Origin of the sequence: Rhodovulum kholense (genome assembly GCF_003053725.1) — a bacterium.
Taxonomy (GTDB): Bacteria; Pseudomonadota; Alphaproteobacteria; order Rhodobacterales; family Rhodobacteraceae; genus Rhodovulum; species Rhodovulum kholense.
In genome coordinates this window covers 1-57,671 of sequence record NZ_QAYC01000013.1, presented here as the reverse complement: position 1 = coordinate 57,671, position 57,671 = coordinate 1, and the positions used below count along the sequence as shown (strand labels likewise).

Genomic DNA, 57,671 nt, shown 5'->3' with positions numbered 1-57,671 from the left:
GGCGGCGGCTGCCGCTGTACGACCATCCCTTCTCGATTGCCTCGGCGCCGGGCACGCCGGGCCTGCGCTTTCTCATTCAGGAAGCGGGCGATTTTACCCGGCGGCTGGGCCGGCTTGCGTCCGGCACGCCGGTCGGGCTCGATGCGCCGCATGGCAGTTTCGGGCTGGCGGAGGGAGCCGGGCCGGTGCTGCTGATCGCGGGCGGGGTCGGGATCGCGCCGATCCTGTCGGTGCTGGACGATCTGGCGGCGCGCGGCGACGGGCGGCCGGTACGGCTGGTCTATGCCTGCCGCAGCCCCGAGGCGATGGTTCCCGACGATCTGCTGCGCCCGGCCTGCGACCAGCTGGGGGTGGTGCCGCTGAAGCTCGTCGATCGCGGGGCGGGGCCGGGGCTTGCACCCGGCCCGCTGACCGAGGCGCATCTGCGGGCGCTGCTGAACGGGCTCGATCCGGGGGCGACCCAGGCGCTGATCTGCGGTCCGGGACCGATGATGACCATGGCGGCCGATGCGCTTGCCCGGCTGGGACTGCGCCCCGAGATGATCGGCTATGAGCGGTTCAGCTATGCCGTTGCCGAAAGCTCGGCCCGCGACCGGCGAATGCTGTCGGGGTTTGCCGCGCTCTTCGCGGCCATCGGTGTGGCGGTTCTGGCCTTCGCGCTGGTCTGACCGGGGCGAAGGCCGAGTCTCGGCGCGCGCCATGCTTGGGGCGGCGTCCTTTTCGCCCCGGCGCCCGGATTGTGACCCTATTTTGGGCAATGTGTGCCGGGTGGCCGGATTAGGTCCCGCATCGGGCGTTCTGGAACTGGAGCAGATTGACGCAGGGCGGTCCGGCCTTCAGGTTGATCGCGTGGCGGGGCAATCGCGTTTCGTCACACGAGTTTCACCCAAGGCGTTGTGGACACCTTCCAAAAGCCGTCCGGCCTCTCGCTTCTGCGAGACATACGGGCGGCTTTCTTCTTGTGACGGGCTTCCTGTGACGGGGCTGTTGCGAGGGCCGCGCGGTGCGTGGTCCGAGGCCCCGAAGGGCGTGCTTCGAAAGCCTTGTCGGCCGACCCGACACCCGGTTATCCCGACTTGCTTGCCGACCGAGAACGCCGAATAAACGGCAGGTAAAACAGACGTCAAAGAAAAGGCGAAAATTCTCTTTATTGCCACCATCGTGGGGGCGTAGAGCTCGGTGGTAACGAGAGTGTCTCCGGTTTGAGTGGAGCGTGGTCATGAGTGGCAAGACGGTTCTGGTGACCGGAGGCGCAGGGTTCCTTGGCTCGCATCTCTGCGACAGGCTGGTCGAGGGCGAGGCGCAGGTGATCTGCGTGGACAACCTTCAGACCGGCCGGCTCGACAACATCTCGCATCTGATGCAGCGGCGCGGTTTCCGGTTCATCCGGCATGACGTGACCGACCGGCTCGGTATCGACGGCCCGATCGACGAAATCTACAACCTCGCCTGTCCGGCCTCGCCGCCGCAATACGAACGCGATCCGATCCATACCTTCCGCACCAGCGTGCTGGGCGCGATGAACCTGCTGGATCTGGCCGAGGCCAAAGGCGCGCGCATCCTGCAGGCCTCGACCTCCGAGGTCTATGGCGATCCGGCGCTCAGCCCGCAGTCGGAAACCTATTGGGGCAATGTCAACATGATCGGCCCGCGCGCCTGCTATGACGAGGGCAAGCGCGGCGCCGAGACGCTGTTTCATCTCTATCGCGAGGATCGCGGCGTCGATATCCGGGTGGCGCGGATTTTCAACACCTATGGGCCGCGGATGCGCCCCGATGACGGGCGGGTGGTGTCGAACTTCATCGTCCAGGCGCTGGCCGGAACGCCGCTGACCGTCTTTGGCTCGGGCCGTCAGACCCGGTCGTTTTGCTATGTGGACGATCTGGTCGACGGGCTGGTCCGGCTGATGGCCTCGCCCGCGACGGTGAAGGGGCCGGTCAATCTGGGCAATCCCGGCGAGTTCACGGTACTGGCGCTGGCCGAGCTGGTGCTGGCCAAGACCGGCTCGCGGTCGAAGGTCGCGTTCCGGACGCTGCCGGGCGACGATCCGCGCCGCAGGCGGCCCGATATCGCGCTGGCCGAGCGGGTGCTGGGCTGGGGGCCGACGGTTCCGCTTGAGGAAGGGCTTGACCGGACCATCCCCTATTTTGCAGAGGTGATGCATCAAAACGTGGCCGGAGTCTGACGCAGAGTGTCAACGCCAGGTCCCGTTCTCGTCACCGGCGGGGCGGGTTATATCGGAAGCCATACCTGCCGGCGCCTGTCCGACGCCGGATACCTTCCCATAGCCTTCGACAATCTCAGCACCGGTCATGCCGACGCGGTGCGTTGGGGACCGCTGGTCGAGGGCGATGCCCGCGACCGCGCCGCGCTGATCCGGGCGATCCGCGCCCATGCGCCGGTCGCGGTCATCCATTTCGCCGCCGCCGCCTATGTCGGCGAGTCGATGCGCGATCCGGGCTTTTATTACGACAACAATGTCGGCGGCATGATCGGGCTGCTTTCTGCCTGTCGCGAAACCGGGCTCGACCGCGTGATCTTCAGTTCAAGCTGCGCGAGCTACGGTCTGCCCGAGGCGTTGCCGATCACCGAGGCGACGCCGCAAGTCCCGATCAACCCCTATGGCCGGACCAAGCTGATCGGCGAGCAGATGCTGGCCGATTTCGGCCGTGCCCACGGGCTGCGCCATGTCGCGCTGCGCTATTTCAACGCCTGCGGCGCCGACCCGTCGGCCGGGCTGTCAGAGTGTCACGACCCCGAAACCCATCTGCTGCCGCTGGCCTTGTTCGCGGCGGCCGGACGCGGTCCCGCGCTCGAGCTTTACGGCACCGATTATCCGACGCCCGACGGCACCTGCATCCGCGACTATGTCCATGTCAGCGATCTGGCCGAGGGACACCTGCTGGCGTTGCGCCATCTGCAAGGCGGCGGCGCCGATCTGCAGGTCAATCTGGGCACCGGGCGCGGGCACTCGATCCGCGAGGTTCTGGCGGCGGTCGAGCGGGTCATCGGCCGCCCGGTGCCGGTCGTGGAACGGCCGCGGCGGCCGGGCGACCCGCCCGCGCTGGTGGCCGATCCGTCCCGGGCACGCGAGGCGCTGGGCTTCGAGGCCCGGCATCGCGATCTCGACGGCATCCTGCGCGATGCGGCGCTGGCCCTGGGACTGGACGTGACCGATGCCGGGATGGCCTGACGCGGGACTGGCGGGGCTGCCGCCCGGGGCCGATCCGGGCGGGCCGTTTCTGGTGTCGCTCTTCACCCGCGGCCAGCGCTGGCGCTATGGGCTGGCGGCGCTGGCCTGGCTGGGCGCCGCCGTCTTCTTCTGGTCCTGGTGGCTGCAGCCCGCGCATAATATCGGCGGCCTCCGCTTTGCGATCTGCTCGGGGCTTCTGGGCTGGCTGACCTTCCTGCAGGCCTATTTCCTGGCCTTCCTGCTGCAGGCCCGGCGGCCCGTGGGCGATCTGGCCGGGCTAGCGGGCGCCCGCGTCGCCATGGTGGTGACGAAAAGCCCCTCGGAACCCTTCGAGATCCTGCGCGAGACGCTGAGCGCGATGCTGGCCCAGGACTGGCCGCACGACACCTGGCTGGCCGACGAGGACCCCGCGCCCGAGACGCTGGCCTGGTGCGCGGCGCATGGCGTGCAGGTCTCGACCCGAAAGGGCCGGGCCGACTATCACCGCCCCGACTGGCCGCGCCGCACCCGCTGCAAGGAGGGCAACCTTGCCTTCTTCTACGACAGCCACGGCTATGACCGCTACGATATCGTGGCCCAGCTCGATGCCGATCACGTGCCGCAGCCGGGCTATCTGCGCGAAATGCTGCGCCCCTTCCTCGACCCGCGCGTGGGCTATGTCAGCGCGCCCTCGATCTGTTCCTCGAATGCCGCCGACAGCTGGTCGGCGCGGGCCCGGCTATACGCCGAGGCGGCGTTTCACGGGGTCTTGCAGGCGGGCTATTCCAACGGCTGGGCGCCGCTGTGCATCGGCTCGCACTATGCGGTCCGGACCCGGGCGCTGAGACAGATCGGCGGGCTCGGGCCGGAACTGGCCGAGGACCATTCCACCTCGATGCTGATGAATGCCGGGGGCTGGCGCGGGGTCCATGCCATCGACGCCATCGCCATCGGCGCGGGGCCGGCCAATTTCGCCGACATGCTGACCCAGGAATTCCAGTGGTCGCGCAGCCTCGTGACGATCCTGCTGCGCTATACGCCGCGCTATCTGAAGGACCTGCCGCCCCGGCTGAGGCTGCTGTTTCTCTTCACCCAAAGCATCTATCCCGCGCAGGTGGCCTTCATGGCGACCGGGACGCTGATCCTGGCGACGGCGCTGATCTTTGACATGCGGTTCGCCGGAGTGACCTATCCGGCCTTCCTGGGCCATGCGCTGCCGACGCTGGCGGTGTTTCTCGCCATCGGGGCGATGCTGCGCCGCGACGGGCTGTACCGCCCCGCCGGGACGCCGGTGCTCAGCTGGGAACGCATGCTCTTTCCCTGCGTGCAATGGCCCTGGGCCGCCTGGGGTATCCTGATGGCGCTGCGCGACCGGATCTTCGGCGGCTTCGTCGATTTCCGGATCACGCCGAAGGGGGCCGCGGCCGAAGCGCGGCTGCCGGTCCGGCTGCTGGCGCCCTATCTTTGCATCGCCGGGCTGGGGCTGGGGCCGGTTCTGCTGCTGCCCCAGGTCGAGGAGGCTGCGGGCTTTTACCTCCTGTCGCTTTTCAACGGGGCGATCTATACCGGGCTCGTTGCGGCCGTCCTGGTCCATCATCTGACCGAGAACGGGCTTCGGCTGAGGACGCGGTGGCGGGACTTCGGGCCCCATGTCGCGATGCTGGCGCTTCTGGTCGGGCTGAGCGCCGGGTCGGTCTGGGTCCGGGGGGTGCAGAGTCTGCATTTCCTGACTGTCGGTCTTGGCCCGTTTCATGTCACCTCGGCACAGTATGTCGTGTCCGGGGCGGGGCAGGGGGGGCGCAAGAAGCTGCACTATGTGCTGGATTTCGGGCGCGACCCGGATCTCCGGCGCCCATGAGGACCTTCGCAGATGAGACGTGACTCCCTATTCGCCCTCGGTCTGGTCGCCGCGCTCGGGCTGGCGGCTGCCGCACCGGCCGAACCGATCGAGGCCCCCCCGGGCGAGATGCCCTTCGGCGTCTACGACCCGGACGGCGCCTTCGCTGACGATCCCGAAGTGTCGATCGAGCATCTATTCCTGCCCTGGGAAGACGTGTTCCTGCCCAGCCTGATCGAGGCCGACGCCTATGCCCGGGCGCGGAACCGGTCGGTCCTGGCCACGATCGAGCCCTGGACCTGGAACCGGTCGGAACGCAACACTCCCGAGACCCTGCAGGAAGGCATCGCCTCGGGCGATTACGACCGCTACATGGCCTCGATCTGCGCGGTGCTGAACCTCTTCGAAAGCCCGGTCACCGTGCGCTGGGCGCAGGAGATGGAAGACGACAGCGGCCAGTTCATCTGGTCGAACTGGGACCCCGAGACCTACAAGGCCGCCTATCGCCGGATGGTCGATGTCTGCCGCAAGAACGCGCCGAAAGTGGCCTATATGTGGTCGCCGCTGGGCTATGAGGCGCTCGACGCCTATTACCCGGGCGACGACTATGTCGACATCGTCGGCCTGTCGGTCTTCGGGCTGCAGCCCTGGGAAACCGCCATTCTCGGTGAGGAAGAGTCCTTCCAGTCGATCCTGGCGCCGCGCTATGCCCGGGTCGAGCGGTTCAACAAGCCGGTGGTCGTGGCCGAACTCGGCTATTCGGGCCGCGAGGACTATGTCGCCAAATGGACCTCGGAGGTCCGCCAGATCTATCCCGAATTCCCCAATCTGGTGGCCGTGGTCTATTTCAACCAGGTCGAGGTCTATCCCTGGCCCGACGATTTCGGTCTGCCCGACTGGAAGGTCGGCGAACGCATCCTCGCCCCCTGAGGCCGACCTCCAACTGCCTGTTCCGGCATCGTTTTCGGCGGATTCCGGCGCATCCGGCCCGGCCCCGGCGCGCCGCCCGCGCCCCGGGGCGGCGGGGGCGCCGTTTGGGTCTCCCCTTTGCCTCCCGATGGCCACAGAAAGGAACCGTTTACCGGATAGCCTCGTTGGCATCCGTGGGACCGTCATTGCCATGGGGCCGTCCGTCCGGAGCGCGCACGCGTCTCTGTCCGGGACGGTTATCCCGGCAAGGGACGTGTGGGTGCAAGACGGCGAGGGGAATGTGTCATGCCGGATCGCAAGAAAGCAGTGTGCCTGCCCTTGTGTGGCCGCAGGTCGGCCGGGCCGATTGTCGCGCTCGGGGTCGCACTCGCGGCCCTGTCCGGGCCTGCCGCGGCCGAGGGCTTCGCGCCGAACAAGGCCGTCGTCGGCGCCTCGGTCATGCGCTGGCTCGACCCGGCGCCAAAGCCGCCGCAGGCCAGCAAATCCGAACGCAAGGCCGCCGCGCAGGCGCTGGACCGGCGCCACGGTCAGGGCTCGCATATCTGCTCGGCCTCGGGCTTCGGCCAGCGCCCCCGCTGCTTCGCACGCTGACCCGCGCCGGGGCCAGGCGCGTCCCGCAGCCCCTTTGCGGCCGCGCCAGAGCTGGGCTATGCCCGGGGGCGAGAACCGCAAAGGGGGCATCCGATGACAGCCGACAGATGCGCTGGGCCGGGACGCGGCCGATGATCGCCTATCTGGCCGGCTGGACCCGCCGCAAGGACGCGATCTTTCGTGCCATCGCCGCCGCGGCCGGGGGCGGCCACCGGCTGCCGCTGATCGGGCTATCGTTTCGGGGCTTCCCCGAAACCCGCGCCCGCACCGCCGAGGCGCTGGCCGTGGCCAAGCGCCAGCCGAAGGGCCGCCTTGGCCGGGGGCTGAAACGGGCGCTGATCGCCGCGCAATACAACTGGTCGCGGCGCTATTTCGCCCGCCATCCCGACCGGATCGCGGTCTGCTGGAACGGGCTGACCGGGTCGCGCCGCGCCTTCATGGAGGGCGCCCGCGACGCGGGGGCGGGTCGGATCTTTGCCGAACTGGCGCCGTTTCCCGGCCGGGTGACGCTTGACCCCGTGGGTGTGAACGCCCAGAACGGGCTGCCACGCGACGCCCGCTTTTATCTCGACTGGGCGGCGGAAGACCCGTCGCGGCAGGGCGAGGACTGGCGCGCGCTGGGGCAGGGGCTGGTCGCGCGCGCCTCGCGCCGGGCCGATGTCGGGCAGGGCGGGGCCGGGGCGTTGGACGGCGCGGGGCCGTTCCTGTTCTGCCCCCTGCAGGTGCCCAATGACAGCCAGATCACGCTGTTCGCGGGCTGGGTGCGGTCGGTCGAGGGCATGATCGCGGCGCTGGCACGCACCGTGCAAGCACTGCCCGAGGGCTGGCATATCCGGTTGAAAGAGCACCCTTCCGCCAAGACATCGCTGGCCGGAGCTCTGGCCGAGGCGACGGCCCGGGCGGACGGGCGGCTGGTGATCGACAACGCGACCGACAGCTTTGCCCAGCTTGCGGCCTCAGGAGGGGTCATCACCATCAACTCGTCGATGGGGCTGCAGGCCTTCTTTCACGACAAGCCGGTGATTGTCCTGGGCGAGGCCTTCTTCGCCATCCCCGGGCTGACCACCCCCGCCGGCGACGAGGCCGCGCTGGCCGCAGCGCTGCGCGCGCCCGCGGATCTGGGCTTCGACCTGGCGCTGCGGGCCGCGTTCATGACCTATCTCGACCGGGTCTATTATCCGAAGATCGAAGAGGGCCCCGACGGCGTCCGGATCGACCCTGGGGCGCTGGCGCGGGTGCTGGCGGCGGCGCGTCCCTGAACGGGCCTTTCACCCGCGCGGGCTTTCCTGTATGGCTCCCCGGACTGAAATCCGACTTGCCTTAAGGGAGCCAGATATGGGCTACAAGGTCGCCGTCGTTGGCGCCACGGGGAACGTGGGCCGCGAAATGCTGAACATCCTCGCCGAACGCGAGTTTCCGGTGGACGAGATCGCCGCACTTGCGTCGCGCCGCTCGCTCGGCACCGAATGCAGCTTTGGCGACAAGACCGTCAAGACCCAGGATCTGGAACATTTCGATTTCACCGGCTGGGACATGGCGCTGTTCGCCATCGGCTCGGATGCGACCAAGGAATATGCCCCCAAGGCTGCCAAGGCCGGCTGTGTGGTGATCGACAACAGCTCGCTTTACCGCTACGACCCGGACATCCCGCTGATCGTGCCCGAGGTGAATGCCGATGCGATCATGGGCTATGCCAAGCGGAACATCATCGCCAACCCCAACTGCTCGACCGCGCAGATGGTGGTGGCGCTGAAGCCCCTGCACGACCGCGCGAAGATCAAGCGCGTTGTCGTCTCGACCTACCAGTCGGTGTCGGGCTCGGGCAAGGAGGCGATGGACGAGCTTTGGGACCAGACCAAGGGCATGTATGTGCCGGGTCAGGAAGTGGCGCCGTCGGTCTACCCCAAGCAGATCGCCTTCAACGTGATCCCGCATATCGACGTCTTCCTCGATGACGGGTCCACCAAAGAAGAATGGAAGATGGTCGCCGAGACCAAGAAGATCGTCGACCCGTCGATCAAGGTCACCGCGACCTGCGTGCGGGTGCCGGTCTTCGTCGGCCATTCCGAGGCGATCAACATCGAATTCGAGGAGTTTCTCGACGAGGACGAGGCGCGCGACATCCTGCGCGAGGCGCCGGGGATCATGGTCGTCGACAAGCGCGAGGCCGGCGGCTACGTGACCCCGGTTGAATGCGTGGGCGAATTCGCGACCTATATCAGCCGGATCCGGCAGGACTCGACCATCGAGAACGGGCTGAACATCTGGTGCGTCTCGGACAACCTGCGCAAGGGCGCCGCGCTGAACGCGGTGCAGATCGCCGAACTGCTCGGCCAGCGCGTGCTGAAGAAGGGGTGAGCGGCGCTCCGGGGCGCCAGCCCCGGCAAACGCTCCAGTGGAGCGTTTGAGCCGCGAACGGGCGGAGCCCCGGCAAGGCAGCGGCCCGGGGCGCCAGCCCCGGCAAGGTGGCGGCCCGGGGCACCAGCCCCGGCAAGGTGGCGCTCCGGGGGGCCAGGTAATGGTCCGGCGCGTCAGTCGCGCCCCTTTCCGACACCCCCCATCCCGAACCATCCTGCGCCCCCGGCGATGCGCCGCCAGGGGACGCAGGCCCCGCCCAATCCCCCCGCCTCGCTCTCGCCGCGCGCGACGCCTTGCCGGTCTTCGCGTACCGCTTGCAGCCCGCCGACCCTTGCCGCAGTCTTGCGCCAGACCCGCCGTCTTCGGAGCGATACGATGCGAGCCTTTGCCCTTTGCCTGATCCTGACCCCCCTACCGGTCTGGGCCGACGACCTGCTGATCCCCAGCCGGGTCAGCGCGGTGACACTGTTTCCCGATGGCGCGGCGGTGACGCGGAGCGCGGCCTTCGATCTTCCGGCCGGAACCCACCGTCTGATTCTGGCCGACCTGCCCGCGACCACGCCGCTGGGCTCGGTCCGGGTCGCGGTCGAGGGCGCGAGCCTTGGCAGCGTTTCGGCGCGGCGCGATTTCGTCCTGCCGCGCGGCACGGGCAAGTCGCCCCAGATCGAGGCCGCCGAGGCCGAGGTCGAACGCCGCCGCCAGGCGCTTGAGGCGGCCGAGGCCGAGATCGCCCGGACCCGGGCCGAGGCGCAGGGGGCCGAGGCGCGCGCGGCCTTCCTCGGGCGGCTCGGTCAGGGCGAGGCGGCGATGACCGTCGAGGATCTGCGCGTGCTCGCCCGGATGATCGGGACAGAGACCGAAGGGGCTTTGGCCGACGCCATCGCCGCCCGGGGCCGTGCAGACGCCGCCGAACGCGGGCTGACGCCGCTGCGCGAGGCGCTGGCCGAGGCCGAGCAGGCGCTGGCGGCGCTGGTGCCCGAGGATGCCGCGCGCGCGATGCTGGCGATCACCGTGACCGGCCCCGAGGGCGCACCGGCCGAAGGCGAGGTGACGGTCAGCTATACGGTCGAGGCTGCCCGCTGGCGGCCGGTCTACGATCTTCGGCTGGACCGCGCGGCCCGCAGGCTGACCGTCGAGCGCGGCGCGCTGGTGGCGCAGGAGACCGGCGAGACCTGGTCTCAGGTCGCGCTGAGCCTGTCGACCGCGCGGCCCGGCGGCCAGACGGCCCCGAGCGATCTCTGGCCGCTTTTGCGCCGGATCTCGGACCCGGTGGCGGCCTTCGAGGCCTCGGATCTGGCGGTCCGGTCGCGCGCGGTCCTCGCCGCGCCCCAGATGGCCGAAATGGACGCAGCCCCCGCCGGGGCCGCGCCGGTGATCGCGGTCGCGGAGTTCGACGGGCTTGCGGTCAGCTATGACTATCCCGCCGCCGTCGACATCGCGACCGGGGCCGACAACCTGCGCCTGTCGTTGGGCGATCTCGGGATGCCGGTCGAGCTTGCGGCCGAGGCGGTGCCCGAATTCGACGACAGTGCCTATCTGGTGGCCTCGTTCGTCAACGAGACGGGCGAGATCCTGCTGCCGAGTTCGGAGGCGATGGCCTATCTCGACGGCCGCTTCGTCGGCCAGCAGGCGATCGGGCTGATCCCGGCGGGGGGCAAGGCCGACCTGCCTTTCGGCCCCATCGACGGGCTGCGGCTGACCCGCACCGTGCTGGATCGCAACGAGGGCGACCGGGGGGTCCTGAAGCGGAGCAACGAACAGTCCGAGGCGGTCAGGATCGAGGTCGAGAACCTGACGGCCGAAAGCTGGCCGGTGCGGCTGCTGGACCGGGTGCCCTATTCGGAACAGGAGGATCTGAAGATCGTCTGGCAGGCCGATCCGTCGCCGAGCGGGACCGATGTCGAGGGCCGGCGCGGGCTGCTGGAATGGCGCTTCGATCTTGCGCCGGGCGCCACGCGCGAGGTGGCGCTGAGCCATCGCCTGACCTGGCCCGAGGGCAAGGTTCTGGACTAGCTGGCCCCACGCCCCGCCAGGGCGACCGCTGGCGGGGCGCGGCGGGATCAGCCCGCCCGGGCGCGGATGCCCTCGCCCGAGGCGGCAGTCGGAACCAGCGCGCGCACCAGATCCTTGACCGACAGAAGCCCGACCTGACGGCCGTCCCGCACCACGCGATAGCGGAGCGACGTGTCGCCGCCCGAGAGCGCGATGACGGATTCCAGATTGGCATCGGCCTCGACATCGCCCGCGATACCCTCGGGCGCCGCCTCGGTCCGGGTCATCACCGACCGAACCCGCAGCACCCGGGCGCGGTTGATGTCCGAGATGAAGTCGACGATGTAAGGGTCGTTCGGCTGCATCAGGATGTGCTGCGGCTCGCCCTGCTGCACGATCTCGCCGTCCTTCAGGATCACCAGATGATCGGCAAGCTTCAGCGCCTCGTCCAGATCGTGGGTGATGAAGACCACGGTCTTGTGCAGTTCGGCCTGCAGTTCCAGCAGCAGATCCTGCATGTCGGTGCGGATCAGCGGGTCGAGCGCCGAAAACGCCTCGTCCATCAGCATGATATCGGCGTTCGAGGTCAGGGCGCGCGCGATGCCCACCCGCTGCTGCATGCCGCCCGACAGCTGATGCGGGAACTGGTTGCCCTGACCTTCCAGCCCCACGCGGTCGAGCCACTTGCGTGCCTCGTCCTCCCATTGCTCGCGCGGCACGCCCCGGACCTCGAGCGGCGTGCCCGCGTTCTCCAGCACGGTGCGGTGCGGCAGCAGGGCGAATTTCTGGAACACCATCGACATGTTCACCCGGCGCAGCTCGCGCAGCTGGGCGTCGTTATAGGCCAGCACGTCCTCGCCATTGACGACGACCTCGCCCGAGGTGGGGTCGATCAGCCGGTTGATATGCCGGATCAGGGTCGATTTGCCCGATCCCGACAGACCCATGATGACCGTCATCTGCCCGGCCTTCATGTCGACATTGATGTCGCGCAGGCCCAGCACATGGCGGTGGGTTTCCAGCAGCTCGGCCTTGTCCATCCCCGACCGTGCCAGCGGCAGGACCGATTGCGGGTCGGCGCCGAAGATCTTGTAGAGGTTCCGGATCGAGATTTTCACATCGTCGCTCATCTGGGGCCCCTCACTGTCTTTGTGCCGCGTTCACGCGGGCCAGTGCCGCCTTGGTGACCCGGTCGAGGATCACCGCCAGAAGCACGATCCCCAGCCCCGAGACGAGGCCGACGCCCAGTTCGAGATTGCGGATGCCGCGCAGAACCAGAACGCCCAGACCCGGCGCCGAGACCATCGAGGCGATCACGACCATCGCGAGGCTCATCATGATGGTCTGGTTGACGCCCGCCATGATGTTGGGCAGCGCCAGCGGGATCTGCACCCCCCAAAGCTTCTGGCGGCGGGTCATGCCGAAGGCGTCGGCGGCCTCGATCACCTCCTTGTCGACCAGCCGGATGCCCAGATTGGTCAGCCGGACCACCGGCACGATGGCGTAGACGATCACCGCGATGCCATAGAGCTTGGGCTCGGTCACCGAGAACAGGAAGATCAGCGGGATCAGGTAGACGAAGGGTGGCAGCGTCTGCAGCATGTCGAGGATCGGAATGGCGATCCGCTGGAACGTGTCGCTTCGCGACATGGCGATGCCGATGGGCACCCCCAGAAGCACGCAGATGAAGGCGCAGACGAAGATGATCGCCAGCGTCTGCATCGCGTAGTCGTAATGGTTGATGAAGGCCAGAAAGCCGATACAGGCGGCGACGAAGGCCACCAGCCCCCAGGACCGCGTGACCAGGCGCACGACCAAGAGGATCAGCGGGATCATGATCCACCAGGGCGAGGTCTGGAACAGCCACAGCGCGCCTTCCAGCGCCCAGCTCAGTGGCTGGGTCAGCGGGTCGAGCACGATGCTGAGCCCGTCCTTGATCGACAGGAAGCCGTCTTCCAGCCCCTTGGTCAGCTCGCGCGCCTGCGGAAAGGCCGGGCAGGCGCGGTTGAGCGCATTCATCGAGGGAAAGGGAAAGTCCCAGAGCGAGGGGGCTGGCGCCGCCGCCCCGCGGGCCTGGCCCAGGAGGTCGGCCATCGACATCGGGGCCGCCGAGGCGCCGCCGTCGCACCAGGCGCGCAGGCCCAGCCCGTCGAAGAGAAAATCGTAGCTTGCCATCTGTTCGGGTCTCCTTGAGAGGGGGCGGTCCGGCCCCTCGGGAACGGAAAGGACGGGCCTGCCGGGGACAGGCCCGTCCGAAATCCGCGTGTCGCGTTTACTGGTTCAGCAGAGCCGCCAGCTTTTCGCGTGCCGCGTCGTCGAGCCAGGCCGACCAGACATCCTTGTGCTCGGTCAGATAATGGACCGCGCCTTCCTCGGGCGAGGCGTTGTTCTCGTCCATCCAGGCGATGACCGCGCTCATGTCGTCGACGTCGAAGCTGACCTTCCGCAGCATCTCGGCGACCTCGGGTTCGCGGTCGGCGAAATCGGTAGTGACGACGGTCAGAACCGGTGCGGCCGGGAAGGCCGAGGGTTTCGGGTCGGGATTGTCGGGGGTCTGGTTGGCCTCGTGGGCGGCCTCGTCATAGGGGCCGAGATCGACCGACACCATGTTGTACTTGCCCAGCACCGCGGTCGGCGCCCAGTAATAGCCGAACCAGGGCTCCTTCTTCTCGTAGGCCGACGCCATCGAGGTGGCCAGCGTCTCGCCCGAGCCGTGGTTGAAGACCTCGATGCCATGGCCTTCAAGGTCGAAGGCCGGGATCAGGTTGTCGTTCACGACCCGGCAGCCCCAGCCGTCGGGGCAGTTGTTGAAGGTACCGCCGACCCAGTCGGGATGGGCCAGGACGCCCTCGATGGTGGTCAGTTCGGGATGCTCCTCGGCCAGATAGTCGGGGATCCACCAGCCCTCGACCCCACCGGGATCAAGCACCTTGCCCAGTTCCTCGATCTTGCCCTGGTCCTTGAGCTTGGAATAGACCTCGCCGGTCGAGTTGACCCACATTTCCGACACGGTGTCGGGCTCGCCGTTCTCGGCGATCGAGGTCACCGCAGGCACGGTGTCCGAGGGCACGACCTTGACCGTGCAGCCATAGCCCTGCTCCATCAGGAATTTCTCGACATTGGTCACGACCGAGGCCGAAGCCCAGTTCATCTCGGCGATCGACACCTCGCCGCACTCGGCCTGCGCCACTGCGGGCAGGGTCAGTCCGGCCAGAAGGGCGCCAAGGGCTGTTGCTCGTTTCATCGGATGCTCCGTCTTGAAAGGTGAAAAGACAATTTCCGCCGCCCGGCAGGACGGGTCGGAGGCCGGGGCGGCAGGGTCGCGATGAGCAGCGGGCAGGCCGCAAACGGCCTTGCGCGGCGTCGGGCCGCGGCCGAAAGGCGGGGGGAAACGCCCCGCAATTCGGCATGTATCTGAAAACCAAGCATCGCAACCGGGGCCGGGTTTAGGTGAAAACACCGTGCCTGCCAACCGGGGAATGCCATTTTACGACATGGATGGTCGTTTTCAGGCTTGTCGATGTTCGGCTTGGGGAGGGCCTATGCCGCTGATATTGATGCCGTTTCGGCTGTTTTCCGGGGCCGGTGCGCGGCAAGGCCGCTTCGGCCCGAGGATGCCTTGCGCCGCGGCGCGCGTCGGTTTGCCGCGGATTCGCCCGGCTTGGGCCAGAGATTTCTTACCGGCTCCTTATTTCGCCCCCTTTTCCTTTGCATGCCGCAACGGCAAGCGCGCGCCGCCGGGTCCGTGCTGAAAGAAACCTCGGATCGGCGCCGCCTGACCGGCCGCGTCCCCGACCGGAACGAGGGACTTGTCCATGGCGCGCCCGATCTATTCGACCCAGCAGATCGCCAACCAGCTTCTGACCGGCTACTGGTCCGCGACCGGCCAGCCCGCGCGGTCCTGGCAGTTCTCGGGGTCCGATCACACCGTCACCTATTCCTTCGGGTCGAGCCTGAACGCGTCCGAGCGGGCGCTGGCCCGCACCGCGCTGGACGCCTGGAGCGAGGCCGCGAATATCGGCTTCACCGAGGTTTCCTCGGGCGCGCAGATGTCCTTCGTCAACAACAGCTCGGGCGCCTATGCCCAGGCCTATGTCTCGGGCAACGCGATCAGCAGCGTCACCGTGAACATCGCCCGAAGCTGGGTCACCACCTACGGGACCGGGATCGACAGCTACAGCTATCAGACCTATCTGCACGAGATCGGGCACGCGCTGGGGCTGGGCCATACCGGCAATTTCAACGGCTCGGCCAGCTATTCGCGCGATGCGCTTTATGCCAATGACAGCTGGCAGACCAGCGTCATGTCCTATTTCTCGCAGGGCGAAAACACTTCGGTCGCTGCCACCACCGCCTTCACCCTGACCCCGATGATCGCCGATGCCCTCGCGGTTCAGACGCTGTACGGCGCCCCGGCCGCGGTCCATGCGGGCGATACCGTCTACGGCCGCAACTCGACCGCGGGCGGCGCGCTTGACACGCTCGGCCGGACCGGGATCCAGCCGGTGACCTTCGTGCTGTCCGACAGCGGCGGCACCGATCTGGTCGATTTCTCGCATTGGGCGGCGGGCAACCGGATCGACCTGACCGCCGGCAGCGTCTCGGACGCTCTGGGCTGGACCGGCAACATGATGATCGCCGCGGGCACGGTGATCGAGAATGTCACGACCGGCGCCGGGGCCGACCGGGTGACCGGAAACGGCGCGGCCAACACGATTTCCGCCGGGGCGGGCAACGACACGCTCGATGGGGGGGCGGGCGACGACGTGCTGACCGGCGGCGCCGGAAACGACATCATGACCGGCGGGGCCGGGGCGGATCTGTTCCGCTTCTTCGCCGGGTTCGGAGATGACCGGATCACCGATTTCGCGTCGGTCGACCGGATCGACTTTACCACCATCCCGGGCGCGGCCAGCTGGGCGGATCTGGTGGCGCTGATGGCGCAGTCGGCCTCGGGCGTCACCATCGCCACGACCGAAGGCAGCGTACTGTTGCAGGGGATCACGCTCGGCGCGCTGAGCGTCGCCAACTTCCTGCTGTCGGACGGATCGGGCGGTGGATCGGGCAGCGGGTCGGGCGGAAGCGGGTCGGGCAGCGGTGGCTCGGGCGTCAGTTCGGCAACCCAGATCTCGGGCACCGAGGCGAGGGACGCGATCCAGGGCACGACCGGCGACGATCTGATCGACGGGCTTGCCGGGGCGGACACCATCCGGGCGAATTCGGGCAATGACACGGTGACCGGCGGGCTCGGCAACGACATCGTCTATCTCGAGGCTGGCGACGACGTCTTCGTCGACGGCACAGATATCGGTGTCGACCGGGTCTATGGCGGGGCGGGCAACGACCGGCTGGTGTCGCAGGGCGGGCGCGACCTGTTCTATGGCGAGGCCGGCGACGACGTGCTGACCGCCAGCAATGCGGGCAGCGTGCTGTCGGGTGGAACCGGCAACGACACCATCACCGGCGGCGCCGGGATGGACAATGTGACCGACGATGGCGGCGCCGATCTGGTCGATCTGGGGGCGGGGAATGACCGCTATCTGGGCCGCGGCGACAGCCCAGGCATGGCCGACACCGTCAGCGGCGGCGACGGCAACGACACCATCACCACCAGCAATGGCAACGACCTGATCGACGGCGGCGCCGGGAACGACCGGGTGAGCGCGGGCGCCGGCAACGACACCGTCACCGGCGGCGCTGGCAACGATGCGCTGCAGGGCGGCAAGGGCGATGACAGCCTGTCGGGCGGCGCGGGCGATGACAGCATCTCCGATACCGGCGGCAAGGACAACGTCGATCTGGGCGTGGGCAACGACCGCTATTCGGCCACCGGCGACACCGCGGCGATGGGCGACACGGTCAGCGGCGGAGACGGAAACGACCGGATCATCGGCAGCAACGGCAATGACAGCCTGTCGGGCGATGCGGGCAATGACCTGCTGTCGGGCGGTGGCGGCGCCGATACGCTGGCAGGCGGTGCGGGCAACGACACGATGACCGGTGGCGGCGGCAACGACGTCTTCGTGCTGGGCGCGGGCTTCGGCACCGACACGATCGTGGACCTTCGCGCGGGCGATGTGATCGACCTCAGTGCGGTTGGCGCGATCGCGGACTGGAGCACCCTGATGAGCGGCGCCACGCAATTGCGAACGGGCACGCTGCTGACAACCTCGGAAGGGACGCTCCTGCTGCGCGGGACCGCTCTGGCGACGCTCGGGGCGTCGTCCTTCCGCTTTGCGGGCTCGGACAATGACGGCTTTGCCACGTCGGGCACGATCACGGGCACCGCTGGCGCGGATGTGCTGAACGGCAGCGCCATGGCCGATGACATCGCGGCGGGCGCGGGCAACGACCGGGTCGATGCCGGGGCCGGGCGCGACACCGTCGATCTGGGCGAGGGCGCCGATATTTTCGTCGACACCGCCGAGACAGGTGCCGCGGGCGGCGACACGGTGCGCGGTGGCACCGGCGACGACCGGATCTTCGGCACGGCCGGGTCGAACAGCTTTTACGGCGAGGCCGGGCGCGATGTGATCCTGGGCGGGGCCGAGGCCGATCTGATCGACGGCGGCGCCGACAATGACACGATCACCGGCGGCGCGGGCGACGACACCGTGCTGGGCGGGGCGGGCAACGACCAGATCCGGCTGGACGACGGCAACGACACTTTCACCGACAGCGCCGATGCCGGGATCGACCGGGTCTATGGCGGGGCGGGCGATGACCGGCTGATCAGCCTTGGCGGCCGCGACGCGCTGTACGGCGAGGCGGGCGACGATCTGCTTCAGGCCAGCGATGCGGGCGGTCTCTTGTCGGGCGGCCTCGGCAACGACACGCTGACCGGTGGCGCAGGCAATGACAGCGTCACCGACAGCGGCGGCAACGATCTGGTCGATCTGGGCGCGGGCAATGACCGCTATACCGCGACCGGCGACAGCCGCAGTGAGGGTGATACCGTCTCGGGCGGCGAGGGGAATGACTCGATCCAGCTTGGGGCGGGCAATGACAGCGTCGATGGCGGTACGGGCAACGACCGGGTAGGTGACACGGGCGGCCGCGACCTTGTAAGCCTCGGCGACGGCGATGACAGCTTCAACGGCAGCCGGGATCTGGCTGGCGACGGCGACACCGTTTCGGGCGGGGCGGGCAGAGACCGGATCTATGGCGGGCGCGGCGCCGACAGCCTGTCTGGCGATGCAGGGGATGACCTTCTGGCCGGCGGCGCCGGGGCGGATACCATTCTGGGCGGGGCGGGCAACGACCGGCTGACCGGCGGCGCCGATGCCGATCTTTTCGTCTTTGCCGATGGCGACGGCGTCGATCTGGTGATGGACTTCCAGGCCGGGCTCGACCGGATCGACCTGACGGCCGTCTCGGGCCTGTCGAGCTGGGCCGATGTGACGGCTCACATGACCCAGAGCGGCCGTGATGTGCTGCTCGACTTCGCGACGGTCGACATCCACCTGGCGCGGGTCGATATCGGCGAACTCAGCGACAGCGACTTCCTGATCTGATCCACCACAAGGGCGCGGAACTGGCGGCGGGGCGGCTCAGGGCCGCTCCGTCTTGCCGTTTCGCCGCCGGGTGTCCTTGCGGGGGCACTTCCGCCGCCGTAGTGCCGCAACGTTCGTGCCCGCCTTCACATTCTCCTGGCCGAGGGGCACGCCCTTCCCGGGGGCGGGAAGCGGCGTGCAAGAATTTGTTATTTAATGGACTTGCAGGGCGCACCGATCCTGTACGCCGTGCGGAACGGCATGTGGGCCCGGAAGAGCCTTGCGGCGCCCCGGCGGCGGCCTCGCAAATGCCGCAATTCGGCATCAGCCATGCAACCCTACCGTGTGCCGGTCGCTCGGAGCGGGCTTTCCGCGCCTTGGGCCAACCGAAAGTGCGAGGATCCGAGTCGTGCCAAAGGAACAAGTGAACGGTTTCAGTATAGGGCCGCGCGCCAAACATCAGCTTGAACCGACTTCCTCTCCCCACCAGTTCGGGGCTTTGATCGGACGCTTTCGAAACCGGGCGATTCCCTCCGAAGACCCCGCCCGGGAGAGGCCGTCGGTCAATGGCGAAGGCAGCGCCGACCACGCGACCGGACTGGCGACGTCCGCCCCGACCGGCGCATGCGTTCTGGAGCAGGCCGAAATCCTTCAGGTGGCGGCGGCTTCGGCCGGAATCGGTCAATGGTATGCCGAACTTCCCGCGACCGAGATCCGCGCCACAGGCGAGTATTTCAGGGCCCTGGGCTATGAGCCCGGCGAGATCCCTCTGGATGTGCAAAGCTGTGTCGACCGCATTCATCCCGAGGACCGCGCGAGCATCCTCGGCCAGATCGAGGCGGCGGTCCGGGGCGAGGTCGAGCGGTTCGGCTTCGATCACCGGCTTCGCTGCAAGGATGGCAGCTATCGCTGGTTCGCGGTCACAGGGCAGCTTTTCGCGGCGGCGGCCGGCGACCGGCGGGCGATCATCTGCGGCAGCCTCGTCGACGTCACCGATCTCAAACGGAACGAGATCCACGCGGCCGAGCTGGCTGAGGCCGCGCGCCATGCCGGCGAGCGGCTGAACGCGCTGGCCGACAACGCGCCGGTGGCGCTGTTCGAGCTGCGGCGCGATCTCGATGGGGGGCTGAGCGCCCCCTATTTCAGTGCCAAGCTGCCCGATCTGTTCGGCGTCACGGCCGCGGATCTTGCGCAGGACGTGCGCGCCGGGCTCCGCTGGATCCATCGCGACGACCTTGCCGCGCTGCGCGAACAGGCCCGGCGGTCGGCCGAGGACCTGTGCCCGGGGTCGGCGCGTTTCCGGCTGCGGCACCCCGAGCGGGGGATTCGCTGGTATCTGGGCTCCTCCCTGCCGACGGCGCAGCCCGACGGGACGGTGCTGTGGCGCTGCAGCGTGCTGGACATCACCGACGAGATCGCGGCAGAGCGGCGGGCGGCCAGGGCCTCGGCGGCTCAGCGTCTGGCCCATGAACGGCTGACGACGCTGGCCGAGAACTCGCCGGGCGCTCTTTTCTCGCTGCGGCAGACGCGCGACGGCAAGATGCGCTTTCCCTATTTCACCTCGCGATTGCCCGACCTGATGGGGGTACCCGGGACCGAACTGCGCAAGAGTGTCGGCAAGGCGTTCCGCCATGTTGCGCCCGAGGACGAGGCCATGGTCGAGGACGCCTTCGCCCAGTCGCTGGGAACCGGTGCTCGGGCCGAGTTCAAGTTCCGGGTCGAGCATCCGCAAAAGGGAACGATCTGGCTTTTGTGTTCGGCCAGTCCGCTGCGCTCGGCCGACGGGGCGATGTGGTACGGCTACATGATCGACATCACCGAGCGGCTCGAGATGGAAAGCAGGGCGGCGCTGGCCGCGGCCGAGGCGCATGATGCGATGGACCGTCTGGCCTCGATCGCCGAGATCGCTCCGGTCGGGCTTTACGAAGCTCAGCGCGCGCCCCTGGGGGGGCTGAACTTCACTTATACTAGTGCCCATTTCAACGATCTTATGGGGTTTCCCGGCGGCGACGTTCAGCGGCTGCAGACGCATATCCTCGAGCGCATCCATCCCGACGACCTGCCCCAGTTCCTGGCCAATATCGAAACCACCTCGCAAACCCTGACGCTCCGCCGCCAGCGGTTCCGGATCTTCCATCCGGTCCGGGGCATGCGCTGGCTCGATGCCTCGGCGACCCCGCGCGAGGGCCCGGACGGGGTCCTGACCTGGCGCGGCGCGCTTTACGACGTGACCGCCGATGTCGAACGCGAAGCCGACCTGCGCCGCGCCCACGGCCTGGCCGAGAAGATGCGGATCGAGAACGAGCGGCAGGCGCTGCATGACGGGTTGACCGCGTTGCCGAACCGGCGGTTCTACGACCGGGTGCTGGCCGAGCGTCTGGCCGAGGCGGGGGCGGGCGGGCCGCGCGATTGCGTGCTGATCCGCATCGACCTCGACCATTTCAAATATGTCAACGACACGCTGGGTCATGAGGCCGGGGACCAGGTGCTGATCCGGGTGGCCGAGGTGTTGCGCGGTGCGATCCGGGCGGGCGATTTCGCCGCGCGGATCGGGGGCGACGAATTCGCCATCCTGCTGGCGCCGGGCATGACGCGGCGCCATGCGCAGGATGTGGTCGAACGGGTGCAGGCCCGGCTGGCCGAACCGATGCTGTATCGCGGGCGCCCCTGCCGGTTCGGCGCGAGCTTCGGCATCGCCCTGTGCGACGACATCTGCAGCCCCGACAGCGACATCCAGCTGTTCGCCGATGCCGCGCTCTATCGCGCCAAGGCCAGCGGCCGCAGCCGGATGCAGTTCTTCACACGGGCGCTGCACGATTCGATCCTGAACGACCGGCGTCTGGCGGCCGAGATTCACGAGGCGCTGGAGCGCGACGAGTTCGTGCCGTTCTTCCAGCCCCAGGTCTGCGCGATGGAAAACCGTCTGGTCGGGGCCGAGACGCTTCTGCGCTGGCGCCACCCGACGAAGGGTCTGCTGGCGCCCTCGGCCTTCATGCATTTGGCCGAGCAGCTGCGGCTGGTGCCCGAGATCGACCGCCTGATGATGGAGAAATCCCGCCAGGCGCTGGACCGCTGGCGTGCGGCGGGGCTGCATCTGCCCAAGATCAGCTTCAATGTCAGTTCGGGCCGGATGCACGACCCGGATGTGGTCTCGGCCGCGCGAGCGATGCGCAGCGAAGAGACCAAGGTGACCTTCGAGCTGCTGGAATCGATCCTGGTCGAAGAGGAAAGCGATGCCTTCCGCACCCATCTGGCCGCCGTGCGCGAGGCCGGGATCGACATCGAGATCGACGATTTCGGCTCGGGCCATGCCTCGATCATCGGACTGCTCGAGATCGCGCCGTCTTCGCTGAAGATCGACCGCCGCATCGTGGCGCCGGTGGCGCGCGACCTGCGCTCGCGCAATCTGGTGCGCGCGATCGTCGAGATCGCCGAGGCTCTGGGGATCGGCACCGTGGCCGAGGGGGTCGAGACCCCCGATCAGGTGCGCATCCTGCGGGGGCTGGGCTGTCAGGTGCTGCAGGGTTATCTGTATTCCCGGCCCGTCGACGAGGCCGGGTTCCTGGCCTATGCAACGGAAAAGCTGCGGCGGCGGGCCTGACCGGCCGCCGCCGGAAGGCCGTCAGCCCAGAAGCAATGGCAGATAGGTCACGAGGATCAGGACCGCGACCAGCACCGCCAGATAGGGCAGCACCGCCTTGGCGATGCGCTCGAGCCCCAGTCCGGTGACCGAGGAGGCGACATAGAGGTTGATCGCGACCGGGGGCGTGATCATGCCGATGGCAAGGCCGACGACCAGGATCACCCCGAAATGCACCGGGTCCACCCCAAGTTGCAGCGCCAGAGGCAGCAGAAGCGGCGTCAGGATGATCAGCGCCGAGGCGGTCTCGACGAAGATGCCGGTGACGAGGATCAGGACCAGCATCATCGCCAGCACGATCATCGGATTGTCCGAGACCGACAGCACCAGCGCCCCGATCTGGGCGGGCACCTGCCAGTTCGACAAGGCCCAACTGAGCGCGGCCGAGGCCGAGATCACGAACATGATGACGGCCGTGGTCACGCCCGAGCGGATCATCAGCCGGTAGATGTCCTTCAGCCCCATGTCGCGATAGACGAAGAGCGAAACGAAGATCGCGTAGTTGACCGCGATGACCGCCGCCTCGGAGGGCGTGAAGATGCCCGAGAAGATGCCGCCCAGGATGATGACCGGGGTCATAAGCCCCCAGAAGGCCGACACGAAGCTGCGCGCGATGGTTCTCAGCGAGAAGGGGGCGCCCTTGGGATAGGCCCGCCGGTGACCCTGCACCAGGGCCACGACCATCAGCCCGGCGCCCATGGCGATGCCGGGCAGAAAGCCGCTCAGGAAAAGCGCCGAGACGGATTCCTGGGCGATCACCGCGTAGATGATCATCGGCACCGAGGGGGGGATCACGACGCCGATGGTGCCGCCCGCCGCGATCAGGCTGGCGGCCGAGGCCGGGTCATAGCCCTTGCGGGTGAGTTCGGGCACGAGCGTCGAGCTGACCGCCGCCGTCGTCGCCGCCCCCGAGCCCGAGATCGCGGCGAAGAACATCGCCGCCAGCACCGAGACGATGGAAAGCCCGCCCTTGAGAAAGCCGATCATCGCATCGGCCAGCGCCACCAGCCGGGCGCTGACCTTGCCCTCGGCCATGATGTCGCCCGCGAGGATGAACATCGGCACCGCGACCAGCGCGAAGGAGTTGATGCCGGAGAACATCTGCTGCGGCAGCACCAGAAGCGGCACGCCGCCCGCCTGCATCGCGACCATGGTCGCGCCGCCGATGGCCAGCGCGACCGGCAGGCCGAGGATCATGAACAGAAAGAACAGGCCGAAGAGAAGCAGGCTCATTCCACCGGCTCCCCGGCATCGGGAAGGGTGCCGGTCAGCACAAGCCGCATCAGATCGGTCGCGGCCAGCCAGGCCATCAGGCCCGCGCTGACGGGGATGATCGCGTAGACATAGCTCATGGGCAGCCGGAGCGCGGCGGATTTCTGGAAGCTCTGCATCATCATGTAGGTCTGGCCGACCCAGACCAGGCTGATCAGGAAGGCCACGGCGATGACCAGCGCCAGCGCGGTCGCGGCGCGACGCGCCCCGTCGGGCAGCCGCTCGACCAGCACGCCGACCGCGATATGACGGTGCCGTTGCCAGGCCAGCGCCGCGCCCAGAAAGGTCAGCCCGATCAGCAGGAACCGCGCGACCTCCTCGGTCCAGCCGACCGCGGTGAAGGCCACCCGCGACACGATCTGCAGCGTGATGACCGCGATCAGCGCTGCCATGCCCGCCGCGATCACGGGGGCAAGCACGGCGCCGATCGCGCGTTCGATCCGGCCGAGGAGGCTCAGCACGTCAGTTCAGCTCCGCCCGGATCCGGGTCAGGGTGTCGCCGAACCTCTCGCCGTATTTCTCGTAGACCGGCGCCACCGCGTCCTGGAAGGCGGTCAGGTCGGGGGTCTCGTTCACCTCCATCCCGGCGGCCTTCAGTTCGTCAAGCTGCTGGGCCTCCATATCGGCGTTGAAGGCGCGTTCGGTGGCCGCTGCGTCATGGGCGGCCTCGACCACGATCTGCTGCGCCGCCTCGGGCAGCTTCGACCAGGTCGGCATGCCCATCACGAAGACGGCGGGCGCATAGGTGTGCCGGGTCATGGTCATGTATTTCTGGGTCTCGTTCAGCTTGAACGAATAGACCACGCCGACAGGGTTTTCCTGCCCGTCGATGGTGCCCTGCTGCATCGCCGTCAGCGCCTCGGTCCAGGCCATCGGAATGGCATTGGCGCCCAGCGCCCTGAAGCTGTCGGTATAGACCGGGTTCTCCATCACGCGGATGCGCAGCCCGTCGAGATCGGCGGGCGTCGCCACCGGGCGCTTGGAGTTCGTCAGGTTGCGGAAGCCGCGCTCGGCATAGGCGAGGCCCTTGAGATTGACATCGGCCAGCTTGTCCAGCAGCTCTTGCCCGATCTCGCCGTCGAGCACCCCATAGGCGGCCTCGCGCGAAGGGAAGAGGAAGGGCAACTCGAACACCGCCATCTCCTCGACGAAGTTCGCGACCGGCCCGTTGGTGATCAGCCCCATGTCGATGCTGCCGATCTGCATGCCTTCGAGCAGGGTGCGTTCGTCGCCGAGCGTGGCATTGGGCACGATCTCGACCGAGATCTTGCCGCCGCTGCGTTCGGCCACCAGATCGCGGAAGGCGACGGCGGCCACCTGATAGGCGTCCTTCTCGTTCACCACATGGGCCAGCCGCAGGGTGACGGGCTTCATGCCGTCGAGATCGGCGGCCAGAGCGGGGCTGCCGCCAAGCGCCAGCGCGGCGGCCGCGGCGGACAGGAACGAACGTCTCTGCATCGGGGAGTCTCCTTCAGGATCAGCGGCGGGACCTTGGGCGATGTTACGCAGGGCGTCAACCGAACATGCCGATAATTGCGGCAGGCGCGGGCGGGTGGACAGGATGATCTTTCGGAGGGCGTGCCCGGATTTCGCCTTGATCGCGACAGACTGCTGCCCCGGGGTGGCATTATCCCGGATTTCAGAACAATTCTGCCGTGGCCCGCCAATCGATGCCCGATCTTTTACCGCCGATGCCGCGGCCGATGGCCGGGGCGCGTGCCGTCCCGGCCGGGGCGGTGCTGGCGGTCGTGACCCTGGCGGCGCTGAGCCTGCGCCTGCCGCTGCTCTTGTGGGGGGCCGACGCGCTCGACCGGCAGGTCTTTCCCGACGACACCTATTATGTGCTGTCCATCGCGCGCAACATCGCGGCCGGTCTCGGCCCCACCGCCGATGGGACGGTGCCGACCACCGGGTTTCAGCCGCTGATCGTGGCGCTTTTGGTGCCGGTCTTCCGGCTGACCGCCGATCCGGTGCTGCCCGCACTGGCGGCAGCCGCCATCGGGGCCATCGCCGGGGCGCTGGCGGCGGGGCTGGCGGCACGGCTGGCGCTGGCGCTGACCGGGTCATGTCTGGCGGCGGCCGGGGTCGGGCTGGTGCTGGCCACCGGTCCGGTCTTTGCACTGACCCATCCGAACGGGCTTGAAACCGCGCTGGCCGCGGCGGTGCTACTGGCCACAGCCGTTGTGCTGGCCGAAACCCGGCCGGGTGCACCGATGCGTCGCTTCGTCGGGATCGGGGGGCTGGCCGGGCTCGCGGTGCTGGCGCGGGTCGATGCGGCGGTGCTGCTGGCACCGGCGGGGATCTGGGCGGTTCGCGCGCTGGGCTGGCGCGGCGCGGGGCTCGCGGCGCTGACGGGATGTGCCGTGATCGCGCCCTGGGTCGGGGTCTGTCTTTGGCTGACCGGAGATCCTCTGCCCGAAAGCGGGGCGGCGGTGGCCACGCTTGCGGCGGCCGACGGGTTCGACGGATGGATGACCTTCACGATGGGCGTGCTGGCCTTGGGCGCGGTCTGGCCCGACGCGGTCTTCGGCTGGTCGCCCGCGGCCGGGATCGCGGTCGCGGCCGTGCTCCTGCTGCCTTTGCTGGCGGTCCGGCGGGGACATTGTCCGCCGCTGGCGGCGGTGCTGGCCTTTGGCTCCCTTGCCCTGTTCCTGGCCTATACGTTGGGGCTTGGTGCGGTCTGGTTCTTCGAGCGGTATTTCTCGCCGATCCATTGCCTGGTGCCGGTGCTGGCGGCGGCTCTGGTGTTCGGGCGGTCCCCGCCCTTGGCGGTGCGTGTACTTTGGGGCCTGGCCGTCCTCGCGCTTTGCGGCTTTGGGCTCTGGCGTCTCGCACCGGTGCTGAGCGATCCGGGGACCGCGCGGCTGCATGCCTTCGCGCCCCCCAGCGGCTATGGCGAGATGGCGCGCGACCTGCTGCCCGAGGTGCCGCCGGGCGCGACCCTTGGGGCGCTGCAAAGCGGGGCGCTGGGATATTTTGCGCCGCCGGGTCTGCGGGTGGTCAATCTCGACGGGGTGGTGAACGGTCCGGCGGCCGCCGCGCTGCGCGAGGGGCGGGTCTGTACCTATCTGAAGGCCGCCGGGATCACCCATTTCGCCGATTGGGACTTGAACCGCGCCCTGCTTCTGCGCCGGGTCGACCCCGGCGCTGCGGTCGTCCTCGACCCGCTTTACCTGTCGGCCGTGGCGCAGGGTCGTCACCGCGTCACGCTTTACAGCGTCACGGCAGACTGCACCCCGCGACCCTGAGCCTCGCGATCTCCTGACATCCTGCCCCGGCCGCGCGGCGCGACACGCTGTGTCTGGCGCCGGATTTTCCCGGCGCGATTCGGAATTTCCTCTCGAAACCGGGGTCGACGCCGCCCGCGGCCGGGTGGGAATCCCTCGATCGGGCGGTATTCAAAAAATGCATGATAGCTATGCGCTCAGCAATGTGGCGAGCGCAGGCCCGCTGCCCCGACTTCGCCACAGGTCGAAACGAAGGGTTACGCTGCCGATGGAGCGGAGTCCGGCGCTTCTGCAACGCAACGTCAGAGATCGGCGGGAAGAAATACCGTTTGGCGGCCGCCCGGGCGCGAGTCGGGGAATCGGATGTGCCGATCGCGCTTCGTTACCGCAGCGGGATCGGGCGCAACGTCACAGCGTCCGGCAAGCGAGAAAGAACGAGGCTTTTGAATTTAATCTTGCCGAAGGGCGGTTCTCGCCGCGGTTTGGTTTCCCTAGCGTCACCTTTGGGGCGTTTTGGCCAAAATCCCAATTGCGGCATTTCCTAGGAGAACCAGAAAAATTTAGCGGACTGTCCGTTTGTCGCCCGGCGGCTTCTCATCCAGAACGCGAATGTCCGGAAACAGAACAGGCCTAAAACCTCGTCTTTTCCCGAACCCTGGACGGAGATGCAGAAATGGACCCGGAAACACCCGACATGATCGGAACGGGAGAGATTTGCCTGGCGCATGAGCTTGGACCGCGCGACGCGGCCGGCATCCGCGACCGGGTCCTGGCGGCCCTGCGCGGGGGCGGTGCCATCGTTGTCGACACGACCGAAGCGACCGGCATGCATGTGGCGATCCTACAGATATTGCTGGCTTTGGCCCGGGACGCGGCCCTGGCCGGCCGGCCGTTCACGCTGATCGCCCCGCCCGGCGGCGCCTGCGCGACCGCCTTCGAACGGGCCGGTCTCGACCTGCCGGGTCAGGCGCGCGCCGCCTGACCGGAACTCCCCCAGATCTTGGAGAACTGCAATGTCAAAGACGATCCTCGCCATCGACGACTCGCCGTCGATCCTTCAGATGGTGGCGCACACCCTGACAACCGCAGGTTATCAGGTGATCGAGGCGGTCGACGGGGCGGACGGCTATGACAAGGCCGTCGCCAACCGGATCGACGCGGTCATCACCGACCTGAACATGCCCCGGCTGAGCGGGCTCGACTTCATCCGCAAGTACCGCACCCATGCCTCGAGCGCGGGCGTGCCCATCGTGTTCCTGACCACCGAGACCGATGACGGGCTGAAGCGCGAGGCCAAGGAGGCGGGCGCCACGGGCTGGATCGCCAAGCCCTTCAAGCAGGACCAGCTGCTGGCCGTCGTGAAGAAGGTCGCCGGAGCATGACCCTGTCCTCCGATCCCGCCGAGACCTTCCGCCAGGAGGCGCGCGACCTTCTGGACACGCTGGAACAGACCCTTCTGGATCTGGAACACGACCCGGGCGACAGCGCCCTCGTCGATGCAAGCTTCCGCGCCATGCACACGCTCAAAGGGTCGGGGGCCATGTTCGGCTATGACGAAGTGGCGGATTTCGTGCATGAATTCGAGACCGCCTTCGACCGCGTCCGCAAGGGCAAGGCGGCGATCAGCCCCGGCCTCGTGGTGATCGCGCTGGCGGCCAAGGACCATATCGCCGATCTGGTCGGCGAGCCCGGCCAGCACGCCGCGAAGGGCGCGCCGATCCTCGAGGCGCTGCGCAACACGGTCGATACCGGCCGGAATGCCGGCTCTGCCGCGCCCGCCGGAACGGCCCCGGCCGCCGGGGCGCCCGCTGGCGGGGTGCGGGTCCGCTTCCGGTTGCCGTCCGATGCCATCGCCTTCGGGACCGATCCGCTCTTGCTGCTGGACGAGATGCGCGAGCTGGGCGCCGACCGCGTGGTCGGGCTGACCGACCGGCTGCCGCCGCTCGACGAGATGGACCCAAGCGGCACCTATCTGGGCTGGGAAGTCACCTTCGAGGCCGGGATCTCGGCCGAACAGATCGACGATGTCTTCCTCTTCGTACGCGACGGCATGGAGCTGACGCTGGAACCGCTGCAGCCGCCGCAGGCGCCGAAGGACGCGTCCGAGGCGGCGGCATCCGCCGACACGGCCCGGCGCGGTCGCGATGCCGAGGGCCGCGCCGCCGCCGCCTCGTCGCTCAGGGTGCCGGCCGAGCGGCTGGACGAGCTGATGGACCGGGTCGGCGAGCTGGTGATCGCCCAGTCGCGGCTGGCGCAGATCGCCTCGGCCGGGGACGACCTGAACCTCAAGGCCGTGGTCGAAGAGCTGGAACGGCTGTCCTCGGGCTTGCGCGACACCACGATGGGCATCCGCATGGTCCCGATCGGCACGCTGTTCTCGCGCTTCCGGCGGCTGGTGCACGACCTCTCGGGCGAGCTGGGCAAGGAGATTGACTTCGTCACCAGCGGCGAAGAGACCGAGCTGGACAAGACCATGATCGAGCGGCTGGCCGATCCGCTGGTCCACCTGATCCGCAACGCCATCGACCATGGCGTCGAGGGGCCCGAGGCGCGCGGCCGTGCGGGCAAGCCCGCGCGTGGCCGGGTGCGCCTGTCGGCCGCCCATACCGGGGCCGAGGTGGCGATCTCGATTGCCGATGACGGGGCCGGGCTCGACCCGGCGCGCATCCGCGCCAAGGCCGAACAGAACGGGCTTCTGACGTCCGACCAGAAGGTGACCGATCAGGAGCTTTACCAGTTCGTGTTCCATCCCGGCTTCTCGACTGCAAGCCAGGTCACCTCGATCTCGGGGCGCGGGGTCGGCATGGACGTGGTCAAGCGCACCATCGAGGGCCTGCGCGGCACCATCGATCTGACCAGCACGCCCGGTCAGGGCACGGTCGCGACGCTGCGGCTGCCGCTGACGCTGGCGATCATCGAAAGCATGCTGGTGCAGGTCGGCAACGGCCGCTACGCGATCCCGCTCTCGGCGGTCGAGGAATGCGTAGAACTGCCCGCCGCGCAGGATGGCAAGGCTGCCGGGCGCAATTTCCTGAACATCCGCGGGCGGCTGGTGCCGTTCCTGCGGCTGCGCGAGCTGTTCAAGACCCGGGCCGAGCGGGCCGAGCACCAGAAGGTGGTGATCGTCTCGGCGGGCGAGGCGCGGGTCGGGCTGGTGGTCGACCAGATCATCGGCAACAGCCAGACCGTCATCAAGTCGCTGTCCAAGCTGCACGCCGATGTCGAGACCTTCTCGGGCGCGACCATCCTCGGCGACGGCACGGTGGCGATGATCCTCGATGTGAGCGCGCTGGTCGGCTTCGGCCAGGCCTATGAAAGCCGCCTGCGCGGCGAACAGCTGGGGAGGGTGGCATGAGCGCCGTCGACAAGCCTACCGGGCCCGCCGCGATGCGCGCCCTGACTGTCGGGCTTCAGGGCGAGGTCTTCGCGCTGCCGGCCGAAACCGTCAGCGAGATCCTCGACATGGTTCCCGTGACCGAGGTGCCCAATGCGCGGGCCTTCGTGAACGGCGTCATCAACGTGCGCGGCAAAGTGGTGCCGCTTGCGGATCTTCGGGTCATGTTCGGCATGGAGCGCACCCCGCCCGATGCCGATACCCGGATCGTCGTGACCGAGATCGACCTCGACGGGGAACCGGCGCTGGTCGGGATCATCGCCGACAAGGTGCACGACGTCACCGAAATCTCGGACGCCTCCGTCGAGGAAGCGCCGAAGGTCGGCATGCGCTGGCCCGCCGAATTCGTGCGCGGCATCGGCAAGCATGGCGACGACTTCATCATCATCCCGGACATGGGCCGGATCTTCGGATCGAAGGGGGATCGCGATCCGTCCTTCGCCACGGACGAAAGGAAAGCGAAATGACACTCTCTCTCAGGGCCAAGCTCGCCCTCGCCTTTGGCGCCCTGCTGCTGTTGATCAGCCTCTTGGGGGGCGTTGCGATCCTGCAGATGAACCGGATCAACGCGCAGTCGACGATCATCGCCGACAACTGGCTGCCCAGCGTGGACGAGGTGCGCCAGCTCGACACGATCATGGCCAAGTATCGCATCGGCGAGTATGCCCATGTTCTGGCCACCACCGAGTCCGAATTCGAACGGATCGAAACCTATATCGACGGCGTCCGGGCCAAGCTTGACGCCAGCCGCGCCGCCTATGAGGCGCTGATCATCGCGCCCGAGGAACGGCAGCTTTACGCCCAGTTCAACGAAAGGCTGGCGAACTATCTCGAGAACTCCAAGCGCATCCTGCGCTATTCGCGCAACAATCAGAACGATATGGCCAGCCGCGAGATGAGCGACTCTCTGGAACTGTTCGATGCGGTCACGGCTGATCTGACGGAACTGGTGGCCTTCAACTCGAACGGAGCGCGTGCGGCCAGCGCGGAAGGCGACGAAGCCTATGCGACCTCGCAGAAGGTGGTCTTCGGGGTGATCGGGCTGGCGCTGCTGGTCGGCATCGGTACCGCGATCTTCCTGATCCGCAACATCACCCGCGCCCTGGGCGGCGAGCCCGACTATGCCCGCGACGTGATCCGCGAGATCGCCAGCGGCAATCTCGAGGTCAAGGTGGCGACCCGCGAGGGCGACCGCGACAGCCTTCTGGCGGCGGCGCGCGACATGGTGGCCAAGCTGAAAGAGGTCATCACCGAGGTCGCGGTCTCGTCCCGCAACGTGGGCTCCGGCAGCCAGGAGATGTCGGCCGCGGCCGAGCAGCTGGGCCAGGGCGCGACCGAACAGGCCTCGTCGACCGAGGAAGTGTCGTCCTCGATGGAAGAGATGGCGGCCAACATCAAGCAGAACGCCGACAACGCCTCGCAGACCGAGAAGATCGCCCGCCAGTCGGCCGGCGACGCCAAAAGCAGCGGCGATGCCGTGGGCAAGGCGGTCAAGGCGATGGAGACCATCGCCGAGAAGATCCTGATCGTGCAGGAAATCGCCCGTCAGACCGACCTTCTGGCGCTGAACGCGGCGGTCGAGGCGGCGCGGGCCGGGGAACATGGCCGCGGCTTTGCGGTGGTGGCCTCGGAAGTGCGCAAGCTGGCCGAACGCAGCCAGGCGGCGGCGCAGGAAATCTCGGGTCTGTCGGGCGATACGGTCAAGGCCGCGCAGCAGGCGGGCGAGATGCTGACCCGGCTGGTGCCCGACATCCAGCGCACCGCCGAACTGGTGGCCGAGATCTCGAATGCCAGCCAGGAACAGAATGCCGGGGCCGCGCAGATCAACGTCGCGATCCAGCAGCTCGACAAGGTGACCCAGCAGAACACCTCGGCTTCCGAGCAGATGGCGGCCACCGCCGAAGAGCTGGAAAGCCAATCGAGCCAGCTGCAGCAGGTCATCGGCTACTTCCGTGTCGCGCTGGACGACATGGCCGGGCGTGCGGGAAGCCATCATGCGGCGTCGCGCGGACGCCGGTCGGACAGCTCGCCGGTCGAGGACGCGATCCGCAAGACCGCCGCGCCCGCCCGGCGGCGCCCGTCCCAGGCCTCGGGGGGCTTCATGCTCGACATGGGCGGCGATGACGACATCGACGGGCAGTTCGTGCGCTCCGGCGCCGCCTGAGCCGCCCTGTTCCTCAGTTCCGGCCGCCTCGCCGAGGCGGCCGGTCTCCGACCGATCCCGGGAGATCAGAATGGCCGACCAGACCCAATATGTGACGCTCGGCGCCGCCGACAGTCTTTTCGCCGTGCCCGTCGAACGGGTGCAGCAGATCCTTGAAACCCAGCCGATTGCGGCGATGCCCCATGCGCCCGCCGACTTCCTGGGCATGATCGACGTGCGCGGGCAAAGCGTGCCGGTGATGGACCTGCGCAAGCGCCTGGCGCTGCCCGCCGCCGAGGACAGCCACAGCACCCGGATCATGGTGCTGGACGCGCGCGTGGGCGAGGCGCCGCGCCGGATCGGGCTCAAGACCGACCGGGTGTTCGAGGTGACCGCGCTCGATGCCGACACGATGGAGGCGCCGCCCGATCTGGGCGCGTCCTGGCGCACCGAATTCGTCGCGGGCGTCGGCCGCCGCAACGGGGCCTTCGTGACCGTTCTCGATCTCGACCGGCTGTTCGCCGCGGCCGATCTGCCCGCCGCGTCCGGCGTCGCCGCCTGAGCCCCCCTCCCGGGTTTTCGACCGCCTCGCGGACGCCCCGGCCCCGCCCCCATCTTTCACGGAGCCCGCCATGACTGCCTCTTCGCTAGCCCTGAGACCGACCGGCGGTGCCGATGACGGCGACCGGATCGACGACAGCAGCTTTTCCCGCATCGCCGCGCTGGTGAACCGCCAGACCGGAATCCGGCTGCCGCCGTCCAAGCGCCTCATGGTCGAGGCGCGGCTTCGGCGGCGGGTCCGGGCCTGCGGCCAGCCCAACCTTGCGGCCTATTGCCGGTTCCTGTTCCAGGAGGGCGGGCTCGACCGCGAGGCGCTGCACCTGATCGACGTGGTGACCACCAACAAGACCGACTTCTTCCGCGAGCCCGACCATTTCCGGTTCCTGGCGGGACCCGGGCTTGACGCGATGCTGGGCCGGGCCGGGGGCGGGCGCCGGACCCGGCTCAAGTTCTGGAGTGCGGCCAGCTCGATCGGGGCCGAGGCCTATACCATCGCGATGGTGCTGGCCGAGGCGGCGGCGCGGGGTCCGGGCTTCGACTTCACGGTGCTGGGCACCGACATTTCGACCGCCGTGCTGGCCCATGCCAAGATGGCGATCTATCCCACCGCCTTCGCGGCCCCGGTGCCCGAGGCGTTGCGCCAGCGCTATTTCATGGAGGCGCGCGACCCCGAGCGTCAGGAGGTTCGGGTCGTGCCCGAACTGCGGGCGCGGGCGTCCTTCGCGCGGCTGAACCTGATGGACAAGCGTTATGCCGTCGACAGCGATTTCGACGCGATCTTCCTGCGCAACGTGCTGATCTATTTCGAACGCGACGTGCAGATCGCCGTGGTCGGGCGGCTGATCCGGCATATCCGGCCGGGCGGGTTCCTGTTTCTCGGCCATTCCGAAAGCGGGATCGGGGCCGAACTTCCGCTGCGCCAGCTCGCGCCCGCCACCTTCCAGGTCGAATGAGGATGCCATGACTTTCCAACCCAGCTTTTCCGGCAAGAAATGGCGCGTGCTGATCGTCGACGATTCCGCCTCGGTGCGGCGCGTGCTCAGCGACATCATCGCCAGCGATCCCTGTCTCGAGGTGATGGGGACCGCCGCCGACCCCTATGCCGCGGCCGAACGGATCGGCCGCGAGCTGCCCGACGTGATCTTTCTGGATATCGAGATGCCGCGCATGGACGGGCTGACCTTCCTGCGCAAGATCATGGCCCAGCGTCCGCTGCCGGTGGTGATCTGTTCCAGCCTGACCGAAGAGGGCTCGTCGGCGCTGATGGCGGCGATGGAGGCGGGCGCGGTCGATGTGGTGACCAAGCCGCGCATGGGCTCGGTCGAGTTCCTGCAGCATTCGAGGATGATGATCTGCGACACCGCCCGCGCGGCCGCCCAGGCCCGGATCCGGCCGGTGCGCGCGCGGCGCATGGAGGTCGAGAAGAAGCTCAGCGCCGATGCCATGCTGCCCGCCCGGCCCGGGCGCGGCCCTTCGATGGTCGCCGCCGAACGGATCGTCTGCATCGGCGCCTCGACCGGCGGCACCGAGGCGATCCGCGAGGTGCTCGAGGCGCTGCCCGCCGACTGTCCGCCCATCGTGATCGTCCAGCACATGCCCGAAGGATTTACCGCGGCCTTTGCCCGGCGGCTTGACGGGCTGTGCGCGATGAATGTGCGCGAGGCCCGGGACGGCGATCCGATCCTGCCCGGACAGGTGCTGATCGCGCCGGGCAACCGCCACATGATGATCGCGCGGGCGGGCGCCCATGCCCACATCGTCATCGCGGACGGCCCGCCGGTCTGCCGGCACCGGCCCTCGGTCGACGTGATGTTCCGGTCTGCCGCGCAGCAGCTGGGCAGCGGCGCGGCGGGCATCCTGCTGACCGGCATGGGCGATGACGGCGCGCAGGGCCTGCTGGAGATGCGCGAGACCGGCGCCGCGACCGTCGCCCAGGACGAGGAAAGCTCTGTGGTCTTCGGCATGCCGAAAGAGGCCATCGAACGCGGTGCCGCCGCCCGGGTCCTGCCGCTGTCGCGCATCGCGCCCGCGATCTTGCAATTCTGGGCCGGGTCCGGGGGTGCGCGATGAGCGCGGCGGCTGCCTGGCTCCGGGTGGTTCCCGCCGACCCGCCCGGGTCCACGGTCCTCGACGAGATCGTTTCGGGCCGGTTCGCAGTCGACATTGCCGGGCCGCGGCAGGCCATCGAGCAGGCCTTTCTGGCGATGGGCAGCGGTCTGATGGCCGGGGCGCATCTGCTGAGCGACATCTCGGGCGCGCATCGCGACATGGCGCTGGAATTCGAGGGGCCGGCCTTCTTGCAGGGGGTCGCGCAGATCAGCCGCCTGCGCGACGAGGTCGGCCGGGTGCTGGAGGGCATCACCACCGGCGACGCGGAAATCGCCCGGCTGGCCGAGACCACCAAGCAGGTGCGCGCGCCGCTGGAACAGATGGATTCGGCCATCCGGCTTCTGGGGCTCGTCGCGGTCAACGCCCGCATCGTGGCGGCGGGCATCGAGTCCGGCCAGAGCGACCTGACTGCCTTCACCAGCGAGATGGCCGGGATCGCGGCCGAGGCCAAGGCGGCGGTGCGCTCGATCGCGGAGGTGCATGAACGGGTCTGCCGCACCGTGGCCGAGACCCGGCGCACCCAGACCGAGTTCAGCCGCGGCCATTACCGGACCATGGCCGCGATCCGCGACCGTCTGGACGAGGACCTGCGCAGCATCGAGGCCCAGCGCGCCCAGGCGGCGGAGCATGCCGACAAGTCGGCGACGCTGGCGGCGGGCATCGGTGCCCAGGTCGGCGAGGCGGTCGCGGCGGTGCAGGCGGGCGACATGACGCGCCAGCGGCTGGAACATGTCGAGACCATCCTCGACCGGCTGGCCGATGCCGCCGAGGCCGACCGGCTGGCGCGGCTTCTGGGGCCGCTGGCGGCGGCCGAGCTGGGCGCGACCCATGCCGATTTCGTGGCCGAGGTCGCGCATTTCGTCGAGGCGCTCGAGGCGATGCGGATCGATGCCGACGAGGTGCTGCGCGCCGGGACCGAACGCGCCGGGCGGACGCTGGCCGCGAGCGGCGAGGCGCTGGCGGCGCTCGTTCGGGACCTGCGCTCGATCGGCCCGCTGCTGGACGACGATGCCCGCAACCGCGAGACCGCCCGCCAGCTGGGCGAGGGCGCGGCCGATGCGATGAACCTGATGATGTCGCGGATCGACGTCCTGGAACGCACCGAACATGACGTGCGGCTGCTGGGGCTGAACATGGCGATCCGCTGCAGCGGGCTGGGCGACCGGGCCAGCGGGCTTCGGGTCATCGCCAAGGAGCTGAGCGGCGTCGCGGCCGATACCAGTGCCGCCGCCGCCCAGATCCGCGACATCCTCGACGGGGCGCAGAAGACGGTGGCCGATACCCGGCGCCGGACCGCCGAGGGCGGCGGGGTCGAGGGCGATCCGGCGGCCGCGGCGAGCGATCTCGAAACCGTGCTCGACCGGCTGCGGGCGCATGGCGCGACACTGGCCGAGGCCTGCCCCCGGACCATCGCGATCCTCGACGAGACCGCCGAGCGCGCCCACCGGGTCAGCGCCAGCGGCGATGGCTGGCCCGCGCTGGTGGCGCGGCTGGAAACCCTTGGCGGGACGCCTGACCCGGACGAGGTGGCGGCCTTCGGGGATCTGCTGGCCGGGCTCCGGCGGGTCTATACGATGCAGCAGGAACGCCGGATTCACGACGCCGTGCTGGGCCTGCCCACGCCCCAGGGCGAGGACGAGCCGCCCGCGGCCGACGGCGGCGACGCGGACGACATCGACGGGTTCCTGTTCTGACGCGACCCCCGCGGGGGCCGTGGCAGGGGTCCGCGATCAGGCGGCGCGGCGGCGCAGGGCGACCCCCGGCAGCGCCAGCGCGGCCAGCAGCATCGGCAGCGTCGCGGGCAGCGGCACCGGGGCGGGCGCAGTCTGGGCCGACAGGGTCAGCCGCGCGGTCGCGTAGATGTCGGCCGTGGCGCCGAACGGGTCCGGGATCGGCGCGTCGAAATGCAGCTCGGCCAGCACGGTGCCGCCGAACAGATCGGCGGCGCTGCCGGTCGCGGTGAAGACGAAGCGCAGGTCGTCGACGCCGTCGAAGCTGTAGCTGTCGGCCTCGCCATAAAGCGCCTCGTCGCCGTCCTCGGTCAGTACGGTCAGGACGAAGGCCGGGTTCCAGAGCCCCGAGACGCCGCCGAAGATCCCGGCATAGAGCGGGCTCAGCGAGGTGTCGTCGAAGACCGGGGCATTGGCCTCGGCGGTGATATCGCCGCCCATGAACAGGACGTCGGCGGCGGTATCGGTGAGGGTGGCGCTGAAGCCGGGGGTGGCCAGCGCAAGCGCGGTGGCGGCGGCGAGAACGGGCATCGGCAGGGACATAACCTTCAGGTCTCCTTGGAAAATCTGTGGGAAAGCGGCCGCCCGGGGTCCGGGCGGCCGGTGGACAAGGATCAGGCGAAGCTGAGATCGTCGAAGCTTTCGACCCCGGCGATCACCAGCTGGTCGAGATCGGCGCCGATCCACAGCGTGACGCCCGCGGCGGTTTCACGAACCTCGTGGATCTCGGCGCCGCCGAGGTCGATCCGGTCGATCCCGGTCTCGTAATCGGCGATCCGGTCGGTTTCGCGCTGGCCGTTGGCGGTCTCGTCGCCGAAGACGAAGGTATCGGCACCCGCGCCGCCCCAGATCTGATCCAGACGGCCGGCGCCGGCGAAGATCATCTCGTCGGCATCGGTTCCGATCAGCCGGTCGTTGCCGTCCGTGCCGTGCAGTTCGACCGCGAAGTCGGACGAGAGATCCACGATGGCGATGTCGTCGAAACTGGCCCCGGCCGCGCCCCAGGACCAGACCCCGGCGCGGCCCGCGCCGATGTCGTGATCCTCGACCGGGTAGGCGAAGAGATCGGTGCCGTCGATGGTGGCCGAGATCTTGCCGTCGACGATCCGGGCCTCGAAAGTGAACGTGTCGCCGGGCGTGTAGCTGGTGGCGCCCCGGGCGATCATCGACTCGTAATTGTCGACCACCTTGACCAGGGTGAAGAGGTTCACCCGGGCGTCGAGCTCGATCTTGTAGTAATTGTTCTCGTCGACATAGTTCAGCATGAAGCCGACCGCGCCTTCGGGCGCCGTCACCTCGGCCCGGATCGCATAGTCGGTGAGGGCGTCGTCGCCGTCCCAGAGCGCGTAGCTGCCCTTGTGCAGCGCGAAGGTGCCGTCGCCCAGAGGCGACCAGCCTCGCTGCCAGACATCGGGATGGCTGGCGCCGTTCCAGGTCAGCTCGTGGCTGTAGGCGCCCGAGGTCTCGACCAGCGCGCCGTCGATCACCTGCCAGTCGGCCGTGCCGGTGGCGGCGGTGCCGTCGCCCGCGAATTCGGTCGCGTCGACGATGGTCCAGCCGGTGGCGTCGCCATCCTCGAACCGGTCGGCCGCGATCAGCCGGTCGCCGCTGGCCAGATCGACCGTCACCGCGTCCGAGGCGGTGCCGTCGAGCGTCAGGGCGAAGCTGTTGCGCCCGGCCGTGGCGGTGGCCTCGACGGTCAGACCCGCAGCGTCAAGGTCGCGCCCGGTCCAGAGCGCCTCGGCCGCGCCCGCGGGCAGGATCGAGGCGGCGCCGTTCAGGGTGATCGCTTCCCGCCCGTCCCCGTCCCAGTCGATGACGATCCGGTCGGGGCCTGCATCGGCGGCCAGTTGCGGGGCGCGGACCACGACATCGTCGAAGATCGCCCCTTGCTGGCCCGAGCTGTAAAGCCCGACCGTCCCGGCGCCCAAGGGTGCGCTGTCGGTAACCGCGCCGCCGAAAAGCGCCACCCCGTCCAGCGTGACCACGATTCGGCCGCCGACCCGCGTCACCGCGAGGTCCTGTTCGTCGTTGAAGGTGTAGCCGCCGGCTTCGGCCGCCAGCACCGTCGCCGTTCCGGCCTCGACCCGGATCAGCTGCCGCGCGTTGGTCTGGTTGTCGAGGCTCAGCAGGTAGTAGCTGCCTTCCCCGTCGAAGCTGAAGACCACGCCCATGGTATCGTCATCCATCGAGCGGATCGTGGTCTCGAGGGTCAGGTCGGTCCAGGCGCCGCCCTCCCAGACGACGAGGTTGTCCGTGCCGTTCGACCGGTCGTAAAGCGCGGCCTCGGGCGCGCCCACCGTCCCGCCCTCGGCCATGGCGCTGCCGATCACGGCGAAGTTGCCAAGCTGGCGGGCATCCGAGAGGTCCAGCATCTCGACCGTCGCGGTGCCGAAATCTGTGGCATCGAGCGCGCCGTCGAAGGACAGCTGCACCGCGCCTTCGGGCTGGTCGCCCGAGAGCGGGCCATCGGCATCGACGCCGCCCAGCGCGGCGATGGCCTCTGCATCCAGGGCCTCGGGCGTGAAGGCGACGGAGGCGGCATAAAGATCGCTGGTTTCGCCGTTCTCGTCCGAGAAGAGCAGGAAGCCCTTTTCGCCGTCGATGGTCCAGCGCGACCCGTCCGCGACATTCGCATCGACCACCTGGGTACCGACCAGAACGCCATTGATGTACTTGCTGAGAACCTGCGCGCCGTCCTCGACCTTGAAGCTGAAGGCGACCCGGTTCCAGGCGTCATAGGCAAGGCTGCCGTCATATTGCCCCGAAATCCCGATGCCGCCATTGGCGATGAAAAGCTCACCATCGGTCGCGTTGGTGAGGTCGGTCTGGAACAGCGCGGTCCAGGCGCCCTGGCCGCTGCCGACATAAAGATCGAAGATCAGCGTGTAGTCCGAAATCTGCCCGGTCGCGCCGGTCGTGACATGCAGCGCCTCGGTCTGGCCGAGCGCGGGCAGTTTCAGCACCCCCACCGCCTCGGCCGTGGCGCCCGCGCCGCCGAGCCAGACCTTGGGCGAGGCCAGCGTGGTTTCAAAGTCGGTGCCGGTGTCCGAGCCGCCGTTGAAATCGTCCCATTCGTCGGGATCGGCCACCGCGATCACGCCCGAGCCCTTGGTGAAGTCGGCCCGGTCCTGACCGTCGGCCGAGGTCCAGAACTTCGAGGTGGTGAAGCTCCAGCCGCGCCATTCGTCGGTGCCGCGCGGCACGCTGTCGGGGGTGTCGACCGACCAGCCTTCGGGCGCGTCGTGGGTCCAGCCCAGCACGTCCGAGGGGATGTTCTCGTTGGTGGCCGGTTGCAGGTCGTCCGCGAGGCTGTCGAAGTCCTGCGCCATCAGCACCGTGCCGTCGGCATCGGTCAGGACGATGTTGTCGACCGCCCAGAACCAGTCGTTGCCGGCCTCGCTCATCTTCCAGAAGAATTCGACCGAGGCCGCGGTATCCGGCACCTTGAGGTCGAGCGAGATCCGTTCGTTCTGGTTCGACCCGTCATCGGTGGTGTTGGCGCTGTCGAAATGCAGGATCGCGGTCGGGGTGCCGCCATCGACCGATACCAGCACCTCGGCGGTCTGCGAGTCCTCGGGCCGCCAGTGGCTGTCGAAGGACAGCGTCAGGGTCTTCTGCCCGACGCCGTTGATCGACTCGATGCCAAAGCCCAGATCGGTGCCGATCTCGGCAAGATCGGGCTGGGCGACGGCGGGGTTGATCCAGCCCTGGGCGATGCCGTCGTCTAAGGTCTCGACCAGCCAGACATCGTCGGTCTCGACGATGACCCGCAGATCGTCGCGGCTGACGACGCCCGAGGCGGTCTCGACGGTCAGGGTCAGGTCATGGATACCCGCACCCAGTTCGGCCGAGGTTTCCTTGCCGGTGGCGATGACGGTTCCGGTCTCGTCGGTCCAGGTCCATGACGCGATATCGCCGTCCGGGTCGGCCGAGGCCGCGGCCGTCAGGGCGACGGTCGCGGTGCTGGCGCCCGCATCGGCCTTGATGTGCAGGTCGGCGCCCGCATCGGCCTCGGCCTGGGCCGCCCGTTCGCCGATATCCGCGTCGTGGAACTCTTCCTGATGGCCGACATAGGACCCGGTCAGCCCGTCGCGGCTGGGCTCTTCGGTCTCGCGGTAGCCGGTGAAATACTCATCGAGATCGGTGAAGTAGGTTTCGGTATAGATCGCGTCGTTGTCGGGATCGACCGTGATCAGGCGGATCGCGCCGTTGCCGCCATTGCCGCCCTCGGTAGCCTCCAGCGCGACCCCGTTCTGATAGTTCATCAGGAACTGGTACACCTTGTTGCCGTAGTCGTTGTAAGAGACCACGGTTTCGGCGCCGTCGCCAAAGATGTGGCCGCCGAAGGCGAACACGACATTCGCATGCGAGGACACCACGTCGCGCCAGATCTCTTCGCCGTCCCAGGCGCCCTCGGGGTCCGCGCCAAGCCAGTAGTCATAGCCCGCGCCCTCGCCCTCGAGGTCCGAGCCCAGCGGGTCGTGGCGGCCGTTGAAGTTGTTGTAGCTGTGGGTGACGATGATCGCCTTGCGGTCGCCGTATTCGGTCAGAACCCGATCGGCCCAGGCCAGAACGTCGTCGCGGGGGCCGAATTCCAGGTTGATGGTGACCCAGCCGGTGCCGTCGGTCGCCGTCCAGAGGTGGTAGTTGTTGTCGTAGCGCTCGGGCTCGGCATCGTAGACGCCGCCGAAGGTCGGGTCCTCGGACATGTAGCCGACCGAGAAGGCGTCGTTGAAATTCGAGGTGTCGCGCAGGTTGCCAGCGCTGTTGACGATGTCGTGGTTGCCCTGGACGATCGAGAAACTCACCCCCGCCTCGCGCAGGATGTCATAGGCCGACAGCGCGATGTCGAACTGGTTGGTGGCCGACCACTGGCTGACATCGCCCACATTGGTCAGGAAGTTGATGTTCTTGCCTTCGGCATTGTCGGCGACCCATTGGGTCATCTCGCTGAAGACATGCTCGATATAGGGGTTCGAGGTGTAGTCCTGGGTGTCGGGGAAGACCGCGATGGTATAGGCGTTCTCGCCCGCGACGCGAACCCGCACATGGTCCTCGAGGTTTTCGCCATTGGCGCCGGTCGCGGTGATCACCAGATCCGACAGGCCGTAGGCGTCGAAGTCGAGCGTGAGGATGCCGTTCTCGATGCTGGCCCCGACCGCCTCGCCATTGCTGTTGGTGACGGCAAAGTCATGGGTGCCGTCGCCGAAAAGCTCGGCCAGATCGTAATGCCGGGCCTCTTCGCTGAGGCTGACCAGCATGTCGCGGATGCCGCCCGAAACCTCTGGCTCGACCGGCGTGTCGTCCGAGATGTCGTTCAGCGTGACGCCGCCCTGGCCGAATTCGGCGGTGGGCTCGTACCCGTCGAAGCCGATCTGCACCAGCGCCTCGCCTTCGGCGAACGGACCGTCGACATCGACGCCGCCCAGCGCCGCGATCCCGGCCGGGCTCAGCGCCGCGCCCGACAGCGCGAAATGGGCCAGATAGCCTGCGGCGGTCTCGCCGTCCTCGTCGGTCAGGATCAGGAAGCCGGTCGAGGCATCGATGGTGAACCGCGCGGTCTCGACGGTCTGGGTGCCGACGAGGGTGCCGTCGATATATTTCGACAGGGTCGAGCTGCCGTCGCCATTGTCTTTCACGCTCAGCGCGATCCGCGCCCAGGTTTCGGCAGGAACCGCGCCGGTATAGACGCCCGAAATGCCGATGCCGCCGCTGCCGTTGATGAAGAAATCGCCGTCGGAGGTGTTGCCCGCATCCAGCTGCAACAGCGACTGGAAGCCGCCGGTGGCGTCGGTGCGGATATCCCAGACCATGGTGAAATCGGTCAGGTCCGGGGTGCCCGCGGGCGGCGCGACATGCAGCCCTTCGCTGGCCTCGAAAGCCGAGTAGTTCAGCACCGGAACATCGCCGCCGGGCGCCTCGATGCCGAATTGCGCGGCATGCCCGATCCGGCTGTCGCCGAGGGCGACCGGCGTGCGGTAGTCCGACCCTTCGAGGATCACCTCGGCCGCGCCATAGCGGGTGGCGACGGTGCCGCCCGCAAAGCTGACCTCGACCGTGTCGGCGCCGGGCGCGACCGGGAAGAAGCCGCCCGCAGCGGGGGTGGGGGCCGAGGCCAGTGCCGCCGCCACGGTTTCCGCATCCGGCGGGTTCGCCATGAAGAAGATCGACGAGACGAAGCCCGCCGAGGTCTCGCCGTCATCGTCGGTGAAAAGCCGGAGCCCCAGATCGGGGTCGATAGTCCAGCGGTCGGTGACGCCCAGGGTCTGGGTGCCGACCAGCGCGCCGTCGACGAATTTGCGCAGCACCGTTTCGCCGTCCTCCAGCGTGACGGTCATCGCGACGCGGACCCAGGTATCGAACGGCACCTGCCCCTCGTAGACGCCGGAAATGCCCAGCGCGGCGCCATCCGCCCCGCGTTTCAGGAACAGCTCGGCATCGCCGTCGCCGGTCTGCACCAGCCCGGTATAGGCCCCGGCGGTCGACGGGATGTAGAGATCCATCGCCAGCGCCCATTCGGCGACCGGCGCGTCGACCTCGGGCCGAAGCGTCACGGATTGCGCATCGGTCAACGCGTCGAAGGCCAGAATGTCCGCCTGCGTGCCGTTGATCGCCGGAAGGCCGAAATCGGTCGTGCTGCCAAGCGCGTGATGCGCGAGATCGAGTGCCATGCTGTTCCCCCAGACCATGTCTTCGCGCGCCGGAACGGCGGCGCGGTCGGGGAAGCCTTGCGGCAGGCTCACATATAGATCAAATTGATTGTATCTTCTGGACGGTTAGGTTTTCTCAATGAATTATCCGCAGATCCGTGCCTTTCATCTTGTCGCCAAGGAAGGCAGTGTGCGGCGCGCGGCCGAGCTTCTGGGCGTGTCTCAGCCGACGATTTCCCAGCATCTCAAGGGGCTTGAAACCCGGCACGGGGTCCGGCTGTTCGAAAAGCGCGGCCGCGGGCTGGTGCCGACCGAGGCGGGCGAGCGTCTCTTTTCCGTGACAGTGAGGTTAACGGAACTTGTCAACGAGATCGACGATCTGCTGGAGCAGCGGCCGCGGGCGGCGACCGGACGGCTGCGGATCCATGCGGATTCGCCCGGCATCGCGGTGCGGCTGGTCTCGCGGCTGAGGGCCAGCCATCCGCGCATCGAGGTCACGATCCAGCGCCGCAGCACCGAGGCGATCGCGGCGGCCCTGCTGGAAATGCGGGCCGATGTCGGCATCGCGGTCGAGCCGATGGTCGATCCGGCGCTGTTGATCCTGCCCTATCGCTATGAGGAATTGCGGGTCTGCCTGCCCGCGACCAGCCCGCTGGCACAGCGGCGCGATTTCGCGCTCGACGCCATTTCGGGCCAGACCCTGATCCAGCGCGAGTCGGGCTCGCGGACCCGGGCGCTGGTCGAGCGGACCCTGGCCATCGCCGGAAAGACGCCCGCCTCGGTGCTGGAGATCGACGGTTCGGATGTCGTGCGCGAGGCCGTGGCGTGCGGTTTGGGGATGACGTTTTTCGCCGAATCCGACTGCCTGCCCGATCCGAGGGTCGTCTATCTGAGGCTTGCCCCGCCGCAGCGGCAGATCGGGTTTTCCGAACATATCATGCTGCGCCGCGACCGCCGCCGGGTCGTCGAGATCGCGGCCTTCCTGTCGGCTGTCGAGGTGGGCGACGACGAGGCCGCATTTGGCGCCCCCGGGCCGCGGCGTTGAACCCGGGCGGATGCGGGCGCGGCCCCGCACGCAAACGGCCGACCCGAAGGCCGGCCGCGAAAGGGACGGTATGGGGGCCTGACGATCAGGCCTCGATATGGTCGACCACCGCGCGGGCGAAGGTCGCCACCAGCGCCGTATAGACCTCCTGGCTGGTCGGGGTGATCACCGTCACGTCCGAGCCTTCGGGCAAGAGCGGCATGACCTGGTTCAGCTTCACCGTCAGGTCGAAGGTCTGGAAGTTGGAATTGTCTTCCATGTCGATGACGTTCACCGTGCCCGACATCTGGTTGTCGGCGGCCCCGATCTGTTCCTGGAAGAAGTTGGCCAGTTCGACCTCGTTCATGTCGATCTTGATGTCCATGCCGGTCTCGCCGAGCCGTCCGACAAGCTGGGCCGCGATGGCCGCCTCGAGGTCTTCGTCCAGCGACTTCCAGTAGGCGGCGGCCTGCGGGTTGTTCAGGTCGGTCAGCGAGGTTTCGACGTCGATCGACTTGATGGTCTCGACATCGTCGGCCAGGGCGGGGGCGGCGACGGTGGCGCCCAGAAGCGCAGCCATAATCGAAGTGCGAATCATGTCTCTTCTCCGTTCTTCAGGGTGGAACGGCGCCGGGGGATGGCGTCCGTTTCCATTGCCGAGAGAACGTGCCAGGGGGCGGCCGGGTTCCCGGCGCGGACAGGGGCGGGCCGCGGACGGTCGGATTTCCGCGCATCGGCGGGGCGGGGGCAGGGCTGTTGCCCTCGCGGCCCGCCCGTCTGGGCCATTGGCTAAAACTGCCCCCGAATGCCGGAAAGCTTTCCCCGGTTTGGTCGCACTGCTGCCGCATTCTGGCGAAATCCTGTCGGGCGCGGGGCTTTCAGGACCTTGTCAATCGATAGGGGATCAGGACGAATGCAAGATCGCGGCACGGGGATCCTCAGATCCGCCGGGACCCGGCTGTGCCGGTTCGGTGGCGACGAGCGCGGCGCGCTGGTCGTCTTCTTCCTGTTTGCCTTCGTGGGCATGCTGATCGCCGGGGGCATGGCGGTCGATTTCCTGCGCGCCGACGAAGAACGCACCCGGCTTCAGGCCACGCTGGACCGCGCGGTTCTGGCCGCGGCCGATCTCGACAGCTCTCAGGACCCCGAGGCGCTGGTACATGACTATTTCCGCCGCGAGGGGCTCGAGGACCGGATCCGCGAGGTGCAGGTGCATTCGGATCTGAACGGCCGGGTGGTGGGCGCCACGGCGAACTTCGACATCGACACGCTGTTCCTGCAGTTCACCGGGATCGACACGCTGAGCAGCGGCGCCTCGGGCGTCGCGCGGGAGCATATTCCCAATAGCGAGATCTCGCTGGTGCTCGATATTTCGGGCTCGATGCGCTGGGATTCTCGGATGGCGATGATGCGTCCGGCGGCCAAGGACTTCATCCATTCGGTGCTGAACCCCGAGGACCCGACCCGGGTTTCGATCAACCTCATCCCCTATGCCGGGCAGACCAATCCGGGCCCGGTGCTGTTCGAGTATCTGGGCGGGCAGTGGCGCAACGGTGCGGGCAACTATTTCGAGGAATGGCCCCAGGACATCTCGCACATGAACACCTATTTCGACACCAACGGCGACGGGGTGCCCGACACGGTGGTCAAGGTCGACGAGTTTCCCGATTCCGGCCGGCCCAATCATGTCAGCAACGATCCCGACGATTTCTTCCCCGAGATGGTGAAGTTCATCCGCAGCTCGGTCCCGGCGGTGGCGTCGGCGACGGTGATCGGGGCGCGGGTCAAGGGCGGCATCCAGACGACGCAGTATTACGCGGTCGAGGGCAACGCCAATGGCGAAGCGCCCGACACAGACCCGCTGGTCGCGTCGGGCGGCGGCAAGAAGAATTCCGAGCCCAAGGCCGACTACACGCTGATGTGGAACGATTTCGACTATGAGGCGATCCTGCGCCCCGCCAGTTGCCTTGAGCTTGGCAGCGACGAATTTACCCAGACCGGACTGCCGGCGAACGGCCCCTATGAACAGACGCCCCTGTTCATGTACTGGACCATCGACCGGTCGGTGATGGACTGGGGCTGGTGCCCAGAGGACGACACCGCGATCCAGTATGCCCAGAACGACGAGGCCGTGCTTGACGCCTTTGTCGACGCGATCCGGATGCATGATGGCACCGGGACCCATTATGCCATGAAATATGCCCTGGGGCTGCTCGACCCCAGTGCGAACGCGGCCTTCCGGCATCTGCAGGCCGAGGGGCTGGTGCCCGCCGACTTTGTCGACCGGCCGGCCACCTGGGACGATACCGAAACCGCGAAATACATCGTGCTGATGACCGATGGGGCGATCACCGAGCAGTATCGCCCGACGAACCCGGACGCCGCGGTCAATGCCACGGTCGAGCTTGAAAGACAGTCCGGTTCCAAGCGGCGCCAGATCACCACCGACGTCCAGAACGTGGCAAGCTTCTACGAGACCTGCACCCTGGCCAAGGAACATGGCGTCGTGATCTTCACCATCGCCTACATGGCGTCCAGCGCCGCCAAGGAACAGATGCAGGCCTGCGCCTCGACGCCGCTGTATTTCTTCGACACCACCCCCGACAATATCGACGAGGCGTTCTCGGCCATCGCGGGCAAGATCAACAAGCTGCGGCTGATCCAGTGAGGAGGGGGCGATGATCCGCGCGCTCGGCCGTTTCGCCCGCGACCCCAGGGGAAGCGTCACCGTCGAAATGGTGATCCTGTTCCCGATCCTGTTCATGGTGTTCCTGATGGCCTTCGAGCTGGGCATCCTGAACGTCCGGCAGATGGCGCTGGCGCGGGCCACCGACATCGTCGTGCGCGACGTGCGCCTGGGAACCGGGGGCACGCCGGATTTCGCGGCCTTCCGCAGCCGCATCTGCGAGGTGGCGACCATCATCAACGATTGCGAGAACGTGATCCGGATCGAGATGCAGTCATTGCCGCCGGAAAGCTGGGCGACGATGACCGCGCCGCCCAAATGCATCGACCATGCCGAGACCATCGACGCCTCCTTGGATTACAGCCACGGGGTCGAGAACGAACTGATGTTCGTCCGGGTCTGTGCGCTGTTCGAACCGATCTTTCCCGGCACCGGGCTGGGACGAAAGCTGCCCAAGAATGCCGAGGGCGAATATGCGCTGATCGTCACCAGTGCCTTTGTCAACGAGCCCGCGATATGACCGGGCGGGCCGCCCGGCGCGCGGTCCGCTTCGCGCGCGGCGAGGCGGGCAGCATGACCGTCGAGTTCGTGTTGATCCTGCCGCTGCTGTTATGGGCGCTGGTCGCGCTCCATGTCTTCGTGGGCGCGTTTCAGTTGCGCAACACCGCGACCAAGGCGACCTATACGCTGGCCGACATGCTGTCGCGCCAAACCCAGCCCGTCGATCAGGCGTTTCTGGACGGGGCCGACAGCGTTCTGCAATTCCTGGCCGGGCCTTCGGCGCGGCTCAGGGTGACGGTGGTCCGCTGCACCGCCGATTGCGCCGATGACGCCACCCGCAGGCTTGCCATCGACTGGCCGGGCGCCACCGCCGGGATGCAGCCGATGACCGCGGCCGAACTGGCAAGCGACGTCTATCGGGCGCGCATTCCGGCGATGGAGCTGGGCGACCGGATGATCCTTGTCGAGACCGAGGTCGATTACACCCCGATCGCGGATTACGGGCTGCCGTCGATGACCCTCGAGACGCTGATGGCGACGCCGCCCCGGTTCGCGCCGCAGCTCTGCTGGCAAAGCTGCGGCTGACCGGTCCGCGGCGCGAAGACGTCAGGGCGTCTTCGGCCGCGTCCCGGCGGTCGCGGAGGCGCGTGCGGGGCTCCGGTCGCACGCCGCCTGCCGCGATCCATCCCCGGCCCCGGGCCGGAGACCGGATCAGAAGGTTCTGGCCAGGGTCAGCTTGAACGTCCGCCCCGGTGCGGGCCGGGTCGCCAGATGCGGGGTGTAGTCGAGATCGAAGGCATTCTCGATCCCGGCACGGATCTCGGTCCCCTTGAACAGGCCCTCCTGCGGCCGCCAGGTGGCGCGCAGGTTGTGGACGGTGCTGGAATCGGACGGCGTGTCCGACCGGTTCATTTCGGCCGCATGCGCCACCTCCCAGCTCAGGTCCAGCGTCTCGCCCCATCTTTTGCCCAGCGTCACGCGCAGATCGTCGGCCGGGGTGCCCTCCCAGTCGTCCCTGATCCCGGGCGTGGTGTTCTCGCCCCGCGCGATATTCGCGTTGAAATCGACATAATGGCCCGAGGGCAGGCTGTAGGCGGCTTCGAGTTCCAGTCCCTTCATCCGCGCATCGGTGATCGGCACCATGGTGTCGGTGGTATAGGACGTGATGTCCCAGACCGTGGTGTGATAGGCGGTGGCCTTCAGCGCCAGATCGTCGCCCTCGGCAAAGACCGTGCCGCGATCGTAGGAGACGCCCAGTTCGTAGGTCCGGGCCTTTTCGCTGCGGGTCATGTAGGCGGGGGTGCCCAGATCGTCGATGATGGGCAGGTTCTCGGTATAGGCGGCGCTGCCGAAGACCGCCCATCCGTTGCCGAAGGCATAGCGTGCGGAGAAGCCCCCCATCAGCGCGTCATTGTCGTAATCGGCATAGCTGTCGCCGCCGATATCCTGCGTCTCGTAGCGCAGCGCCGGGGTCAGCGTCAGCCCGCCGAAGGACATGTCGTCGACCGCGAACAGCGCCCAGCGCTTGTCGGTGCCGCCCGGGGCCGAATTGGCATCGAGCCTTTCCTTGCGGACATATTCGACCCCCGTGCGCAGGTCATGGCCGAGCTGGCCGGTCGCAAACAGGGCCTGGTTCTTGACGGTCAGCTTGGTCGTCTCGTAGCGATGATCGGCATTGGTGGTGGGGAAGCCGCCGGGCGGGAAGGGGAAGCCGCAAGCGCCACCTTCGCAGCTCGAGCTGCCCGGCACGTAGTCCTGATCGATCTTCTGCTCGGCATAGCTGAGGGTGGCGGTCAGGTTGATCAGGTCGTTGCCCGCCGGATCGAAGGCGTATTCCAGAACGGCGGTCTTCGACCGGGTCTTGCGGTCGACATTGCCGAACATGTCGGTGGTCGTTCCGAAGGTGTCATAGGGCACGTCCTTCTCGTCGGAACTGGTGTCGGAATAGCTGAGCTTGACGGAATGCTCGCGCGCCTCGCCGAAGGTGTATTTGCCCTTCAGCATCCACGAGGGCAGATCGAAGCCGTCTTCGCCGATGCCTTTGCCGTCGCCGTCCTTCTGCACGCCTTGGCTGCGATAGGTGTAGTTGCCCAGGAATTCGAGGTTCTCGTCGGGCTGCCAGGCCAGGATCGTCGAGGATGCCCAGGCATCGCCATTGGTGCCGTATTGCAGGGTCTGGCGCAGCTTGAAGCCGGGCACGCCGCCGGTGAAATCAGAGGCGTCCTTGGTGTCCAGCCGGATCAGTCCGCCGATGATGCCGGACCCGTATTCGAAGGTCCCGGCGGTGCCGCGGATCACCGTCACCTGCTTGTAAAGCGCGGGGTCGGTGAAAAGCTGGGTGCCGATCCGGTACAGCTCTTCCGAGCCGACGCTCGCCCCGTCGACCTGGATCGCGACCTTCTGGTCCGATCCATAGCTCGAGGTGGCGCCGAAGCCGCGGATGTTGATGCCCGACCCTTGCGGCGTGGTGCCATTGATCAGCGATACGCCGGGCACAGAATCCACCAGCTCGGCGATGGTCGTGGCCTGCCGGTCCTCGATTTCCTCCTCGTCGACCACGGTTTCGGACACCGCCGTGTCGGTGCGCACCTCGCGCTTGCTCTGGCCCAGCGTCACCGGGTCCAGGCTGAAGCTGTCCTGGGCCGCTGCGGGCCAGGCCAGGGCCATCGCTGTACCGCAGGCCAGAAGGCCCACGGTCATATGTCGTGCCGTCATGTTCCATCCCCTTGTCAGGTCACGAAAGATCTCATGGCTGGCAAAGCGGCTGGCGCATGTCGCTTGGACATCCGCCGACGGGGTCCCGCACGACGGTCTTGCATCGGGTATGAAATCTGATAGTTTCTGTCAACATTGAGGGCCACGGGAATGGCCCAAGATATCCAGCAAGCTGCGCGCGCGCCCCGGGACGGCGCCGCCGGGCCAGCCGCATCCATCAGGACCTTCGAAGGGAGCCTCCCATGGGAGACGGCAAGCCTGTATCGCCGGACCGGATCAGGTCGATCCGGCAAGAGAAATCCACCGCCCGCGCCCGGGATCTGGCCGACAGTCTGGGCGTGGCCGAGGCCGAGCTGCTGGCGGCCGAAACCGGGCAGGGCGTGACCCGCATCGCGGCCCATCCGGACGCGCTGATGCAGGCGATGCCGGGGCTCGGCGAGGTGATGGCCCTGACCCGCAACGACAGCGCGGTGATCGAGAAGGTCGGAACCTACGGCCCCTATACGCCCGGCGATCACGCCGCGATGGTGCTGAGCCCGGCGGTCGATCTCAGGATCTTTCCCAAGCACTGGGTCCATGGCTTCGCGGTCGAACAGACCCGGGGTGGCAAGGTGCGCCGCTCGCTCCAGGTGTTCGATGCGGCCGGGGATGCGGTCCACAAGATCCACCTGCGCGACGGCTCGTCGGTCGAGGCCTGGCGCGCGCTTGTCGATGCCGTCCGGCTGGAGGACCAGTCCGACCGGCTGACGCTTGACCCGCGCGCGCCTTCCGAGCCCGCCAAGGCGGATCGCGGCGCGGTCGAGACCCTGCGCGGACAGTGGGACCGGCTGACCGACACCCACCAGTTCCTGCAGATGGTGCGCAAGCTCAAGATGAACCGGCTTGGCGCCTACCGGATCGCGGGCGCGCCCTATGTCCGGCCGCTGGCGCCCGATTGCCTGCACGGGCTTCTGAACGCGGTGGCCGACGAGGCGCTGCCCTTCATGATGTTCGTGGGCAATCGCGGCTGCATCGAGATCCATTCCGGACCCATCGAGACCGTCAAGCCGACCGGCCCCTGGCTGAACATTCTCGATCCCGGCTTCAACCTGCATCTGCGTGCCGATCATGTGGCCGAGGTCTGGGCGGTGACGAAGCCGACCCGGCGCGGCCCGGCCCTGTCGGTCGAGGCGTTCGATGCCGAGGGGATGCTGATCCTTCAGGCCTTCGGCATGCGGGTCGGCGATGTCGATCACACCGGTCCCTGGGCCGAGATCGCGGCCGCGCTGCCGGGGCTTGAGGTGGCGGCATGATCCGCGCTCTGGCGGCCTTGGCGCTTGCGGCGGCGGCCCTGCCTGCGCAGGCGGCCGACCGGGTGGTGTCGCTGGGCGGCGCGGTGACCGAAATCGTCGTTGCACTGGGCGAGGCCGACCGGCTGGTGGCGCGCGACACGACCTCCAGCTGGCCCGAAGCGGTCACGGCGCTGCCCGATGTGGGCTATGTCCGGCGTCTGTCGGCCGAGGGCGTGCTGTCGGTCGCGCCGGACCTGATCCTGGCCGAAGAGGGCGCCGGACCGCCCGAGGCGGTCGATCTGCTGAAATCCGCCGCGGTCCCCTTTGTCGAGGTGCCCGACGGCTATGACCGCGACGCGGTGATCGCCAAGATCGAGGTCGTGGCCAAGGCTCTGGGCGTGCCCGAAAAGGGCGCGGCCCTCGCCGCCGATGTGGGCCGCGCGCTTGATGACGCCGCCGCGCAGGCGGCCGATGGCCCCGCGCGGCGGGTGCTGTTCGTCCTGTCGGTACAGGGCGGGCGGCTGCTGGCCAGCGGGCGCGACACCGCCGCCGACGGAATCATCCGGCTGGCGGGCGGCGTGAACGCGATCGAGGATTTCGAGGGCTACAAGCCGCTCACCGACGAGGCCGTCACCCGGGCCGCCCCCGACGTGATCCTGATGATGGCCCGCGAGGGCGCCGAGGATCTGGCGCCCGAGGTACTGGCGCTGCCCGCCGTGCGCACCACGCCTGCTGCCGCCAGCGGTGCGCTTGTCTCGATGGACGGGCTTTATTTGCTGGGCTTCGGGCCGCGCACGGCCCAGGCGGTGCGCGATCTGTCCGACGCGCTCGACCGGGCCGGGAGCTGAACCTATGGTCGCGCTTCCCCACGAGGTCGCCGGACCCGCGCCCCACTGGGACCGCACGCCGCGCGCCTGGCGGCTGACGGCGCTGCTGGTGCTGGCGCTGGCGGTCATGTCGGCGGCAAGCCTGGCCGTGGGTGCTGCGGGCACCTCGCCCTGGGCGGTGCTGGCCGACATCATGGCGGGGCGCGAGGTCGCGCTGGCCGACCGGGTCGTGCTGTTCGAGATCCGCCTGCCCCGGCTGGCCATGGGCGCGCTGGTCGGCGCGGCGCTGGCTGTGTCGGGCGCGGTGATGCAGGGCCTCTTCCGCAACCCGCTGGCCGATCCGGGGCTGGTCGGCGTCAGCGCGGGCGCGGGTCTTGGTGCCATCGCGGCCATCGTTCTGGGCGGCCTCCTGCCCGCCGGGATCGCGGGCGTGCTGGGCTATCATCTGGTGCCGGTCGCAGCCTTCGCGGGCGGCTGGGCCACGACGCTGGTGCTGTACGGCATCGCCACGCGGCGCGGTCAGACCTCGGTTGCGACCATGCTTCTGGGCGGCATCGCGCTGGGCGCGCTGGCGGGGGCGCTTTCCGGAATTCTCGTCTACATCGCGGACGATGCGCAGCTGCGCGACCTGACCTTCTGGGGACTCGGTTCGCTGGCGGGCGCCACCTGGACCAAGCTTGCCGCCGCCGCGCCGCTGATGATCCTGGCGCTTGTCGCCGCGCCGATGCTGGCGCGGGGGCTGAACGGGCTGTCGCTGGGCGAGGCCGCCGCCGCCCATGTCGGCATCCCGGTGCAGCGGCTCAAGACCGTGGCGATCCTGACCGTGGCGGGCGCGACCGGCGCGGCGGTCGCCGTCAGCGGCGGCATCGGCTTCGTCGGCATCGTGGTGCCGCATCTTCTGCGCCTCGCAACCGGGCCCGACCACCGGCCGCTGCTGGTCAATGCCGCCCTTCTGGGGGCCGCGCTGCTGATCGGCGCCGACATGATCGCGCGCAGCCTGATCGCCCCGGCCGAGCTGCCCATCGGCATCGTCACCGCCATTCTGGGCGGGCCTGTCTTCCTCTGGATCCTGCTGCGCCGCCGCGGCTCGCTGGGGTTCTAGGCGATGCTCGAGGCCACCGACATCACCGTCCGCCTGGGGCGCCGCGAGATCCTGACCGGGGTCGATTTCCGCGCGCGGCCCGGGCAGGTCACTGCCATCGTCGGCCCGAACGGTTCGGGCAAGACGACCCTTCTGCGAGCACTCACGGGTGAACTCTCCCATGACGGGCGGATCCGGCTGAACCAACACGATCCCGCCTCCCTTCGACCCTGGGTGCTCGCAGGCCTTCGCGGGGTGCTGCCGCAGGCCACCCCCATGGCCTTTCCCTTCACCGCCGCCGAGGTGGTCCGGCTGGGCCTGATGGGCGGCGTCGAGGCGGCCGAGCCCGATCTGGTGCCGAAGGCGCTTGCGCGGGTCGGTCTGGCGGGCTTCGAGCCACGCCCCTATCAGGAACTGTCGGGCGGCGAGCAGCAGCGGGTGCAGCTGGCCCGGGTGCTGGCCCAGATCTGGCACCCGACCGCCCATGGCCAGCCGCGCTGGCTGTTTCTCGACGAGCCGGTTTCCGCGCTCGATATCGGCCACCAGTTGCAGGTGATGCGGATCGTGCGCGACTTCGCCGATGCGGGCGGCGGCATTGTTGCCGTCATGCATGATCTGAACCTCACCGCGATGTTCGCCGACAGCGTGGCGCTGATGGCGGGCGGGCGGCTGATGGCGCAGGGGCCGTGCGCCGAGGTGCTGCGCGACGACCTGCTCAGCCCCGCCTATCTCTGCCCGCTGCGCGTGAACGCGCTGCCCGTCAACGGCCCCTACCTTCTGCCCCAGGCCAGCGGCCCGATCGCCGCCGAATGACGCCCAATCACGGAGACCGACCCATGGACCTGACCGAAAAGACCGCCGCGATTGCAGATTTCCTCGACAAGGGCGGCCCGGCGATCTGGGCCATCGCCGCGCTGTCGGTGCTGACGGTGGCGCTGATCCTGTGGAAGCTCTGGCGCCTGGCGCTGGTCGGGGCCTGGTCGCGGGCGGCGGCGAATGGCGCGGTCGCAAGCTGGCTCGAGGGCGATGTCTGGCGCGCCCGGACCGCGCTCGAGGGGCGGCGGGGGCTGCGCGCGGTCGCGGTCAGGGCCGCCATCGAGGCGCGGCTCGACCCCGAGCTTGACGCCACCACCGCCCGCGAAGAGGTCGCCCGCGTTGCCACGCGCGAGCTGACCCGCGCGCGGTCCGGGCTGCGCGCGCTTGACCTGATCGCGACCATCGCGCCGCTGATCGGTCTGCTGGGCACGGTTCTGGGCATGATCGCTGCCTTCAAGACCCTGCAGGAAACCGGCGCGCGCGCCGATCCCTCGGCGCTCGCCGGCGGCATCTGGGAGGCGCTGCTGACCACCGCGGCGGGCATGGCCGTGGCGATCCCGGCCTCTGTGTCGCTGTCGTGGTTCGAAAGCGTCACCGAGACCGCGCGGGTCGATATCGAGGATGCCGCGACCCGGGTGCTGACCCGGGGCGGGCCGGGCCGGGCGGCGCTTCGGGCGGCGGCGGAATGAGCCTCGGTCTCGCGCCTCCCGCGCCCCGGCGGCGGCCGAGTCTCACGCCGATGATCGACGTGGTGTTCCTGTTGCTGGTCTTCTTCATGCTTGCGGCCCGGATGGGTGCCGAGGTGTCGCTTCCGGTCGCGGGCGGGGCGGGCGGCACGGGCGAGTGGTCCGGTCCGCCCCGTCTGGTCGACATCCGTCCCGAGGCGCTGGCGCTGAATGGCGTCGAGACCCCGCTCGACGGTCTGGCCAATGCCCTGTCGTCGCTGGTCGAGGCGCCGACCGACCCGGTCGTGCTGCGCCCCCGCGACGGCGCCGACCTGCAGCGGGTGATCGAGGTGATCGAGACGCTGTCGGCGGCGGGCTACACGCAACCGATCCTGGTGGAGTGACCCCATGCGCCTGTCCCTGGCCGCCCCGCGCCCGGCGCGGGAAAGCGTGGTTCCGATGATCAACGTGGTGTTCCTGCTGCTGATCTTCTTCCTGATCGGCGCCCGGCTGGCGCCGCCCGACCCGATCGAGGTGCATCCGCCCGAGGCCACGTCCGACCGCCCGCCCGAGGGGATCGAGGCCCTGCTGATCGCCGCCGATGGCACGCTGGCCTATCGCGATGCGCGGGACGAGGCGGTCTATCCGGCGCTGGCTGAGGCCCCGCGCGAGGGGCCGCTGACGGTGCGCGCCGACCGCGCGGTCGACGGCGCGGCGGTCGCGCGGGTGCTGGCGCGGCTTGCGGCCGAGGGCGTGACCCCGGTCGAACTGGTGGCGGCCGCGCGCTGATCATGCGGGGCCTTCTGGAACTCATGGCCTTCGGCGGCACGGCGCTTGTGCTGCATCTGGCGCTTTGGCCGCAGGACGAAACCCAAGGTGTCGAATCCTCGGGCGGCGGTGGCGCCGATCTGGCGACGGTCGCCGCGTCCTCAGCGGCCATTGCCCAACAGGTGGCCGAGTGGGAGCGCCCGCCGGAACCGGCCACGCCCGCCGAGATCGCGCCCCCGCCGGTCGTCGAGCCGCCGCCCGAGGTCTTGCCCGAACTGGCCATGCCCGAGGCCCCGAGACCCGTGCCCGACACCGCCTTGCCCCGCCTTGCCGCTCCGACGTCGCCCGATGCCGAGCTTGCGGCGCCCGAGCCGCCGCCGCGTCCGCCGGAACCCGAGGTCAAGACCGACCCTGCGCCCGAGGTGCGGCAGGCCGAAGCCGACACGCCGCGCCCGGCCGAGCGGCCCAACCAGAAACCCGACCCGGCACCCGCGCCGCCGCAAAGGGCGCAGGCCCAGGCCTCGCAAAGCTCGGTGGCGCAGCAGGCGCAGCGCGCGGCCGGGGCGGGGGGCGCGGCGCGCGGGCAGGCCGGTCAGGCCAGTGCGGCTACCCGCGATCCGGGCCGGATCGCCTCGATGATGGCGGAATGGGGCGCCGCGATCCGGGCGCGCATCCAGCGCCGGGTGCCCGAAGGCGCGGGCCGGGGCGCGGCCCTGGTCGAGTTGACGGTGTCGGCCCAGGGGGCGCTGGTCGCGGTGCGGGTAGTTCGCTCGTCGGGCGATGCACGGCTCGACGGGCTGGCGCTGGCCGCAGTGCGCCAGGCGGGCCGGTTTCCGGCCGCGCCCGCGGCCCTTGGCCCAGGGGCGCGCAGCTTCAGCCTCGAGGTCCGGTCGCGCTGACGGGGGCCGGGGCTCAGCCCCAGGGGCCGCGCGGGGCGCGGCGGATCGTCGGGCGGGGAAGGGGTGCGGGCGCAGGGATGGCCGAGCCCGCCATCCGCTGCAGCGCCGCGACCCGGTTCGCGGTGCTGGGATGGGTCGAGAACAGCTTGTCGCGGCCTTCTCCATGCAGCGGGTTGATGATGAACATATGCGCGGTGGCCGGATTGCGCTCGGCCGCGACATTGTCGATCCGCTGGGCCAGCGCCTCGATCCTGGTCAGGGCCGAGGCCAGCCACAGCGGCTGACCGCAGATCTCGGCGCCGATCCGGTCGGCCTCGTATTCCCGGCTTCGGCTGATCGCCATCTGGATCAGCCCTGCGGCCATCGGCGCCAGCAGCGCCATGGCAATCGTCGCGACGATGCCGCCGCCGCCCTCGCGCCGCCCGCCGAAGAAGAAGGCGAAATTCGCCAGCATCGAGATCGCGCCCGCGAAGGTGGCGGTCACGGTCATGATCAGCGTGTCGCGGTTCTGGATATGCGCCAGCTCATGCGCCATGACGCCGGCGATTTCCTCGGGCGAAAGCCGCGCCAGCAATCCGGTCGTCGCGGCCACCGCCGCGTTGTCAGGGCTGCGGCCGGTGGCAAAGGCATTGGGCTGGTCGCTGTCGATCAGGTAGACGCGCGGCACCGGCATCCCCGCGCCCCGCGCCAGACGCGTCACGATCCGCTGCAATTCGGCCCCGTCCGGGCCGGTCGCGGGCCGGGCGTTGTTCATCCTCAACACCATGGAATCCGAGTTCCACCAGGTCATGAGGTTCATCGCGGCCGCCACCACGAGGGCGATCACCGCCCCCGAACTGCCCGCGATCATCGCCCCCACGCCCATGAAGACGGCGGTGAGCGCCGCCATCAGAAGTGCTGTCCGGAAGTATCCCATCGTCGTCACGCCATGCTTCGTGAAAACCTGTCCGCGATATAGGCACGGCCGGGTGCGCCGCAAGCGGCAGGCCGGGCGCTATCGGGGCGGTGGGGTGTCAACAAATTGACAAAATTCCGTGCGGTCGCGTCACGCGTTTCACAATTCTTTCCGCGCTCCGGCGATCTCCCGTTCATTTTTTACAGGATTTGGTAAACAGGCGAGGATGAGGAGGCGGGCGGCCATCCCCGCCAGGGGCTTGACCGAGAGGAGGATACAGCATGACCGATATGATGAAACCCGGCGAGGCCGCTGCGGCGACCCATCCGCCGGATCCGGATTTTGTGTCCGGGGCTCATATTGACGCTGCGGCGTATGAGGCGATGTACCGGCAATCGGTCGAGGACCCGGAAGGGTTCTG

At 68.5% G+C, this 57,671-nt stretch carries 44 protein-coding genes (1 of these 44 running past the window's edge); 33 read left to right on the top strand and 11 right to left on the bottom strand.

The features are described 5' to 3' along the window. The 9 genes from C8N38_RS15690 to C8N38_RS15650 all read left to right on the top strand — a co-directional run. Positions 1-668, top strand: partial view of a ferredoxin reductase family protein gene (locus C8N38_RS15690; RefSeq protein WP_108028101.1) — the 3' portion only. 775 nt of this gene lie to the left of the window's left edge; the window shows 668 of its 1,443 coding nt (coding positions 776-1,443); its start codon lies off the left edge, out of view; it ends in the stop codon at positions 666-668. Between the two features lie 551 nt (positions 669-1,219). Beyond that, complete coding sequence (locus C8N38_RS15685) at positions 1,220-2,185, top strand: UDP-glucuronic acid decarboxylase family protein (protein ID WP_108028100.1); 966 nt, start codon at positions 1,220-1,222, stop codon at positions 2,183-2,185. A gap of 6 nt (positions 2,186-2,191) precedes the next feature. Continuing rightward, complete coding sequence (gene galE, locus C8N38_RS15680) at positions 2,192-3,193, top strand: UDP-glucose 4-epimerase GalE (protein ID WP_108028099.1); 1,002 nt, start codon at positions 2,192-2,194, stop codon at positions 3,191-3,193. Next, positions 3,177-5,030, top strand: coding sequence for a glycosyltransferase family 2 protein (locus C8N38_RS15675; RefSeq protein ID WP_108028098.1), 1,854 nt, complete (start codon positions 3,177-3,179; stop codon positions 5,028-5,030). Before galE ends, C8N38_RS15675 begins: the two co-directional genes overlap by 17 nt. A gap of 12 nt (positions 5,031-5,042) precedes the next feature. Continuing rightward, positions 5,043-5,939: a glycoside hydrolase family 26 protein gene (locus C8N38_RS15670; protein WP_108028097.1), complete on the top strand. Its 897-nt coding sequence runs from the start codon at positions 5,043-5,045 to the stop codon at positions 5,937-5,939. A gap of 285 nt (positions 5,940-6,224) precedes the next feature. Further along, positions 6,225-6,530, top strand: a complete 306-nt coding sequence (locus C8N38_RS15665) for a hypothetical protein (protein WP_146176295.1) — start codon at positions 6,225-6,227, stop codon at positions 6,528-6,530. A 131-nt stretch (positions 6,531-6,661) separates the two neighbouring features. Beyond that, complete coding sequence (locus C8N38_RS15660; RefSeq protein WP_108028166.1) at positions 6,662-7,789, top strand: capsular polysaccharide export protein, LipB/KpsS family; 1,128 nt, start codon at positions 6,662-6,664, stop codon at positions 7,787-7,789. A 76-nt stretch (positions 7,790-7,865) separates the two neighbouring features. Further along, positions 7,866-8,888, top strand: a complete 1,023-nt coding sequence (locus C8N38_RS15655) for an aspartate-semialdehyde dehydrogenase (protein WP_108028095.1) — start codon at positions 7,866-7,868, stop codon at positions 8,886-8,888. A gap of 375 nt (positions 8,889-9,263) precedes the next feature. Then, positions 9,264-10,901: a DUF4139 domain-containing protein gene (locus C8N38_RS15650; RefSeq protein WP_108028094.1), complete on the top strand. Its 1,638-nt coding sequence runs from the start codon at positions 9,264-9,266 to the stop codon at positions 10,899-10,901. A 47-nt stretch (positions 10,902-10,948) separates the two neighbouring features. On the opposite strand, the gene C8N38_RS15645 is transcribed toward C8N38_RS15650, so the two are convergent. The 3 genes from C8N38_RS15645 to C8N38_RS15635 form a co-directional block, all read right to left on the bottom strand. Then, complete coding sequence (locus C8N38_RS15645; RefSeq protein ID WP_108028093.1) at positions 10,949-12,010, bottom strand: quaternary amine ABC transporter ATP-binding protein; 1,062 nt, start codon at positions 12,008-12,010, stop codon at positions 10,949-10,951. Between the two features lie 10 nt (positions 12,011-12,020). Beyond that, positions 12,021-13,055: an ABC transporter permease gene (locus C8N38_RS15640; protein ID WP_108028092.1), complete on the bottom strand. Its 1,035-nt coding sequence runs from the start codon at positions 13,053-13,055 to the stop codon at positions 12,021-12,023. Positions 13,056-13,152: 97 nt separating this feature from the next. Beyond that, positions 13,153-14,124, bottom strand: a complete 972-nt coding sequence (locus tag C8N38_RS15635; protein ID WP_108028091.1) for an ABC transporter substrate-binding protein — start codon at positions 14,122-14,124, stop codon at positions 13,153-13,155. Between the two features lie 571 nt (positions 14,125-14,695). Here C8N38_RS15635 and C8N38_RS15630 point away from each other — a divergent pair. Together C8N38_RS15630 and C8N38_RS15625 are read left to right on the top strand one after the other, a co-directional pair. Continuing rightward, complete coding sequence (locus tag C8N38_RS15630) at positions 14,696-18,394, top strand: M10 family metallopeptidase C-terminal domain-containing protein (RefSeq protein ID WP_108028090.1); 3,699 nt, start codon at positions 14,696-14,698, stop codon at positions 18,392-18,394. A gap of 634 nt (positions 18,395-19,028) precedes the next feature. Then, a complete protein-coding gene (locus C8N38_RS15625; RefSeq protein WP_158272365.1) occupies positions 19,029-21,974 on the top strand; it encodes a GGDEF and EAL domain-containing protein in 2,946 nt (981 codons plus the stop codon). A gap of 21 nt (positions 21,975-21,995) precedes the next feature. Here the strand turns inward: C8N38_RS15625 and C8N38_RS15620 are convergent, their stop codons facing one another. Genes C8N38_RS15620 through C8N38_RS15610 form a run of 3 tightly spaced genes read right to left on the bottom strand, consistent with a single transcriptional unit; the run spans position 21,996 to position 24,743 of the window. Further along, a complete protein-coding gene (locus C8N38_RS15620; RefSeq protein ID WP_108028088.1) occupies positions 21,996-23,246 on the bottom strand; it encodes a TRAP transporter large permease in 1,251 nt (416 codons plus the stop codon). Then, complete coding sequence (locus C8N38_RS15615) at positions 23,243-23,746, bottom strand: TRAP transporter small permease (RefSeq protein WP_215731164.1); 504 nt, start codon at positions 23,744-23,746, stop codon at positions 23,243-23,245. The genes C8N38_RS15620 and C8N38_RS15615 overlap by 4 nt, the downstream gene beginning before the upstream one ends. Before the next feature lies 1 nt (position 23,747). Next, positions 23,748-24,743, bottom strand: coding sequence for a TRAP transporter substrate-binding protein (locus C8N38_RS15610; RefSeq protein ID WP_108028087.1), 996 nt, complete (start codon positions 24,741-24,743; stop codon positions 23,748-23,750). A gap of 212 nt (positions 24,744-24,955) precedes the next feature. Between C8N38_RS15610 and C8N38_RS15605 the strand changes: the two genes are divergently transcribed. The 10 genes from C8N38_RS15605 to C8N38_RS15560 all read left to right on the top strand — a co-directional run bounded on the left by C8N38_RS15605 (position 24,956) and on the right by C8N38_RS15560 (position 36,413). Beyond that, positions 24,956-26,533: a hypothetical protein gene (locus C8N38_RS15605; RefSeq protein ID WP_108028086.1), complete on the top strand. Its 1,578-nt coding sequence runs from the start codon at positions 24,956-24,958 to the stop codon at positions 26,531-26,533. Between the two features lie 652 nt (positions 26,534-27,185). Further along, the gene (locus tag C8N38_RS15600; protein ID WP_108028085.1) at positions 27,186-27,494 is read left to right on the top strand and encodes an STAS domain-containing protein; all 309 of its coding nucleotides are present in this window, start codon (positions 27,186-27,188) and stop codon (positions 27,492-27,494) included. Between the two features lie 31 nt (positions 27,495-27,525). Then, positions 27,526-27,894 carry a response regulator gene (locus C8N38_RS15595; protein WP_075787314.1) on the top strand — a complete coding sequence of 123 codons (369 nt, stop codon included), beginning with the start codon at positions 27,526-27,528 and terminating at the stop codon, positions 27,892-27,894. Then, positions 27,891-29,867: a chemotaxis protein CheA gene (locus tag C8N38_RS15590; protein WP_108028084.1), complete on the top strand. Its 1,977-nt coding sequence runs from the start codon at positions 27,891-27,893 to the stop codon at positions 29,865-29,867. Before C8N38_RS15595 ends, C8N38_RS15590 begins: the two co-directional genes overlap by 4 nt. Beyond that, positions 29,864-30,373 carry a chemotaxis protein CheW gene (locus tag C8N38_RS15585; RefSeq protein WP_108028083.1) on the top strand — a complete coding sequence of 170 codons (510 nt, stop codon included), beginning with the start codon at positions 29,864-29,866 and terminating at the stop codon, positions 30,371-30,373. Before C8N38_RS15590 ends, C8N38_RS15585 begins: the two co-directional genes overlap by 4 nt. Further along, positions 30,370-32,070, top strand: a complete 1,701-nt coding sequence (locus tag C8N38_RS15580; protein ID WP_108028082.1) for a methyl-accepting chemotaxis protein — start codon at positions 30,370-30,372, stop codon at positions 32,068-32,070. The genes C8N38_RS15585 and C8N38_RS15580 overlap by 4 nt, the downstream gene beginning before the upstream one ends. Before the next feature lie 70 nt (positions 32,071-32,140). After that, positions 32,141-32,611, top strand: a complete 471-nt coding sequence (locus tag C8N38_RS15575) for a chemotaxis protein CheW (protein ID WP_108028081.1) — start codon at positions 32,141-32,143, stop codon at positions 32,609-32,611. Positions 32,612-32,681: 70 nt separating this feature from the next. Next, positions 32,682-33,563 (top strand): CheR family methyltransferase, encoded by an 882-nt coding sequence (locus C8N38_RS15570; RefSeq protein ID WP_108028080.1) that lies wholly within the window; start codon positions 32,682-32,684, stop codon positions 33,561-33,563. A gap of 7 nt (positions 33,564-33,570) precedes the next feature. Next, a complete protein-coding gene (locus C8N38_RS15565; RefSeq protein ID WP_108028079.1) occupies positions 33,571-34,680 on the top strand; it encodes a protein-glutamate methylesterase/protein-glutamine glutaminase in 1,110 nt (369 codons plus the stop codon). Further along, entirely contained in the window at positions 34,677-36,413 is a 1,737-nt protein-coding gene (locus C8N38_RS15560) for a hypothetical protein (RefSeq protein WP_108028078.1), read from the top strand. The genes C8N38_RS15565 and C8N38_RS15560 overlap by 4 nt, the downstream gene beginning before the upstream one ends. A 36-nt stretch (positions 36,414-36,449) precedes the next feature. Here the strand turns inward: C8N38_RS15560 and C8N38_RS15555 are convergent, their stop codons facing one another. Both C8N38_RS15555 and C8N38_RS15550 read right to left on the bottom strand, forming a co-directional pair. Beyond that, entirely contained in the window at positions 36,450-36,992 is a 543-nt protein-coding gene (locus tag C8N38_RS15555) for a hypothetical protein (RefSeq protein ID WP_108028077.1), read from the bottom strand. A gap of 71 nt (positions 36,993-37,063) precedes the next feature. Further along, positions 37,064-43,123, bottom strand: a complete 6,060-nt coding sequence (locus C8N38_RS15550) for a LamG-like jellyroll fold domain-containing protein (RefSeq protein WP_146176294.1) — start codon at positions 43,121-43,123, stop codon at positions 37,064-37,066. Between the two features lie 118 nt (positions 43,124-43,241). On the opposite strand from C8N38_RS15550, the gene C8N38_RS15545 reads away from it, so the two are divergent. Then, a complete protein-coding gene (locus C8N38_RS15545; protein WP_108028075.1) occupies positions 43,242-44,147 on the top strand; it encodes a LysR substrate-binding domain-containing protein in 906 nt (301 codons plus the stop codon). Positions 44,148-44,232: 85 nt separating this feature from the next. Here the strand turns inward: C8N38_RS15545 and C8N38_RS15540 are convergent, their stop codons facing one another. Beyond that, on the bottom strand, positions 44,233-44,724 hold the full coding sequence (locus tag C8N38_RS15540) for a hypothetical protein (RefSeq protein WP_108028074.1): 492 nt from the start codon (positions 44,722-44,724) through the stop codon (positions 44,233-44,235). A gap of 315 nt (positions 44,725-45,039) precedes the next feature. On the opposite strand from C8N38_RS15540, the gene C8N38_RS15535 reads away from it, so the two are divergent. The 3 genes from C8N38_RS15535 to C8N38_RS15525 are packed head-to-tail and all read left to right on the top strand — an operon-like array spanning position 45,040 to position 47,898. Next, a complete protein-coding gene (locus tag C8N38_RS15535) occupies positions 45,040-46,794 on the top strand; it encodes a TadE/TadG family type IV pilus assembly protein (RefSeq protein ID WP_158272364.1) in 1,755 nt (584 codons plus the stop codon). A gap of 10 nt (positions 46,795-46,804) precedes the next feature. Next, the gene (locus C8N38_RS15530; RefSeq protein WP_108028072.1) at positions 46,805-47,332 is read left to right on the top strand and encodes a TadE/TadG family type IV pilus assembly protein; all 528 of its coding nucleotides are present in this window, start codon (positions 46,805-46,807) and stop codon (positions 47,330-47,332) included. Beyond that, entirely contained in the window at positions 47,329-47,898 is a 570-nt protein-coding gene (locus tag C8N38_RS15525; RefSeq protein ID WP_158272363.1) for a TadE/TadG family type IV pilus assembly protein, read from the top strand. The genes C8N38_RS15530 and C8N38_RS15525 overlap by 4 nt, the downstream gene beginning before the upstream one ends. 126 nt (positions 47,899-48,024) lie before the next feature. Here C8N38_RS15525 and C8N38_RS15520 read toward each other — a convergent pair whose 3' ends face one another. After that, complete coding sequence (locus tag C8N38_RS15520; RefSeq protein WP_181498087.1) at positions 48,025-50,028, bottom strand: TonB-dependent receptor plug domain-containing protein; 2,004 nt, start codon at positions 50,026-50,028, stop codon at positions 48,025-48,027. 242 nt (positions 50,029-50,270) lie between these two features. On the opposite strand from C8N38_RS15520, the gene C8N38_RS15515 reads away from it, so the two are divergent. The 8 genes from C8N38_RS15515 to C8N38_RS15480 are packed head-to-tail and all read left to right on the top strand — an operon-like array spanning position 50,271 to position 56,355. Continuing rightward, positions 50,271-51,320: a hemin-degrading factor gene (locus C8N38_RS15515; RefSeq protein WP_108028070.1), complete on the top strand. Its 1,050-nt coding sequence runs from the start codon at positions 50,271-50,273 to the stop codon at positions 51,318-51,320. Further along, a complete protein-coding gene (locus C8N38_RS15510; RefSeq protein ID WP_108028069.1) occupies positions 51,317-52,147 on the top strand; it encodes a heme/hemin ABC transporter substrate-binding protein in 831 nt (276 codons plus the stop codon). The genes C8N38_RS15515 and C8N38_RS15510 overlap by 4 nt, the downstream gene beginning before the upstream one ends. Before the next feature lie 4 nt (positions 52,148-52,151). Continuing rightward, complete coding sequence (locus C8N38_RS15505) at positions 52,152-53,228, top strand: FecCD family ABC transporter permease (protein WP_108028068.1); 1,077 nt, start codon at positions 52,152-52,154, stop codon at positions 53,226-53,228. Positions 53,229-53,231: 3 nt separating this feature from the next. Further along, positions 53,232-54,020 (top strand): heme ABC transporter ATP-binding protein, encoded by a 789-nt coding sequence (locus C8N38_RS15500; protein WP_108028067.1) that lies wholly within the window; start codon positions 53,232-53,234, stop codon positions 54,018-54,020. Between the two features lie 23 nt (positions 54,021-54,043). Further along, positions 54,044-54,712: a MotA/TolQ/ExbB proton channel family protein gene (locus tag C8N38_RS15495; RefSeq protein ID WP_245895772.1), complete on the top strand. Its 669-nt coding sequence runs from the start codon at positions 54,044-54,046 to the stop codon at positions 54,710-54,712. After that, positions 54,709-55,092, top strand: a complete 384-nt coding sequence (locus C8N38_RS15490; RefSeq protein ID WP_108028065.1) for an ExbD/TolR family protein — start codon at positions 54,709-54,711, stop codon at positions 55,090-55,092. The genes C8N38_RS15495 and C8N38_RS15490 overlap by 4 nt, the downstream gene beginning before the upstream one ends. Before the next feature lie 4 nt (positions 55,093-55,096). Then, positions 55,097-55,477: an ExbD/TolR family protein gene (locus C8N38_RS15485; protein WP_108028064.1), complete on the top strand. Its 381-nt coding sequence runs from the start codon at positions 55,097-55,099 to the stop codon at positions 55,475-55,477. A 2-nt stretch (positions 55,478-55,479) separates the two neighbouring features. Next, complete coding sequence (locus C8N38_RS15480) at positions 55,480-56,355, top strand: TonB family protein (RefSeq protein ID WP_108028063.1); 876 nt, start codon at positions 55,480-55,482, stop codon at positions 56,353-56,355. A gap of 13 nt (positions 56,356-56,368) precedes the next feature. Here C8N38_RS15480 and htpX read toward each other — a convergent pair whose 3' ends face one another. Further along, positions 56,369-57,271: a zinc metalloprotease HtpX gene (gene htpX / locus C8N38_RS15475; protein ID WP_108028062.1), complete on the bottom strand. Its 903-nt coding sequence runs from the start codon at positions 57,269-57,271 to the stop codon at positions 56,369-56,371. Positions 57,272-57,671: the final 400 nt, after the last annotated feature.

What these genes read in the sequence shown, in the direction of transcription:
- C8N38_RS15490 (WP_108028065.1), top strand. Translation starts at nt 54,709, where the DNA reads ATGAGCCTCGGTCTCGCGCCTCCCGCGCCCCGGCGGCGGCCGAGTCTC.
- C8N38_RS15650 (WP_108028094.1), top strand. Translation starts at nt 9,264, where the DNA reads ATGCGAGCCTTTGCCCTTTGCCTGATCCTGACCCCCCTACCGGTCTGG.
- C8N38_RS15560 (WP_108028078.1), top strand. Translation starts at nt 34,677, where the DNA reads ATGAGCGCGGCGGCTGCCTGGCTCCGGGTGGTTCCCGCCGACCCGCCC.
- C8N38_RS15485 (WP_108028064.1), top strand. Translation starts at nt 55,097, where the DNA reads ATGCGCCTGTCCCTGGCCGCCCCGCGCCCGGCGCGGGAAAGCGTGGTT.
- C8N38_RS15480 (WP_108028063.1), top strand. Translation starts at nt 55,480, where the DNA reads ATGCGGGGCCTTCTGGAACTCATGGCCTTCGGCGGCACGGCGCTTGTG.
- C8N38_RS15540 (WP_108028074.1), bottom strand. Translation starts at nt 44,724, where the DNA reads ATGATTCGCACTTCGATTATGGCTGCGCTTCTGGGCGCCACCGTCGCC.
- C8N38_RS15550 (WP_146176294.1), bottom strand. Translation starts at nt 43,123, where the DNA reads ATGGCACTCGATCTCGCGCATCACGCGCTTGGCAGCACGACCGATTTC.
- C8N38_RS15530 (WP_108028072.1), top strand. Translation starts at nt 46,805, where the DNA reads ATGATCCGCGCGCTCGGCCGTTTCGCCCGCGACCCCAGGGGAAGCGTC.
- C8N38_RS15670 (WP_108028097.1), top strand. Translation starts at nt 5,043, where the DNA reads ATGAGACGTGACTCCCTATTCGCCCTCGGTCTGGTCGCCGCGCTCGGG.
- C8N38_RS15515 (WP_108028070.1), top strand. Translation starts at nt 50,271, where the DNA reads ATGGGAGACGGCAAGCCTGTATCGCCGGACCGGATCAGGTCGATCCGG.
- C8N38_RS15555 (WP_108028077.1), bottom strand. Translation starts at nt 36,992, where the DNA reads ATGTCCCTGCCGATGCCCGTTCTCGCCGCCGCCACCGCGCTTGCGCTG.
- C8N38_RS15520 (WP_181498087.1), bottom strand. Translation starts at nt 50,028, where the DNA reads ATGACGGCACGACATATGACCGTGGGCCTTCTGGCCTGCGGTACAGCG.
- C8N38_RS15500 (WP_108028067.1), top strand. Translation starts at nt 53,232, where the DNA reads ATGCTCGAGGCCACCGACATCACCGTCCGCCTGGGGCGCCGCGAGATC.
- C8N38_RS15525 (WP_158272363.1), top strand. Translation starts at nt 47,329, where the DNA reads ATGACCGGGCGGGCCGCCCGGCGCGCGGTCCGCTTCGCGCGCGGCGAG.
- C8N38_RS15505 (WP_108028068.1), top strand. Translation starts at nt 52,152, where the DNA reads ATGGTCGCGCTTCCCCACGAGGTCGCCGGACCCGCGCCCCACTGGGAC.
- C8N38_RS15640 (WP_108028092.1), bottom strand. Translation starts at nt 13,055, where the DNA reads ATGGCAAGCTACGATTTTCTCTTCGACGGGCTGGGCCTGCGCGCCTGG.
- C8N38_RS15580 (WP_108028082.1), top strand. Translation starts at nt 30,370, where the DNA reads ATGACACTCTCTCTCAGGGCCAAGCTCGCCCTCGCCTTTGGCGCCCTG.
- C8N38_RS15645 (WP_108028093.1), bottom strand. Translation starts at nt 12,010, where the DNA reads ATGAGCGACGATGTGAAAATCTCGATCCGGAACCTCTACAAGATCTTC.
- C8N38_RS15575 (WP_108028081.1), top strand. Translation starts at nt 32,141, where the DNA reads ATGGCCGACCAGACCCAATATGTGACGCTCGGCGCCGCCGACAGTCTT.
- htpX (WP_108028062.1), bottom strand. Translation starts at nt 57,271, where the DNA reads ATGGGATACTTCCGGACAGCACTTCTGATGGCGGCGCTCACCGCCGTC.
- C8N38_RS15635 (WP_108028091.1), bottom strand. Translation starts at nt 14,124, where the DNA reads ATGAAACGAGCAACAGCCCTTGGCGCCCTTCTGGCCGGACTGACCCTG.
- C8N38_RS15590 (WP_108028084.1), top strand. Translation starts at nt 27,891, where the DNA reads ATGACCCTGTCCTCCGATCCCGCCGAGACCTTCCGCCAGGAGGCGCGC.
- C8N38_RS15585 (WP_108028083.1), top strand. Translation starts at nt 29,864, where the DNA reads ATGAGCGCCGTCGACAAGCCTACCGGGCCCGCCGCGATGCGCGCCCTG.
- C8N38_RS15655 (WP_108028095.1), top strand. Translation starts at nt 7,866, where the DNA reads ATGGGCTACAAGGTCGCCGTCGTTGGCGCCACGGGGAACGTGGGCCGC.
- C8N38_RS15610 (WP_108028087.1), bottom strand. Translation starts at nt 24,743, where the DNA reads ATGCAGAGACGTTCGTTCCTGTCCGCCGCGGCCGCCGCGCTGGCGCTT.
- C8N38_RS15545 (WP_108028075.1), top strand. Translation starts at nt 43,242, where the DNA reads ATGAATTATCCGCAGATCCGTGCCTTTCATCTTGTCGCCAAGGAAGGC.
- C8N38_RS15595 (WP_075787314.1), top strand. Translation starts at nt 27,526, where the DNA reads ATGTCAAAGACGATCCTCGCCATCGACGACTCGCCGTCGATCCTTCAG.
- C8N38_RS15630 (WP_108028090.1), top strand. Translation starts at nt 14,696, where the DNA reads ATGGCGCGCCCGATCTATTCGACCCAGCAGATCGCCAACCAGCTTCTG.
- C8N38_RS15495 (WP_245895772.1), top strand. Translation starts at nt 54,044, where the DNA reads ATGGACCTGACCGAAAAGACCGCCGCGATTGCAGATTTCCTCGACAAG.
- C8N38_RS15665 (WP_146176295.1), top strand. Translation starts at nt 6,225, where the DNA reads ATGCCGGATCGCAAGAAAGCAGTGTGCCTGCCCTTGTGTGGCCGCAGG.
- C8N38_RS15600 (WP_108028085.1), top strand. Translation starts at nt 27,186, where the DNA reads ATGGACCCGGAAACACCCGACATGATCGGAACGGGAGAGATTTGCCTG.
- C8N38_RS15660 (WP_108028166.1), top strand. Translation starts at nt 6,662, where the DNA reads ATGATCGCCTATCTGGCCGGCTGGACCCGCCGCAAGGACGCGATCTTT.
- C8N38_RS15685 (WP_108028100.1), top strand. Translation starts at nt 1,220, where the DNA reads ATGAGTGGCAAGACGGTTCTGGTGACCGGAGGCGCAGGGTTCCTTGGC.
- C8N38_RS15535 (WP_158272364.1), top strand. Translation starts at nt 45,040, where the DNA reads ATGCAAGATCGCGGCACGGGGATCCTCAGATCCGCCGGGACCCGGCTG.
- C8N38_RS15570 (WP_108028080.1), top strand. Translation starts at nt 32,682, where the DNA reads ATGACTGCCTCTTCGCTAGCCCTGAGACCGACCGGCGGTGCCGATGAC.
- C8N38_RS15565 (WP_108028079.1), top strand. Translation starts at nt 33,571, where the DNA reads ATGACTTTCCAACCCAGCTTTTCCGGCAAGAAATGGCGCGTGCTGATC.
- C8N38_RS15605 (WP_108028086.1), top strand. Translation starts at nt 24,956, where the DNA reads ATGCCCGATCTTTTACCGCCGATGCCGCGGCCGATGGCCGGGGCGCGT.
- C8N38_RS15675 (WP_108028098.1), top strand. Translation starts at nt 3,177, where the DNA reads ATGCCGGGATGGCCTGACGCGGGACTGGCGGGGCTGCCGCCCGGGGCC.
- C8N38_RS15510 (WP_108028069.1), top strand. Translation starts at nt 51,317, where the DNA reads ATGATCCGCGCTCTGGCGGCCTTGGCGCTTGCGGCGGCGGCCCTGCCT.
- C8N38_RS15620 (WP_108028088.1), bottom strand. Translation starts at nt 23,246, where the DNA reads ATGAGCCTGCTTCTCTTCGGCCTGTTCTTTCTGTTCATGATCCTCGGC.